Source organism: Paraburkholderia sp. OAS925 (assembly GCF_040543975.1).
In the GTDB taxonomy this organism is placed as follows: domain Bacteria; phylum Pseudomonadota; class Gammaproteobacteria; order Burkholderiales; family Burkholderiaceae; genus Paraburkholderia; species Paraburkholderia graminis.
The window spans coordinates 2759701-2817371 of the sequence record NZ_JBEUNO010000002.1 but is presented as its reverse complement, the minus strand read 5'-3'; the positions used below and the strand labels follow the sequence as shown (position 1 = coordinate 2817371).

The following is a 57671-nucleotide window of genomic DNA, read 5'->3' as shown; positions in this document are numbered from 1 at the left end:
GACCAATCGCGTCCGAGCGCGGACGAATGGAAGCTGCGGGTCGTCACCGTGCTGGCGAACGACGAAGTGCCGCACGCGGCGCACAGAACAGTCAGCGCAAGGTGTAGGAATAGGCGCATGTCGAGGTGGAAACAGTCACGGCGGACGGCGGCCAACGCTGAGTCATAGCTCAAAGCTCAGAGCTGACCCACACATGTTACGGCGACGTCCGAAGCCGCGTGCCTACCATGCGCATCACGAGCCGCTTGAGCGGCTCCGTCCCACACGCGACGGCAACGAGCGCCGTGATCGCGCACGCGTCGGCGAGCAAGCCTAGCGGATAGTTCAGGTAACCGTCGGTGGCGGCATACAGCACCGAGTCCACCACGAGCGAGATCACCGCGCCGGCGATAAAGCACAGCAGGCCCTTGCGCCCGATGAGCCCAATCAGCGGCAGAGACTGCGCGAGCTTTCTTGCCCAGCCCGCCTCGATCAGCTTGGCCACGAGCCACGCGATCGCGAGGAAATTGACCGCGCGCAAGTAGGACAGATTCTGTTTGAAACTCGGATCGAGCGGCTCGACTTCGACAAAGAGCTTGTAGTACGCCGCGACCGCCGCCACGCAGCAGGCCGCGAGCGTCACCAGCCAGCCGAGACGGTGCTGACTCACGCGCTGATAGACCGGCTCGCAACGCACGAGCGCGCCGAGCACGAACAGCAACTGCCAGGCGAACGGGTTGAAGTCCCAGTGCATGTCCGGCGCGGCGGGCAGATACGCGTTGATGGCCGGCGCGCCGGCCCACAGCGCGACGCTGCCCGCGAGCAGCAGCCACGGTTTGCTGCGCGCGAGCGGCAGGATCATCGGCACGAGCAGCGCGAAGAAGGCGTACATCGGCAGCACGGAGGCGAGATAAGGCTGACGGCGGAACAGCAGGATATCGCGCAAGGCGGCGACGGGCGTGTCCATCAGGTCGTCGAGATCGGTGATCGCGAGATTCGGCGCCTCGACGTTGAACGCGTTCAGGACCGCGCTCACGAGCAGCATAAGCCCGGCGGTCACGAGAAAGGCGCGGTAGATTTCCAGCGAGCGCCGCAGGAAGCGGTTGCGCGCGATCGATTCGCTACGCCGCTCCGCGAGCGCCGCGTAGGCCGTCGCGGTTGCGAAGCCGCCGAGAAACACGAACACCTCCGCGGCGTCGCACAGCGCGTACGCATGCAGCGTGACGCGCGACAAGATGCTTCCGCCGATGTGGTCCACCACGATGATCAGCAGAACGAGTCCTCGGAAAAAGTCGAGCTCGATTAAACGCGATTGCGAAGCTTGCATTGTTTTTATGCCGAAAGCAGCCCCGTGCGACGGCGCGCTCTTTAGCGCGACGGGCGTCTCACAAGGCTTTGGAATAGTGGGTTGATGCTGTTGCTGCAGCGGCGTTGCTGCGCTGAACCGCGCGTTGCCGCCGTAACGGACCTGCCTCAAAGCCGGCGCGCGCACGCGCTTGCATGAAGCAGTAAAAATGACCCTGACAGCACGGCGGAGTTCCGCCTCGGTGCCGCGAAAGTCGGCAATTATATTTCTTTCTGTGACAAGTCTGCTTGGCAGCGCACATTGCAAACGCAGTGCTGGCGGAGCCTCGGCGGAATGGACGTTTAAAGACAGTGGAGATTTCGCAACGTTTCGACACATCCAGGCGACACCCAATGGACGGACGCGTTCCGGCGTGTGAGGATTTCCCGTAAGCGCGTCGGACTTGAAGAAGCGCGTTGTCGTAGGGTCAAGAAGAACGCGTCAGATCGAGTTAGGCCGATTACTCGAGTGCAGGGGGATCGTCATGAACAAGCAAGTGTTCGCGCTGGCCGTTTCCACCGCTGTGTCCGCCGCCTTTAGCACGCCGGCTTCGGCGCAGACGAGCGTCACGCTGTACGGCGTACTCGACGAAGGCATCAACTACACGAACAACGCGGGCCGAGGACATGTGTACGAGCTGGCAAGCGGCTACGCGCAAGGCAGCCGCTGGGGCTTGAAGGGCGCGGAAGAACTGGGCGGCGGCCTCAAAGCCATTTTCCAGCTCGAAAATGGTTTCGACGTCAGTTCGGGGCGCCTGAATCAGGGCGGCCGGATGTTCGGGCGACAGGCTTTTGTGGGCTTGAGCGCGGAGCGCTATGGCGTATTGACGTTCGGGCGGCAATACGATTCAGTGGTCGATTATCTGGCGCAAACCACGGCGAATGGCAATTGGGCCGGCTCGCTTTTCTCGCATCCCTACGATAACGACAATACCGATAACTCGTTTCGGCTCGACAACACCGTGAAATACACAAGCCCGTCGATTAGCGGCTTTCAATTCGGCGGCACGTACAGCTTTAGCAACGATACGAATTTCGGCAATAACCGCGCCTATAGCGTGGGCGGGCAGTATGCGTATGGCGGCTTGCTGGTGAGCGCCGCGTATTTGCAGGCCAATAATCCGGGCAATGGTGCGAATGGTGCGATTACGGCTAACGACGCAAGCTTTATCGCGGCCCGCATGCGCGTGTTCGGCGGCGGCATTACTTATAACTTCGGTCCGGCCACGGCGGGTTTCGCGTATAGCAAATCGAGCTATTTGAATCCGACCGGCAACGGTTATCTCGGCATTACACCACTCGTGCCGCCCGGCGTATTGCTGAACTCGTTGAAATATCAGAACTTCGAACTGAACGGCAAGTATCAGATCTCGCCGATGCTGTTTGTCGGCGCGCAATATGTCTACACGATAGAAAACTTCGATGCGTCGAGTGGCGGCGTCAAACCGAAAATCCACTCATTTGGACTGATGGCGGATTACAACCTGTCCAAGCGGACCGACGTCTACATTCAGGGTGAATACCAGCAAGTGACTGGCGACTCGACGTATTCGATACTCGATGAGGCGTTTATACCAGGCGCGCAAGCGCCGTCATCGACGTCGAAACAGGTTGTGGTGCGCGCTGCGATCCGGCATAAATTCTAGAGTTTCATGCCGGGTGCCTGAACTGCGTTCAATTCATCAAAACGTTTTGAACCAGAATGCCGACCATCACGCCGGCGGGAATACCAAAGCTTCTGCCGCGAAGCGTCGCGCTCAAGTCTTCGTCGAGAATGAAACTGCAGCGGCGCTCGCGCCAGACGGTTTTATACAGAAGCGGCTTGGTGCCGGCGACGAGCACTGAAATGACCGCTGTTGCAATCACTTGCTGGATCGCATACAGCTTCGCCATGAGAGGCACAAATTCGCCGCTGACGCAGAGCACGACCATGATCGCGGTAGCGACGACAGCGCCAAAGAAAAAACCGCCCATGAAGCGGTTGGCCGATGTAAGAGAATCCACGTTGAGCCTCGACTTCTTCATCGCCCGGAATGCAGGTTGACGAAGCAAAAATATTCTGAAGGGAAGGGTTCCGTTTGAGTTTTCCGGCGGGAGCGTGGCGCGCCGCCGGTCAACGTCAAAGCAACGTAAGAATATTTTTTTTGCGTTCCTCAACCTATCGTCCGTTTCCTAATCGGGCTTGGGAAAATTCCTAAAGCGAGTGTGGCGCGACGTGACCCGACGCGATCAAGCGTCGAACAGGTTCAGCTGTGCGTACTGCAACAGCATGATCGTCTTGCCGTCGACGATCTCGCCGCGCTCGACCATCGCAAGCGCTTGTCGGATCGGCAATTCCAAGACCTCGATATCTTCGCCTTCGTGTTCAAGACCGCCGCCTGCGCCGACCCGCGCGAGCGCATCGTATTCGGCGACGAAAAAATGCAGTTTCTCCGTGACCGAACCGGGGCTCATGAAGGCTTCGAACACTTTGCGCACTTCATGGACGCGATAACCGGTTTCTTCCTCGACTTCGGCCCGAATCCGCTCCTCGGGGGAAGCGGACTCGAGCAGACCGGCGGGTGTCTCGATCAACATGCCGTGATGACCGTTGACGAACGCTGGCAAGCGGAACTGCCGCGTCAGCACAACCATGCGCCGGCGCGGCTCGTACAGAAGCAAGGTCGCGCCGTTGCCGCGGTCGTAGGTTTCGCGGCTTTGGCGCTGCCAGGAGCCGTCGGCGCGGCGATAGTCGAAGGTGGTCTTTTTCAGCACATACCAGTCGTCGGAGAGCACCTTCACGTCCACGATTCGTACTCGTTCCGCGGTCTCATTCATGGCTCGCACCTTTGATTGGTTGGTAGTGGTTAGGCCGACACGCGAATCATGGTATAGTGCAGTATCGTGCAAAAACAAGGAATTTCGTGCAACGGACGGATCGCGCGATTCGTCTGCCGGAGACGAGCGTGCTTACATCGCAGAGAAAACAGTTGATCCTCGAGGCGCTCAGGCGCGACGGGCAGGTCGTCGCCAAGACGCTTAGCGCGGAGTTCGACGTGTCCGAGGACACCATCCGCCGCGATCTGCGCGAACTCGCGACGGAAGGGCAGCTCCAGCGCGTGCACGGCGGCGCTTTGCCGGCGTCGCCGGCAGCGGTGGATCTCGCCGGGCGCGAGCGGATCGAATCGGCGTCGAAGGCGGCGATCGGGCGCGCCGCGGCGGGCATGATCGCGCCGGGGCAAATCGCGTTCGTCGACGGCGGCACGACTGCTGTCCAACTCGCGCGACACCTTCCGCGTGACTTGCGTGCGACGATCGTCACGCATAGCCCGAGCATCGCCGTCGAACTCGCCGGGCATGCGCAACTGGAAGTGGTGATGATCGGCGGCCGGCTTTTCAGGCATTCGATGGTCAATGTCGGCGCGGCCGCCATCGAAGCGCTCAGCCATATCCGCGCCGATCTGTACTTCATGGGCGTGACGGGGGTGCATCCGCAAGCCGGCCTCAGCACCGGCGACATCGAGGAAGCGTACGTGAAGCGCGCGCTCGCGGAGCACGCGGCGGAGACGGTGGTGCTCGCATCGGCGGAGAAACTCAATGCGGCGTCGGCGTACCGGATCGCGGACGTATCGGCGGCGAGCACGATCGTGGTGGAACGCGGCACGGCCGAGACACTTACCGCGCCTTTCGAAGCGCTGGGCCTGACGGTTGTGCGCGCGTAGAGGTTGGCCGCTGCAATCGCATCGGCACGCGCCCTGAACTCCCGCCCGTCGAGCCGCTCAAACGGATCGCGCAGCAGGCCCGCATGCGCCTGTTCTTCCGCCGTCTCAGCCTGGCTTCTTCCACGGAGATTTCATGAGCAATCGCGCGACGCAGATCCTTCCTCATCATCGCTATGTTCATTCGCTCGGTGCGCCGCTTGCCTGCGTGCAAGGCACGATCACGAAGGTGTTCGCGAGCCCGGACAACCACCACGGCGCAAATCATCAGCACCTGATTGTGAAGATCGACAAGGTGTTGAAGTTCGAAGGCGGCACGCAGAACCTCGTCGGCACCGAGGTGTTCATTGCGGTGCGGTTCGGCGACAACGAAGGGCTTGCCGAGGAGATCCCCGGACTCCAAGCCGGGCAGCCCATCGAGGCGCAGGGCGAATACATCCCCGAGGCAAGCGCCTATCCCACCGACGACAACTCCAACCCTGTACTGCCCGTGCTCCACTTTACTCATCACCCCGTGGGCTATGTGTCATACGCGGGGCATTACTACAGCTAGCGGCTCGCCGCGCGCTCCGCGCAAGCACCATCGCGTTTTTCGAACCGGCAATTCAAGTTCTCGCGCGGGCGTGCCGTTAAGCAGATGGCGTCGATGGCACTGCCCATGCGGCCCGGTTTTGCCGCGTGGTTGTGCGCACAACGAGACACGCAGACGCTGTTGGTAACGTTTGTATCAGACTGTGTGGCGCACGCGTTTTCTGTTAATCGCACTTTACAATCCGGCTGGAAATTTAATCGTAGTCTGGCCGTCCGCGGAAAAGTGGCTGTGTAAGCGCCGGAATCCGCCGTCGCCCGCGCGAAGATTCGACGTACGGAGCGATGCAACGAACAAGGCCAGCCGGCAATACAACGGTGAGGGTGCCAGCACGCTCGCCAGGCCGCGATGCGAACGGCGGCGCGTCAGCGCGACGCGCGCGTGCAGGCGGCAAGGCGGCGTCCGGCCCGCCTACAGAACAAGCAGGAGCCGAACATGATGGGAAAGGGTTTCGATAGAGCAGTGATGGCAGGCATCGCCGGCGCCTGGCTCGCGCTCGCGATGAGCGGTTGCGCCGGCGTCGGGCAGCCGGGCGCGCAGACCGGCGCAGCAGCCGCTTCGGGTGTGTCCGCGGCAGGCGCGGCGAATCTGCAAGGCACGGCGGGGACGTCCGCGTCGGCGAGTGCGGCCGCTTCGGGCGACACGCCTCTGGCTGCGCCCCTCAAAAAGGCGCCGCCGCTCGTTTATCGGGTGAAGCGCGGCGACACGCTCGCGCGCATCGCGCAGAGCCATCATTGCAGCGTCAAGCAGTTGCAGGCATGGAACGGCCTGAAGGCGTCGTCGCGATTGAAGAACGGCCAGGTGTTGCGCGTCGCATCGCCGGAGACCGTGCAGGCGGTTAATGCGGCTAATGCGGCTGCGGCAAAAGCTGCGGCGGCGTCGAGTGCGTCTGGCGCGCAGGCGTCGGCGCCATCGGCAGCTATCGCGCAGCCTTCGCCCGGTCCCAGCGCCGCCGAAGCCCGCGAAGTCGCGCAACAAAGCATGCGTCATGCAAACGGCTTGTCGTTGGCATGGCCCGCGGGCGGCCGGGTCGTCGAAGCCTTCCAGCCGGGCGAGACGCGCGGCATCGAGATTGGCGGCAAGGCGGGCGATCCGGTTCGCGCGGCCGCCGACGGCAAAGTCATGTATGCCGGCACGGGCCTGAACAGCTACGGCAGTCTGATCATCGTGCAGCACAACAAGGACTTCCTGACCGCGTACTCGCATAACCGCAAGCTACTGGTCAAAACCGGCGAGATCGTTCGACAGGGCCAGCAGATCGCCGAGATGGGCGACGAAAACAACTCGCGCGTGTCGGTCGGTTTCGAGTTGCGCCGCGACGGCAAACCGGTCGATCCGATGCCGTATCTGCCGCAAGGACGCGGCTAAACGCAGCGCGCGGCTGTGCTGTGGGTGGCCTCAGTCGAGCCACCGCAGCGCCGCCGCGACGATCGCCTCGGGCGCGTCTTCCTGCATCAAATGGCCCGCGCGCGGCACCGCCTGAAAGCGCGCGTGAGGAATCAGCGCGGCCAGACGCCGGCCGCGCTCGAGCGGAATCCACTGATCCTCTTCGCCCCACAGAATCTGCGTCGGACAACGCATTTGCGGATAGCGCGATTCGACTTCATCGGTATAGCGCTGATCCATTTGCGCGATCTGCCGGTAGAACGCGGCTTGTCCCGTCGCGCCGAGCCACGGCGTGACGTACGGCGCGAGTTCTTCATCCGTGATGTCGCGTGCAATCGCGCCGCGCACATAGCCGTTCACTACGGCTTCGTGAATATACGGCGGCAAACCGGCGAACGCATCGCCGTGACGGCGCACATGCTGCACGAACGGCGAGCCCCACGGCGCCAGCGCGACCGGATCGATCAGCGTCAGGCTGCGATAGTCGCAGCCGTCGATAAGATGCGCGCGCAACGAAGTCGCTCCGCCGAAGTCATGCGCGATTACATCCGGGCTCTTCAATTGCCAATGCGCGAGCAACTCCGCGAGCAAGGCGTTCTGGACGCCAAGCGACACGTCCTGGCCGTCACGCATCTCCGACTGACCGTAGCCGAGCAGATCGTAATAGTGCACCGTGCGAATCTGCGCCAGATGCGGCGCGATGCGATGCCACACGTACGATGAGAACGGCGTGCCGTGCACGAGTACGAGCGGTGGCCCGGTGCCCGTCACATTGAAGCGCACGGTTTGATCGCGGAACGTGTAGGTCTCGGGAAGCGGCCAGTCGGTCATGGCGGTGATCGGTGGTGACGAGGTCCGCTTACCTTAACAGGGCTTGTGATTGGCTGCAGGACGCACCAAGGACAATGGAACGCGCAAGCACTTCCCGCAAAAGCTCACCATTGATTTGTTCAGCAAAACCAGGCAATTCAGCCGATGCCATGCTTCGCTGCACTCAGGCCGCATGCTCGTTCGAACACACAGCGTCGATGATCCTTGCGAATCGCGCACGAATCACCTTCAAATACAGCGATTTTCCACGCGTACGTTGAAGAAAGCCTGGTAATCCTCTATACAACAATGAAGGTCGCGCCTAAACCGCGACGCCTCACCGCCCCAAACTCCGCAAGCTCACCCACATTTAACGGTGAGGAAATCCGGGAGCCCAAACGCAGCGCGCTCGACTCAGACCTACTTCGTCTGCGCCCCGCGCAACACCTGCGAGACCTGGCCATGCAGATGCAGGATGCCCGGGTCGGCCTGCAGCAGCGGCAGATAACGCGGCAGAAAACTGTTGTTCGGCTGATCGGCGGAAAAGAGACCGGTGACGGCTTCGACCGCGGCGAGCCGGTCGGCGGCATCGGCTTCCTTGTCGTCGAGTATCTCGTCCACGTTCGCAATGATGGTGGACAGCGGCGTCAGCCAGCGAAACCCGGAACCGTTGATCAGCACCTGCAGAAAAGCCGCCGGCGTGACCGGGCCGAATTCTTTTTCATAGGCCGCGCGTTCGTGATCGAGTATCGCCTTATGCAGCGCGAGCAGCGGCTTGCGGATGTCCGAGAGGAATTGGGTGCATTGCGGGTCGTTCATGATGCGTCTCCTTCGGATAGTCAGATAGTCAGTGCAGTCGCGTCATGCTAGCAAAATTGCGGGCGACGAACCGCCTTCGGCGCCTTCGCAACGGCGCATGCCGGGGTGCAGGCGAATTTCTTAATGCACGGCTACAATCGCCGGACCCTCACAGCACACTCGCGCAATGCCTGGTCCGAAGTCGTGCGGCGACGCATTGGCGAAGCCGCGCATCGGCATTGCGCATTAGTCCGGGCTCTCGAATAAACGCGGCAAGTCGTTGCGTTTTGATCGGCGTCCCGTTCTAAACAGGCTGATAAAACATAACTCGACAAGGAACCGCTCATGACAACGTTCAATATCAACGGCGAAACGCATACCGTCGATGCGCCGCCTGACATGCCTCTGTTGTGGGTCCTGCGCGATCTCGTCGGCCTGACCGGGACGAAGTTCGGTTGCGGCATCGCTCAATGCGGCGCGTGCACGGTTCATCTCGACGGCGTGGCGGTGCGTTCGTGCGTGTTGCCCGCGGCGGCTGTCGGCGACAAGAAGATCACGACGATCGAAGCAGTCGGCAACACGCCGGCCGGCCAGAAAGTGCAGCAGGCATGGCGTCAACTGGACGTCGTGCAATGCGGTTATTGCCAGTCGGGGCAGGTGATGTCGGCGGCCTCGCTGATCGCAAGCAATCCCAATCCGAGCGATGCGGACATCGACGCCGCGATGGCCGGCAACATCTGCCGCTGCGGCACCTACAACCGCATTCGCGCGGCGATCAAGCACGCGGCGAAGGGAGTCTGACATGTCCCAGGGATTGCTCGATGCATACAAAGGCGCGAAGCGCCCGCAAGCCGAAGCCGATGAAGCGCGCGGCGTGTCGCGCCGCACGTTCCTCAAGTTCGGCGTGAGCGTCGGCGCGGCGGCGGGCGGCGGTCTGCTGCTCGGCTTCAGCCTGCCGGCCGTCAGTCAGGATCAGAAGAGCGGCAAGTCGGTGATCGGCGGCGACGCAAACGAAGCGCCGCAGAACGGCGTGTTCGCACCGAACGCGTTCATCCAGATCGACACGGCAGGCAAGGTCACGCTGGTGATTCCAAAGGTCGAGATGGGCCAGGGCGTGTACACGTCGATTCCGATGCTGATTGCAGAAGAACTCGAAGTGCCGCTCGACACGGTCACGCTCGACCACGCGCCGCCGGACGAAAAGCTTTTCACCGACCCGCTGCTCGGCGGCCAGCTCACCGGCGGTTCGACGTCGATCCGCTATGCATGGGAGCCGATGCGCCGCGCCGGCGCGACCGCGCGCACGCTGCTCGTGAGCGCGGCCGCGCAGCAATGGCAGGTCGACGCCGCGAGCTGTCATGCGCAGGCCGGCCAGGTCATCCACGCGGCGAGCAATCGCAGCATCGGCTATGGTCAACTGGTCGAGGCGGCTGCCAAACTGCCCGCGCCGCAGAACGTGCCGCTGAAGAACCCGAAAGACTTCAAGATCATCGGCACGGCGGTCAAGCGGCTCGATTCGCCGGAGAAAGTGGACGGCACCGCGATGTTCGGCCTCGACGTGCGCGTGCCCGACATGGTCTACGCGGCCATCGCGAACTGTCCGGTGTTCGGCGGCACGCTGGCGAGCGTCGACGATACCAACGCGAAGAAGATTCCCGGCGTGCGTCAGGTGGTGAAGATCGACAACGCGGTGGCCGTGATCGGCGATCACACGTGGGCCGCCAAACGCGGGTTGCAGGCGCTCGACATCAAGTGGAACGAAGGCGCGGACGCGAAGTTGTCGATGAAGCAGATCGTCGACGATCTGGCCAACGCGTCGCAACGCAATGGCGCGGTCGCGCGCAAGGACGGCGACGTGGTGCACGCGTTTTCGAACGCGAAGACGCGCGTCGATGCGATCTACCAGCAGCCGTTTCTCGCGCACGCGACGATGGAGCCGATCAATTGCACGGTGCACGTGCGCGCGGACAGTTGCGAAGTCTGGCTTGGCTCGCAGGTGCCGACGCGCGTGCGCGACGCGGCGATGGCCGTCACCGGCTTGCCCGCCGACAAGATCATCGTGCATAACCATCTGATCGGCGGCGGCTTCGGGCGGCGGCTCGAATTCGACATGGTCACGCAGGCAGTGAAGATCGCGAAGCAGGTGTCGACACCCGTGAAGGTGCTGTGGACGCGCGAAGAAGACATCCAGCACGACATGTACCGCCCGTACTACTACGACAAGATCTCCGCCGGTCTCGACGCGAACGGCAAGCCGCTCGCGTGGCAGCACCGCATCGTCGGCTCGTCGATCCTCGCGCGTTTCGCGCCGCCCGCGTTCAAGAACGGGCTCGACCCCGACGCGGTCGAGGTCGCGTCGGACCTGCCGTACGACTTGCCGAACCAGCTCGTCGACTACGTGCGCCAGGAACCGCACGCTATTCCCACCGCGTTCTGGCGCGGCGTCGGTCCCACCCGCAGCACGTTCGTGGTGGAGAGTTTCATCGACGAACTCGCGGCCGAGGCGAAGGTCGATCCCGTCAAATACCGGCGCGATCTGCTCGGCAAGACGCCGCGCGCGCTGAACGTGCTCAACGTCGCGGCGCAGGCGGCCGACTGGGGCAGCGCGGTGCCGAAGGGGCAAGGGCGCGGCGTGTCGGTCATGCATGCGTTCGGCAGCTACTTTGCGATCATCGTCGATGTCGCCGTGGAGCAGGGCGAGGTGGCGGTCAAGCGCGTGGTTTGCGCGGTCGATTGCGGCATGGTCGTCAATCCGAACACGGTGGAGGCGCAGGTGCAGGGCGGCATCATCTTCGGCATTACGGGCGCGCTCTACAGCGAGATCACGATCAAGGACGGCCGCGTGCAGCAGAACAACTTCACCGACTACCGGATGCTGCGTATCGACCAGACGCCGCCTATCGACGTGCATATCGTGAAGAGCAGCGAGGCGCCCGGCGGCATCGGCGAGCCTGGCACGGCGGCGCTCGCGCCGGCGCTGACCAACGCGATCTTCGCGGCCACCGGCAAGCGGCTGCGGCATTTGCCGGTCGGCAGCCAGTTGCAAACCGCTTAACGGGAGCCCGACATGAAAAACATACTCAAGGGTTTCGGCGCGGCACTGAGCGTGGCGCTGCCGTTGCTGATGCAGGCATCGGCGGCAGCAGCGGCAACATCATCCGCTTTCGATCCCGCGCTCGTGCAGCGCGGCGCTTATCTCGCGAAGGCCGGCGACTGCGCCGCCTGCCACACGGCGCCGAAGGGCAAGCCGTTCGCGGGCGGCCTGCCGATGAACACGCCGATGGGTCAGATCTACACGACCAACATCACGCCGGACTCCCAAACCGGCATCGGCGGCTATACGGAGCAGGACTTTGCGCGGGCGATGCGCGAAGGCGTCGCGAAAGACGGGCACAACCTGTATCCGGCGATGCCGTATCCGTCGTATGCCAAGGTCAACGACGACGACATGAAGGCGCTGTACGCGTACTTCATGAGCGGCGTGACGCCAGTGCAGCAGGCGAATCGCGAGGCCGACATCGCATGGCCGATGAACATGCGCTGGCCGTTGAAGCTCTGGAACATGGTATTCCTCGAGAAAGGCGTGTATCAGAACAAGCCGGGCAAGGACGTCGCATGGAATCGCGGCGCGTATCTGATCCAGGGGCTCGGCCACTGCGGCTCGTGTCACACGCCGCGCGGCATCGCGTTCCAGGAGAAGGCGCTCGACGAAAGCGGCAGCGCGTTTCTCACCGGCAGCCTGCTCGACGGCTGGTTCGCGACCAACCTGACCGGCGAGCATAACGTCGGCCTGGGACGCTGGAACGATCAGGACTTGCAGGCGTTCCTGAAGACCGGCGCGAATCGTCACGCCACGGCGTTCGGCTCGATGACGAGCGTGATCAACAACAGCACGCAGGCGTTGAACGATACCGACATCGCGGCCATGACGACGTATCTGAAATCGCTGCCGCCGGCGGGCGGCAACGGCGCGCCGCCTTACACGTACGATCCGCAGGCGACGAAGGTGTCGCTGAACCGTCCCGCGAACGACGCCGGCGCGCGCGTCTACACCGCGTATTGCATGCATTGTCACGGCGTCGACGGACGCGGTTTCGCGCCGATGCTCGCGCCGCTGGCCGGCAATCCGAACGTGCTGGAGAAGGACGCGTCGTCGCTCATTAACGTGACGCTGAACGGCACCGAAGATCTGGTGATCGGCGGCATTCCCGCGCCGTATCCGATGCCGAAGTACGCGCCGGTGCTGACCGACCAGCAGATCGCCGACGTGTTGACGTTCGTGCGCGCCGGCTGGAACAACGGCGCGCCGGCCGTGACCGCAGCCGATGTGACGAAGCTGCGCAAGTCGACTCAAGCGGCCCGCTAGCAGTAGTTACTCAAACCGGCCGAGCATGAAAAAAGCGTCAACCGTCTTTCGGCGGTTGACGCTTTTTGTTGTGTCGCTTGCAAAGACGCGGCTAACGGTGTTGACCAACCTTGTTGCGCTTTTCGAGCACACGCGCATACCACGTCAACGGAAAACACATCGCGAAGTAGATCATGGCCACCATGCCGTAGATTGGGAACGGCCGGAACGCCGCGTTCGTGATCATCGTGCCGGTCTTCGTCAATTCCGTGAAGCCGATGATCGACGCGAGCGCCGTGCTCTTGACCACCTGCACGAGAAAACCGACCGTCGGCGCGACTGCGATTTTGAGCGCTTGCGGCCAGACGATATAGCGCAATTGCTGCGCGAACGTCATGCCGAGACTCGCGCCCGCAGCCCATTGACCGCGCGGCACCGCTTCCACGCAGCCACGCCAGATGTCGACCAGATACGCGCTCGTGTACAGCGTCAACGTGACGGTCGCCGCGACCCACGGCGACACGTCCACGCCCACCAGCGGCAAGCCGAAGAACGCGAGAAACAGTTGCATCAGCAGCGGCGTGCCCTGGAACACTTCCACATACAGCACGACGATGCGGCGCAGCCAGGCGATCGGCGACACGCGCATCGGGAGCAGGATCAATCCGAAGACGCCGCCGCCGACGAAAGCGATCAGCGAGAGCAGCACGGTCCAGCGCGCGGCGAGCAGCAGATTACGGGCGATGTCCCACAGCGTGAATTCGACCATGATCAACGCTCCGTCGGTACAGTGCGGGCGGCGCGCCACATCAGGCGGCTGCGCCAGGCGCGAGGCGCGCTGTCCGAGCCGCGCGCCGCGCGCCCCGCGAACAGACCGCGTCCGAACCGGTTGAGGATTTGCCGCAGCACGATTGACAGCAGCAGATACGTCGCGGTGATGATCAGGTAGCTCTCGAACGAGCGGAAGTTGCGCGACTGGACAAAGTTGGCCGCGTACGTGAGGTCCGGCACGGAGATTTGCGACACGACCGCCGAGCCGAGCATCACGATCAGCACCTGGCTCAGCAGCGCGGGGAACACATTGGCGAGCGCCTGCGGCAGCACGATATAGCGAAACACCTGGCGTCCATGCAGGCCGAGCGCCTGCGCCGCCTGTACCTGGCCGCGCGAGATCGAATCGATGCCCGCGCGCACGATCTCGATCGCATAGGCGCCGAGGTTCACTGTCATCGCGAGAATCGCGGCCTGCATTTCGTCGATATGAATGCCGAGCGTCGGCAGGCCGAAGAACACAAAAAACAGTTGCACGATGAACGGCGTATTGCGGATCAGTTCGACATAGCTCGCCACGACCCAGCGCGCCCACTTCGGCCCGGCCACCGCGACGCTCGCGCCGGCGATGCCGACGAGCGCGCCGAGCAACGTCGAGATCGCGGTCAGCCCCAGGGTGACCGCGACGCCGCGCGCGAGCATGCCCGCATAAAGGCCGAAGCCGCTGAAATCGAACGCATAGGTCATGGCGTGGCGCTCATCGTGAGGTCAAACTCCGGGCGGTAAATTCAGAGATCGGCGGGCAGCGGCGTGCGCAGCCATTTCTGCGAGATCGCGTTCATGGTGCCGTCGCTGCGAGCCTTAGCGATGGTTTCGTCGACTTTCTGCTTCAGACGCGGCTCGTTCTTGTTCAAACCGACGTGATCCGGCGAGCTGAACAACGAAAACTTCTGCTCGGGATCGTTCGCGGGATGACGCGCGAGAATCGTGGCGCCGACGTCGTTGCCGACCACCATCAACTGTACCTGACCAGAAATAAACGCCGAAATTGCTCCGTTGGGATCGTCGAAACGTTTGATGTTCGCGCTGGGCGGCGCGATTTTCGTCACGCTCAGGTCTTCCAGCGTGCCGCGCGCGACTGAAATCGACTTGCCGGCGAGGTCGGCGGCGTTCTTCACGGGCAGCGCTTTGGGGCCGAACACGGCGAGGTAATACGGCGCGTAGGGCTTCGAGAAGTCGATCACCTTCTCGCGTTCCGGCGTCTGGCCGACCGACAGCAGCATGTCGGTCTTGTGGTCCGCGAGATAGGCCATGCGGTTGTCGCCCGTCACCTGCACGAGTTCGACCTTGGCGTTAAGCGCCCGGCCGATCAGATTGGCGACGTCGATGTCGTAGCCCATCGGCTTCATGTCCGGACCGATCGAGCCGAACGGCGGATAGTCCATGAACACGCCGATGCGCACCGTGCCCGTCTTCGCGATGTTGTCGAGCGCATCGGCATGCGCGGCGGGCGAGAACGCGCTGAGCGCGCCCGCGGCGGTGAACGCGAGGGCCGCGGCGAGCGTGGCGAACGCGCGGCGGGCGGTCGATTGAATGGGCTGGTGCTGGTTCATGGTGTGTCCTCTGTCGAAAAACGCTTATTGGAGTGAGATGGATGAGGTGGAAGGATGAAGTGGACTCTAGGTTTGCCAAAATCCCTCAACAAACGAAATATGCGCATGGAGGCCATGACGTAAGCTCATGCTCGCCGCATCGCCCGCCGGCAGTTGCGCGGCGACGCGCGCGGCGCGATGAATCGTTGGACGTATGAGCGCAGTGCATGCAGCCAGGGTCCGCCGCAACTCGTGGCGCGACGCGCGATCGCGTATCCTGTGGGGTTGGAAGGCGTGGCCGGACAGCAGTTCGCCGCGCCGCCTCAATGACTTTTTCTGATCCCGATATGTCGATGCGACGTCTTCCGCCGCTCAACGCGCTGCAAATTTTCGAAACCGTCGCGCGCCATCGCAGCTTCACGCGCGCGGCCGATCATCTGTGTCTCACGCAGGGCGCGGTGAGCCGGCAGATCATCGCGCTCGAGGACTACTACAAGTTTCCGCTGTTCAAGCGTCACGCGAAGGGCCTCACGCTCACCGCCGAAGGCGAGTTGCTGCTGCCCGCGGTCAAGGAAAGCTTTGCGCGTATCGAAGAGATTTCGCTGCGGCTCACGCGGCAGCGCACCGACCTCGCGCTGAAGGTGCCGACCTGCGTGATGCGCTGGATGCTGCCGAAGATCATGCGCTTTCAGACCGAGTATCCCGAGCTGCATGTGCAGATCACCACGACGTGGCAGCACGACGTCGACTTCCAGCTCGAGCCGTTCGACGCGGCGATCATTTACGGTTCGTCGCCGGGTGCGGACGTGCAATCCGTGCCGCTCTTCGAGGAGCGTCTAACGCCCGTTTGCGCGCCCGATCTGCTGAAGGACAAGCCGCTGGCATCGGTCGCGGATCTCGCGCGCCATACGCTGTTGCATCCGACGCGCGATCATCGCGACTGGAAGATGTGGCTCGCGAGGGTCGCCGAGGCGGACCCGGCCGACGCGCGCGCGATCGACGCAGAGCACGGCCCGAGCTTCGACACGCTCGACATGGCGACCAACGCGGCGTTGCAAGGCTTCGGCGTGGCGATCAGCGACCTCGCGCTGATCGACGAAGATGTAGCCGCGCGGCGTCTCGTGCGGCCGTTCGATACGGTGCTGAAGACCGGCTGGCGCTACTACTTCGTCTATCCGGATTCAGTCGCGCATCAGCACAAGCTGAGTCTGTTTCGCGACTGGATCGCGGCGCATTGGGAAGAGTAGGCGAGGGCGCCGTCGCGCGACGGCGTGTGTCAGGGCGCGAACGATAAAAACAGGTAGGCGGCGAACAGCGACAGATGCACGGCGCCTTGCAGGATCGTCGTGCGGCCGGTGCTGATCGTCAGCGTGCTGACCAGCAGCGTGAGCACCAACAATACCGTTTCCTTGCCGTTGATGCCGAGCACGAGCGGTTGCCCCGTCGTCAGAAACACGGCGGCCACCGTCGGAATCGTCAAGCCGATGCTGGCGAGCGCCGAGCCGAGCGCGAGATTCAGGCTGTTCTGCAAGCGGTCGGCGCGCGCCGCGCGCACCGCGGCGAGACCTTCGGGCAGCAGCACCAGCGCGGCGATCACGATGCCGACCACCGCCGCCGGTGCGCCCGCGTTTTCAACGGCCGTCTCGACAACCGGCGACAGCACTTTGGCGAGCAGCACGACGGCGACGAGGCACACCAGCAGCAAGCCGCCGCTCGTCAGCGCGAGCCGTGCGCCAGGCGGCGCGGCATGCACGTCTTCGTCGGACACGTCGGCGAGAAAATAGTCGCGATGCCGCACCGTCTGCACGAACACGAACACGCCGTACAACACGAGCGACGACACGCCCGCGAACGCCAGTTGCGACGACGACAGCATGGGGCCGACGTTGGTCGTCGTGTAGTTGGGCATGACGAGCGTCAGCACCGATAACGACGCGAGCACCGCGAGCGCCGCAGCCGCGCCGCGAATCTGAAAATCCTGCTCGCGATGGCGAATGCCGCCCACCAGCAGGCACATCCCGACGATTCCGTTGCATACGATCATGACGGCGGCGAACACCGTATCGCGCGCGAGGCCCGCTTTCTCGGGACCGGCTGTCAGCATGACCGACACGATCAGCGCGACTTCGATCACGGTCACCGCGATCGCGAGCACCAGCGTGCCGAAGGGTTCGCCGACCTGATGCGCGACCACTTCCGCGTGATGCACGGCCGCGAATACCGCCGCGCACAGCGCGATGCCCACCAGCGCGAGCAGCAGCCCGTTGCCCGGCAACGCGTAGGACGCGCCGAGCACGATCCACGCGACGAACGGCACGGCCAGAGTCCAGCGGGGCAAGACGGTTGCAGACATGGTCATCGGCTGGTTGGTCTGTGACTTCGGTGATTTCTGTGACTTCTGTGAGTGTTCCCGGCCCGCGGAACAGCATGCGATTCTAAACACGCGGGCGATGCAATCGAGGCTTCAGGTCTGGCGGATGCCAACGTCCTTGCAACCGGACGTGGGCATCCGACCATGCGACTGCCGGCGCGATCACGCGCCGGCCCGAGCCTTACTGCCCGACCGGCCGAACCGTCAGTGCGTTCTTGACCGACGTCACGCCTGCCACGCCTTGCGCCGCTTGCGTGGCGAGGTCGACTTGCGACTGGTCCGGCACCGTGCCGGCCAGCGTCACAGCGCCGCCGCGTGCACGGACGTTGATGTTCGCGACGCTGACGCCCTTGGTCTTGGCGAGCGCGCTGCGCACCTTGCGCCCGAGCGCGCGGTTGGCGGCCTTGGCCTGCTTGCCGGTTGTCGCCGACGATGATGCCGCCGCTGCCGGTGCGGCCGCCGCGTCGCTGCTTTGCGCGGATGCGTTGAGCGATGCCAGTACGATCAGCGCGCCGCCGACCATCTTCATTGCCGTGGATGCTTTCATGCGAATTTCTCCTTGTCGTGAATAATTCGTCCCCTTGCGGGAACGTGTGCTGGACTACGGTAAAGCGCAATGGAACGGAAAGGACGTTGCTGCGGGTCTTGCGGATGCTTCAGGTTGACAGAGACTGCTGGATGCTGCGGATGCGGCCGAAGCGCGCGGCCGGCGAGGCGCACTGCGGGCCGAAAGACACGATACTCCAATTGGTTCCAGAATGAGGCTGCCGCTGCCTGGAAGTGAGGCGTCGCTACAACGCTCGCGACGATGGGCCGCGATGTGTGACTGCATAGTCTGGCGCTCTGAGATGGTGCGTGCGCCCCGGCGCTTGCGCAACATGCGCGAATCGGGGCATAAATGAACGCACCCACTGATGCACCCTCCGACGCAAAACTCGACGCCAAAACCGACGCAAAGACAAAGGCCCAATGCATGCGCAAACCGTCGCTTCCCATCATCCCCTTGTCGCGTGACGATTTGCCCGTCGGCGCGACGCAACTCGCGCGCTTCATGATCGGCAAGTATCTCGTTCACGACGTGCCGGAAGGGCGCATGAGCGGCCGCATCGTCGAGACGGAGGCGTATCCGGTGGGCGATTCGACGAGCCATGCGTTTATCGGACGGCGTCCGCACAACGGCTCGATGTTCCTCGCGCCCGGCTATGCGTACGTCCGGCTCACCTACGGTCTCTCGTACATGCTCAACATGTCCGCCGAAGCGGAGGACGTAGGCGCCGGCATTCTGATCCGCGCGATCGAGCCGCTCGAAGGTCTGCCGCTGATGGAAGCGCGCCGTCCCGGCGTGCCGCTGCGCGATCTCGCGCGCGGGCCCGGCCGGCTGACTGTGGCGCTCGGCATCGGACAATCGTTCGACGGCCGCGATTTGTGCACCGGCCGCGATTTGTGGATCGGCGTCATCGAGACAGGCGACGTGCCGGTCGGCGTGACGACGCGCATTGGCCTGTCGCGCGAGATGCATCGGCCGTTGCGCTTTTTCGAGCCCGGCAGCGCGTTCGTGAGCGGACCGCGCAAGCTGCTGGTTGCGCCGCACGCGGACCTCGGCGACGGTCCGCAAATCTGACCGCGTGCAAAGCCGTTGCGGCAAGGTCTGCACGTCGGCGCGCTTGTTCCAAAGCGAAGGCTACACGCGGCTACGCGCTGCCCAATTATTACGCGGTCGATGCGCCGCGCATTGCTATCGCCGGAAACTTCGCCGCACTTTTTCAGTGACGACAATTATGTATCTCACAAATAGGTGTTTTCCCTTGGTGAATCGATGACTAGACTGGAATCACTCGCTTCCACATGGTGTGGCAAGCGCGGCAAATAAAACCAGGTCTGGAGGTAATAATCATGAAATCGCTTATCAAGGCAGTCGCCATTGCAGCCGTTCTCGCCGCTCCGGTCGCGTCGTTCGCGCAGTCGAGCCAGCAACCGGTCACGCGCGCCGAAGTGCGCAACGAACTGATTCAGTTGGAGCGCGCGGGTTACAACCCGTCGGTCAGCAACGACCCGTACTATCCGGCCGACATCCAGGCCGCGGAACGTCGCGTGCAGGAGCAAAACCCGGCAGTCGCGCAAACGCAGTTGCCGGTCGCGGACACGAGCGGCTATGGCGGCACGACGAGCGGCTCGTCGCAATCGGGCGGCGTGCGTGAGTCGATGACCGGCGCGAAGTCGGTGTATTTCGGCAATTAAGTTGGGAAGTTGAGTTCGTAGCTGGTTTGCGCTGGTGGCAGTAGAAATGTCATCTGCGATAGCAGCGAGCGCGCCGCGATAAAAGCGGCGCGCCGCAGCTAGCGATGCGGATCTCAGTTCGCCCAGCACGCATACGTGAGCGCACTTTGGCGCTTGCAGAAGCAGGCGCTAGACACACGATCCCTATAGCCCCTGGTTCAAATGGGCTGACCAGAATCGAGGAACCTCCGCTGCCGCAAGGTAGCTTCGCCCAACCGTTCAGCGATTGGGCTTTTTTTGCGGCTAAAACCGGCGGGTAGGCAAGAGGCGTGGCCCGTCAGGGACGCTCGCCGTGGATGTAGAACTCGAGCTGCTGGATAGTGAACTGCTGCTCGGCGATGATGTTCTTCACGAGGTCGCCGATCGACACCATGCCGATGAGCCTGTCGTTTTCGATCACCGGCAAGTGGCGCATGCGCCGCTCGGTCATGAGCGCCATGCAGTCGTCGGTGGTTTGATCCGGGCGCACGAAGCGCACCGCCTTGCTCATGATCTCGCGTACCGGCGTGGCCTTCGACGACCTGTCCATCAGCACGACCTTGCGCGCGTAGTCGCGCTCGGTGATGATTCCCGCGATGCTGTCGCCGTCCGTCACGACCAGTGCGCCGATGCCTTTGTCAGCCATCAGCCTGATCGCTTCATAGACGGAGTCGTCGGCTCCGATCGTATAAACGGTCGTGTTTGGTTTGGTTTTTAGCAGCTGTGCAACGGTTGTCATGGAGCGGCTCCCTTTCGCAGTGCAGCAGTGCAGCACGCCGGCGCGGCGGGCTGTCGGTGACAGGCGATTCCAGTATAGGCGCGACGCGCCAGCGAGTGTGTCCGGGAATACCTGGAGCGCGCAACGCACGCAATTCATGTAGCGCGCGGCGGCCGCGCGCTTTTGCGCGCGCTTTGCGATCGCGTGAAGCGTATTGCGCGTTGCGTCTCGCGCTTGCGCTCTGGTGGTGCAAGAACCGTGCGCCATGCATGGGCATCCGGGTGCGGTGCGCCGATTAGCGGTAAACTCCTGTCCGTACCTTATCCCCGGTTTCATCGGGTTCATGTCCAGCACCACTGTCTAACGCCATGCTCACGTCTCACGATCCGTCGCCTGCGGCAGACGGCGCAATCAACGGCGAATGCGTCGTTCTCGACGCCACCGCCACGCTTCCCACGCGCTACGGCACGTTCACCTCTTATGTGTTTCGCGTGGTCGACAGCGGCGCCGAACATCTTGCGCTCGTGATGGGCGACGTCGCGAACAGGTCGTCGGTGCTGACCCGTTTGCACTCCGAATGCCTGACGGGCGACGTGCTCGGCTCATATCGCTGCGATTGCGGCGAGCAACTCGATCTCGCGCTGCGCTATATCGCCGCCGAAGGCTGCGGCGTGCTGCTTTATCTGCGCGGCCACGAAGGCCGCGGCATTGGCCTCTCGAACAAGATTCGCGCTTATGCGCTGCAGGAGCAGGGGCGCGACACGGTCGAGGCCAATCTCGATCTTGGCCTACCGGACGACTCACGCGAATACGATTCGGCGGCGGGCATTTTACGCACGCTGAAAGTCACCTCGGTCCGGCTGATGAGCAACAATCCCGAGAAGTTCGACACGCTGTCCAAGCACGGCATTCCGGTGTGCGAACGCGTCGCGCTCGCGATTCCGATGCGCGAGGAAAACGAGCGCTATATCCGCACGAAGCAGTTGAAGTTTGGGCATTACTTCGACGAGAACGAATAGGGCGGAGCTGCGAGTCCTACGCCGGAGGAAGAACGCCCTTCGATGCACGCGCCGCGGCGAGGCTGCCGGGCGGCGATCACATAACCGGATTCCCCGGACTGCGCTTGCAAGCGTCTACGAGCCGGAAATCGTGGACGTATCGCTAGAAGTGACCGGTCGATAGCCGCATGCGGCAAGTCGAGCCCGGTGAATGGCCAGCCATGTCGTTTGCCGGAGGGGCACGCAGAAGTCAACCGGAAGACCAACGGCTGTCTTCGCATCTGCACGTTCTCCCGACGGTTGCAGCGCCTTTAGAATGGGACCTCGCAACGCGAACTCGTAGGCACGTCGGTGTCGTAGCCGGCAGCGGAGAACGAGCTAGATGTCCGTTCAGATAACGCCCAATCAACTTATTCAATTGATCATTCCAGGCATCACCGCCGTCTTTGCATTCGGTTTTGCGTGTGCATGGTTCTATGATCGACGACTGCGTTATCTGCGCCTTCTTGCCGCTTCGTTTGCTGCTTTTGCACTCGGCTCGGCCGTGCAGATCTGCCACCTGCCGGATGAATGGCAATTGAACGCTCTTGTATCGGCAACGTTTTATGCGTTGAGCATTCAACTGTTGGCGGAAGGTGTGATGCGCAGGGCCGGGCTCCACCTGCGACTGGTGACGCATGCTCTGATGTTCGTGCTGGTGCTGGCCGGCATGTATTACTTCTCCTTCGTGACGCCGAACCTGCTGGTGCGTATCTACATTCTGAATTTCAGCGCCGGGCTGTTGATGTTGTTTACCGCGATCCGTTTCAGGAAACACTGCAATGGCCGCATCATCAACCACGTTCTCCTCTGGGTTGCTGCTGATCTTCGGCGTCAGCTTTTTCATCAGAACGTCGCTCACCACGATCCAACCCTTGCCGCATAGCACTGCGCCATTCGCGCGAACCATTTTCTGGGTCTTGCTACAGTTGTCGCTCGCCCTGATGGGCGCTGTCTTGGGGCTCGTGCTGCTGGCCGCCGCGATGTCGGACGTAATCGACCGGCTGACTCTCGAACGCGATCTCGATTCGCTCACCGAAACGTTGAACCGACGCGCGTTTGAACGCCTGGCGGGCCGGCGCGTCGCGGACCGGCGAAGCTATCCGCTCACACTGATCGCTTTCGACATCGACAACTTCAAGTCCATCAATGACCGTTACGGGCATGCGGCCGGCGATGCGGTGCTGCGCCAGTTCGCCGCAATCCTGCGCGCCGCGGTGCGCGAGAAAGATGTGGTCGCGCGCATCGGCGGCGAGGAGTTCGTGCTTCTGCTGCCCGGTGCTGACGACAAATTCGCGTATGAGATCGCCGAGCGCTTACGCACTGTGCTGGAGTCTTCGCGCTTCGATGAGATCGAGGCTACGCTTCGCGTCACGACCAGTGCTGGCATCGCGCGCTACCGGCCCGGTGAGGACTTGAGGGCGCTGCTGGCGCGCGCCGATCACCTGCTCTATGCAGCGAAGCGAGCGGGAAGGAATCGGGTGGTCGGAGAATCACCCGGTCAGACGCGGGACGCCCCCGAGCGCAATATGGTGTGATCGTCCGGCGTCTGGCAAAGACTGACTGCCGGGGAGCATCCCGGCAGGCAAACATCCGATTAGCCGCGGCGAGGTGGCGATAGGTGGCGATTCTTCATAAAGTGCTGCCCAACCGGCAACACCGGCATGCGATTGTTTTTGATGCAGGGCGAAGCGCCCCGCATCGTGGGATGATGTTATTGCAGACATCCCCACCACTTTGGAATGCCTGCCGCAGCACCTCCCAACGATCAGTTAAACCAGGAGCTCTGATGAAGCTTCGCGTCGGATATGAGCTGTCGTTCGAGTGTCCAGGACCGACGCCGATGATGCTGATGTTGAACACGCATTCTTCGCATGCGAAGGATATTCTTGTGGCGGACGTGCTTGTTACCGATCCGCCGGTGCCGATCAGGCAGTATCGCGATGGCTACGGCAACCTGTGCAGCCGGATCGTCGCGCCCGCCGGCCGGATTGGACTGAGCACGACGGCGCTGCTGAACGTGCCGGAGTCGATGGAAACGCGGCCTATCGACGGTCGGCGCGATCCGGTTGAACAGTTGCCCGACGAGACGCTGGTTTTCCTGCTGGGCAGTCGCTACTGCGAAACCGATCTGCTGGTCGATGTTGCGTGGAAAATCTTTGGGCAGTGTCCGCCGGGCCGCGAGACGGTTCTCGCAATCTGCGATTTCGTGCACCGGCATATCCGGTTTGACTACGGACACGCGCGAGCGACCAAAACCGCAGTCGATGTGTACCGCGAACGCACAGGCGTCTGCCGGGACTTTGCGCATCTCGGCGTCACGCTATGCCGTGCAATGAATATTCCGGCGCGCTACTGCACCGGCTATATCAGCGACATTGGCCTGCCGCCGGTAGAGGCGCCGATGGATTTCGCGGGCTGGTTTCAGGCCTACGTGGGAGGTAGCTGGCAGACGTTCGACCCTCGCAACAACGCACCGCGCATTGGGCGCATTCTGATGGCATATGGTCGTGATGCGGCCGATGTGGCCATTAGCAACGCGTTCGGGCCCGCCATGCTGAGACACTTCAAGGTGCATTGTCACCAGGAATAGGCGTGCAACGGCGGACCGCAGAGCCGACGGGCCGACGCCCCTACGGTCTGCCGCAATGAACCGTGCCGTCCGAATCCGAGGGGCGGCTTCGACTTTCTGGTGCTCGGGCCAGAGCCATCTCGCGTGCTCGCCGGCTGCAGGCGGCGGGCCACACCTCACGCTCACGCGGTAGCCATGCCGCCGTACCGGCTGCTGTTATTTCCCCCGGCAAACCCTTCGCCCTCCGGTGCACAACGACGTCGCGCCCATCGCCTCTGGCCCGCTTTTTATGCGTTGCGCCCTCCGGCAAACCCGCGTATAACCATCCCATTGGATGGTGGACGGATGGAAAAATGAAAAAGCAGTCTGCTGTCGTAACGCCGCGTCCGGCAGGCGGCGAGTCGGAAAAAATCACGATCAACCTCGGCCCCGTCGACCTCGGGCAGATCGATCTGCTCGTCGAGGAAGGCTTTTATTCGAACCGGACGGACCTGATCCGAACGGCAATCCGCAACCAGCTCGCGCTGCATGCGGGGGTCGTGCGGGAAACGGTTGCGCGTCGTTCGCTGGTGCTCGGGCTCCAGCGTTTTTCCAGGCAAGATCTGGAGGCGCTCCAGGCCGCGCACGAGCGTCTGAATATTCAGGTCCTTGGGTTGGCCAGCATTGCTGCCGACGTTTCCCCGGAACTCGCGCTGGCGACTATCGAAAGCGTCGTCGTGCTGGGTGCCTTTCACGCTTCGCCTGCCGTCAAGGCGGCGCTCGCCGGCAGAATTCTCTAGCCGCCTGAGGCCGAAGCCAACATCAGAAAGTGGGAAATTAATGAAACTCAATGAAGGCTTTTTGAACTCGATGCACGATGCGATGACCTTGCTGCGTACACGCGGCGTTGCAGAAGCGACAGAAGCGATACAACGCGCGCTGCGTGGCGACATCGGCACACCGAATAACTCGGCACGACGAGAAAACGGCCCAGTGTCCGCGGATTTCGCTCCTGCAAACGTAAGTGAGACTGCCGCGCGTGGCGCACGAGAAGACTGCATTGACGTGGAAGACCGCGGATATTTCGGCACGCATGCGTATGCGAATGCCGCCGGTCGCCGTCAGTATCGGCTGTATGTGCCAGCGGGGGCCGTGGGCGAACCGTTGCCATTGCTGGTGATGCTGCACGGATGCACGCAGGACGCCGACGACTTCGCAGCAGGCACACAAATGAATGCGCTTGCCGACCGGCATCGGTTTCTCGTTGCTTATCCGGTGCAACCGCCGCAGGCGAATCCGTCAAAGTGCTGGAACTGGTTCAAACCGGACGATCAGCAGCGCGATCGCGGGGAGCCGTCGTTGATTGCTGGCATCACGCGCGAAATCATCTCTACTCACAGCGTCGATCCCACGCGCGTGTATGTCGCGGGCATGTCTGCGGGGGGCGCAATGGCGGCGATCATGATCGCCGAATACCCCGAACTGTACGCCGCGGCCGGCGTTCATTCCGGTCTTCCGGCAGGGTGCGCGCACGATCTGCCCTCGGCGCTGGCGGCGATGAAAGGGGGCAAACGTCCGCGTGGGGCACGGCACACGCCAGAAAATGAGCGCTTGTCACCGAAACGGCCCATCATCGTCTTTCACGGTGACGCCGATGCCACAGTCAACATCGCGAATGCCACCCGGCTTCTGCACGGCTTCGATGCACGGCCTGACGACCCTAGCGAAGGGCACCGGATCTACCAGGGCCGGCGCGCCTGCACTGTCTGCCGACTGCATTCCGCCGATAGCATCGACGCAGAACTCTGGACCATTCATGGCGCCGGGCACGCATGGGCAGGCGGGAACGCAGGAGGCAGTTACACGGACCCTGCCGGGCCGGACGCAAGTGCGGAAATGCTTCGCTTCTTTCTTGACCATCCGCGACGCGGGTAAGCCGCGCTACTCGCAATCGGCAGTGGTGCGGCTACATGATGGAGTCGAGCGCCTCGCTCGCTGACCGGCATCGAGTACGCACTCGATGCCTGCCACTCCAATAACAAATTCACCAATCCTTATCGGCGATTCGCATTTCGGAATCGCGCATATTCATAGCTTGATTCGCTGGTTCTGTCTCGAAAGCTGCACACCTATACTGCTGCGTCGAACCCACGTATACGGCGTGAATTCGTCAACGATGGTGGCGCGGCCTTCCGCCGTGGCCATCTCAAGATGTGTGCGGTAGCAAAAGGAAACCAGTCTATGCAGGCGTCTCAGGACACCATTAAACGCTCGAAACTCGAAAGTGCGCTTGCAGCATTGCCCGCGCTCGCGCAGGCAATCGGAGAAGATGCGGCCGGGCGCGAATTGCGGCGCGAATTGCCGCTGGACCGCTTCGCGCTATTTCGTGCATCGGGGCTGGGTGTGCTGCGATTTCCAGTCGAGTGGGGCGGCCTTGGCGGATCGCTCGAAGATCTCTTTCATGTCGTGAGTACTTTGGCAGCTCACGAGTCGAACGTCGCGCACGCTCTACGGATTCACTACGATCAGACTGAGCAACTGTTGCTGTCGCCGCGTTCGTCGTTCAACGACACGCAGATCGAACGGGTAAGGCAAGGCGCGATTTTCGGCGGCGCATCGACGGAACTGGGCACATCGCGGCCCGGCGAAATTGTCACGAGGCTCGTGCGCGACGGCGAGCATTTCCGCGTGACCGGCAAGAAGTATTACTCGACCGGTACGGCGTTCGCGGACTATGCGCGTATCAACGTGCAGGACGAGAACGGCGAAAACGTATCGTTCATTGTGCCGGTATCGCGTGAAGGCCTTCAGGTCGTCGACGATTGGGATGGCATGGGACAGCGCATGACGGCGAGCGGCAGTCTTCTGCTCGACAATGTGCAGGTCTTTGCGCACGAGATCTCCGCACGCGGTTACGGGACTCTCCCAGGTCGGCACGGTGGTGCGTTGCGACAGTTGCATCTCGTTGCCGTCGCTGCGGGAATTGTGCGGAATATCCTCGCCGACGCGCGGCGCTACGTCGTGCAGCATGGCCGTCCGGTGCTTCACAGTCCCGCTCCGTCTTCACGCGAAGATGGCTTCGTGCAGCAGGTGGTGGGCGACATTGCGGCGCACAGCCACTCGATCGACGCGCTCGTGCAGCAGAATGCGCGCACGCTCGACCGCTCGGCGAATGCGATCCGCAACGGCGCGGCGAACGCCGAAGAACTGGTGCTGGAAGGCGCGCTTGCAACCGCGAAGACCCAGCTCGTCGTCAGCAAACTCGCGCTGCATACGGCCGAGCGGCTGTTCGAAATCGGTGGTGCGTCGGCGACTGCGCGCTCACACAACTTCGATCGCCACTGGCGCAATCTACGCACCATATTCAGCCACAATCCGCTGCTTCACAAAGCGCGAGTGATCGGCGACCACGAATTGAACGGCGTGACAACGCATCTCACCGAAGGTCGCGTGTTCTAGCGCGGCCGTGCCTCGTTTTTATCCACTTGCCGTCACGGAACACCATGAGCCGACGAGACTTGCTGCTATTGCTGGAACCGGGCTTCACCGACCCGAAGTACCCGGGCGAGCGCTTCATCTGTCCGGCGGGCGCGCCCATTGAAGGACTGCTCGCGAGCGATGCGCCGCGCAACGCGCGCCTCGACATTCGCAGGGTGGCGTTTGCGCGTCCGCGCGCTGAAGTGGTCGCGGCGCTCGACGCTGACCACCAGGGGCTGCCTGTGCTGATTTTCGGCGACGAACAACCCGCGCCTGCCGATGCACAGGTGCTGGGCGACAAGCGCTTCGTGACCGATACTCGCCGCATTCTGGACCTGCTCGCAGAACGTCACGGTTTTCCCAAGGTGCATTGAATACAACGGCGTTGAAATGCGGGCGCGGATGACCAGGTGGTCGCCGCGCCCGCCTTGCTTTGTGCGGTCGAAAAAAGGGGAAGCGTTAACGACAGAAGTCGCCGCGCAGATGAGAAAACTCCCGGAGGCGCGCCTGGTTCTATCGTCGGTGTCGTGCTTTGCTTATGCGCAACCGTTGGTTCTTTTGGCGCGGCAGCGGCTTTATCGTGTGCGTTGCTGCATGGCCGGCGATGGAATAGGCCCTCGAACCGGAGGCAGCGCATCGACAAAAAGGATCTGCATCAAATGGCGGGACTTAACCGACGCGAGTTTCTGATCTCGACGGCCGCAACGCTGTCAGCCGGCATGCCTGCATGGGCACTCGCGCAGAGCGGCAACGTCGCGCCGAGAAGGGGCGGCACGTTGAACATGCTGATCAACCCTGAGCCGCCGGTCCTCGTCTCGATCTTTCAGACGACCGGCCCCGCGCTCGTCGCCAGTTCGAAGGTACTCGAAGGCCTGCTGGCTTACGACTTCGATCTGCGACCGAAGCCGCAACTTGCGACTGCGTGGGCAGTGAGTCGCGACGGTCTTCAATACAGCTTCACGTTGCGTCAGAACGTGAAATGGCACGACGGTCAGCCCTTTACGTCGGCAGACGTTGCGTTTTCAATCGAGCTGCTCAAGGCGGTGCACCCACGCGGTCGCAGCACCTTCGCCAATGTGACACGCGTCGTCACGCCGGATGCCCGCACCGCGATCATCGAATTGTCGAAGCCCGCACCGTTCCTGCTGAAGGCGCTGTCCGCAGGCGAATCTCCCATCGTGCCCAGGCATCTGTACGCGAGCGGCGATCCGTTGACGAACCCGCACAACAGCGCGCCGATCGGCACAGGGCCGTTCCGCTTCAAGTCATGGACACGCGGCGCCAGCATCGTCTATGAACGCAATCCGGACTACTGGGATGCCGGCAAGCCGTATATCGACGCACTGGTGTTCAAGGTGATTCCGGACGCGGCGGCGCGCTCGGCGGCTTTCGAAACCGGCGCACTCGACCTGGGCGGCGAAAACCCCGTGCCGTTGACCGATCTGCCGCGCCTCTCGCAATTGCCGCAACTCGTCACCGAGACGCGCGGCTACCGGTTTCTCGAGCCATTGTCGGAGATCGACTTCAATCTCGATCATCCCATCCTCAGGGACCTCAAAGTTCGCCAGGCCATTGCCCATGCGATCAATCCGCAGGTCGTGCAGCGCACGATCGCGTATGGCTACGCGGACATCTCGCCGACGCCGATCACACCGGGATCGCCCTATCACGACGCAAAGCTCTCGCCCTATGCGTTCGACATTGCAAAGGCGGAGCAACTGCTCGACGCGGCGGGCTATCCGCGCAAGGACGGCGTGCGCTTCCGGCTGACGCACGACTTCCTGCCTTATGGCGATATGTATCGCCGTCAGGCTGACTACGTGAAGTCCGCATTGGCGCGCGTCGGTATCGACGTGACGGTGCGTTCACAGGATCTTCCCGCGTTCCTGAAACGCGTTTATGCAGACCGTCAGTTCGATTTCACGAGTATCGGCGTGAATACGCTGTTCGATCCGAGCGTCGGTGTGCAGCGTCTGTACTGGTCGAAAAACATCCGCCCGGGCGTGCCGTTCTCCAATGCGCCGCATTACAGCAACGCCGAGGTGGACCGGCTGCTGGAAAGCGCGTCCGTCGAGACCGACGAAGGCAAGCGCGTCGCGCTCTATCAGGAGTTTCAGCAGATCGTGTATCGCGATCTGCCCATTCTGAACCTCGTGGCGCCGCGCATGATCACGCTGGCGAACCGGCGCGTGCGCAACCACACCGTTTCCGCGCAGGGCCTCGAGGGCAATCTTGCGGATGTCTTTCTCAGCGCGTGACAGGAGATCCAGCATGAGCCGGAGTGTGCGTTTCGGAGCGGTCGCGCGGCGGACAGCGTGGCAGGTGTTGCCGACCGTGATCGGCATCGTGATCTTCAACTTCTTCCTGCTGAAGCTGATGCCCGGCGACGCCGCCGATGTGCTCGCCGGCGAATCCGGCTCGGCGACGGCGGAGACGATGCAGGTACTGCGTGCGAAGTTTGGGCTCGACCAGCCGGTGCTGCATCAGTTGTGGTCGTATCTGACTCATCTTGCGCACTTCAGCCTCGGCTATTCGCCGCGCTACGACGCGCCCGTCATGCAGTTGATCCTGTCACGCCTGCCCAATACGCTGCTGCTGATGGGCGTGGCGTTGACGTTCGCGATCGCGGTCGGCGTCACGCTCGGCGCCGTCATGGCGCATTGGGTAGGCCGGTGGCCGGATCGTGTGCTGTCGGTGCTGGCATTACTGTTCTATTCGACGCCTGGATTCTGGATCGGACTGCTCGCCATCGTGCTGTTTTCGGTGCACCTCGGCTGGCTGCCGAGCGGCGGGAACGTAACGCTCGGCGTCCAGTTGCATGGCTTTGCCTGGTTCGCCGATGCGGCAAAACACGTGTTGCTTCCTGCCGCGACGCTGTCGACGTTCTTCATTGCAATCTACGCGCGGCTCACGCGCGCGGCGATGCTCGAAGTGCAGCGCCAGGATTTCGTCCGCACCGCGCAGGCCAAGGGACTGCACCCGTGGCGTGTCACGGTGCGTCACGTGCTGCGCAATGCACTGATGCCGCTGACGACCATGGTCGGCATTCACTTCGGCACGTTGCTCGGTGGCGCGGCGGTCACTGAGACTGTGTTCAGTTGGCCAGGCCTTGGCCGTCTCGCCCTCGATGCGGTGATGGCGCGCGATTTCAGCGTGCTGCTCGGCGTATTGCTGCTGTCTTCGCTGCTGGTGATTATCGCTAACGTGCTGGTGGACCTGCTGCAGGCCTGGCTCGATCCGCGTATCGCCTAAGCAGGCTGCCTTTGAATCTGTTCGCTGTCGCAGAACCGTTATTCACCTGAGAGACGCAATGGCTTCCGAATCCTCCAATATCATTTCGACGACGCCGAAGCAGTCTGCCGGATCGTCTTCATGGCGGCGTCAACTGGCCGGTGCGCTGTTCGGCCAGCGCCGTGAGCGGATCGCTGCGGCCGGATTGTCACGGCGCAGCGGACGCGGCGTGCTGCGCACGCTCGCCGGCAATCCGTCGGCGTTGAGCGGTCTTGTCCTGCTCGCTGCCTTCATCGTGCTGGCGCTCGCCGCACCGCATCTGTTTCCCGGCGATCCGCTCGACATGGTCGCCGCGCCTTTCGAATGGCCGGGCAGCGATCCGCAATACTGGCTCGGCACCGATTCCCTTGGTCGCGACGTGGCGGCGGGCATTGCTCACGGTACGCGCGTGTCGCTTCTGATCGGAGCGTCGGCGGCTGGTATCGGGCTGCTCATCGGTACGCTGGTGGGCGCCGTGGGCGGCTTCTTCGGCGGTCTGGTCGACAACGTGCTGGTTCGTGTAACCGAGCTGTTCCAGACTATTCCTTCGTTCCTGCTGGTGATCGTGATCGTTGCGATTGGCCGGCCGAGTGTGGAGGTGATTGCGCTCGCTATCGGCGTCGCGTCGTGGCCTACTGTTGCGCGAATCGTGCGCGCCGAGTTTCGCACGCTGCGCGAGGCCGATTTCGTACTGGCGGCGCGCACTCAGGGCTTCGGCAACGCGCGCATCATATTCGGCGAGATTTTGCCCAACGCACTGCCGCCGGTGATCGTGACCGCTTCGGTGATGGTGGCGAGCGCGATCCTGATCGAGTCGTCGCTGTCGTTTCTCGGCATGGGCGATCCGAATGTCGTGAGCTGGGGCGCCATGATCGGCGCGGGGCGCGATTCGTTGCGAACGGCGTGGTATTTGACGGCGGTTCCGGGCACCGCGATCGTCGTCGCCGTGTTGGCGTTGAACCTCCTCGGGGACGGCCTGAACGACGCGTTGAATCCGCGTTTGCGGGAGCGTACCTGACCATGAACGCGAGGACGCAAGGCGTGAGCAAAGCCGACAACCTGCTCGAAGTACGCGATTTGCGCGTCAGCTTCGGCGCGCACGAAGCGGTACGTGGAATCGGTTTTGAGGTTGCCCGGGGCGAGACGCTCGCGTTGGTGGGCGAGTCGGGTTGCGGCAAGTCGGCCACCGCGCTATCGCTGATGCGCCTCGTGCCCAGCCCGGGGCGTGTGAGCGGCAGCGTGCGTTTCGATGGCCGCGATCTGCTCGATCTGTCCGCCTCAGAGATACGCGCTGTGCGCGGCCAGCAGATCTCCATGATCTTTCAGGAGCCGATGACTTCGCTCAATCCGGTTCTGTCGATCGGCGCACAGATCGTCGAAACATTGCGTCAGCACGAGAACCTGTCTAAAACCGCGGCATGGAAGAGGGCCGTGGAGTTACTCGACCTTGTGCGCATTCCCGAGCCGCAACGGCGCGTGTTCGACTATCCGCACGAGCTTTCCGGCGGCCAACGGCAGCGCGTGATGATAGCAATGGCCGTGGCATGCCGGCCGCGCCTGCTGATTGCGGACGAACCGACTACCGCGCTCGACGTCACGATCCAGGCGCGCATTCTCGAACTGCTGGACGGCCTGAAACGCGAACTGTCCATGTCGTTGCTGCTGATCACGCACGATCTGGGCGTGGTCGCACAACACGCCGATCGCGTCGCGGTCATGCTGGCGGGCCGGGTGGTGGAGCAGGCGGCCACTTCGCAACTCTTCGCGCGGCCCGAACATGCCTACACGCGCGGATTGCTTGGCGCGTCGTTGAATCTCGTCGACGATCTGCACTATCGCGGCTGGAAATTGCCGGAGATCCGTCATGTTCGATCGGACGACGGCAGCGCAGCCTTTTCGGTGATCCCGCGCGCGCCGTACTCGAGCGAAGACGACGCGCGGCGGGAGGCGGACAACGCCGCAAGCGTCGACGCGCCGTTGCTCTCGTTGCACGACGTCCGGATCGACTATCCGCAGCGTCATGGCAAGACGATGCTGCGTGCAGTGGATGGCGTGTCCCTCCAGATCGCACCCGGCGAAACGGTGGGTCTGGTCGGCGAGTCGGGTTGTGGAAAGTCGACGCTGTCGAAAGCCATTCTGCGGCTCGTGCCGGCCTCGGGCGGCCAGATCCGCTTACGGGGCACCGATCTCGTGCCGCTTCGCGAGCGCGAGTTGCGGCCTTTGCGCCGCCACGTGCAGATGGTGTTTCAGGACCCGTATGCGTCGCTCAATCCGCGGCGTACTGTCGGCGAAATCCTCGACACCGTTCTGGTGGTCAATGGTGTGAGCGATGCACGGCGACGCCGCACGCGCATTGCGGCAATACTCGACCGAGTGGGCTTGCCGGGCAGCGCGCAGCAGCGCTTTCCGCATGAGTTTTCCGGTGGCCAGCGGCAACGCATCGGCATTGCACGCGCGCTCGTGCTGGAGCCCGATCTTCTGATCTGCGACGAACCGGTGTCCGCGCTCGACGTGTCGATTCAGGCGCAGGTTCTCAACCTCCTCGTCGACCTGAAACGCGATCTCGGACTTGCGTATCTGTTCATCTCGCACGATCTGTCGGTGGTGCGCTATATCGCCGACCGGGTGCATGTGATGCAGGCCGGACGGATTGTCGAAAGCGGCGACCATCGCGAGATCTGGCGTGCGCCGCAGCATCCGTACACCCGCACGTTGCTCGACGCAGTACCGGGCCGCAAGTCCGAGGACGCGCGGGCCGCGTGAGGCGGGTGCCTCGAATCACTGGCGCCCGTGTCGATTCCAACGGAACGAGCTCGATGCCGGCTTGATCGGCGATCACGTCGTGCCCGGTCATGTCCACTCGAATCCGGTTGCCGTCTTACGTTGTGTCGCCATGACGAACGAGGCGCCCGAAGAACGGATGCCCCGGATCGTTGAAACCCGGCGTCGATGGATGGCCCGTGGTAACGAGCGAATCGACGAATGCTTCGTCTTCCGCGCTTAAGCGGTAGGCGAGCGCGGGTAAATAGTCCTGCCACTGCGCCTCGGTGCGCGGTCCGGCAATGGTCGAGCTGATGTAGCGGCTATTGAGCACCCACGCAAGCGCGAATTGACCCGCCGACAGTCCGCGCGCCTGCGCATGCTCACCGACTCGGCGGGCCAGTTCGATGGATTCCGGCCGCCACTCGGTCTGATGCAGACGCCTGTCGCTGCGGCCCGCGCGCGTGTCGGCGCGAGGGGCCGCGCCGGGTTCGTACTTACCGGTCAGCACGCCACGGGCGAGCGGACTGTACGAAATCACGCCGAGACCGTAGCGGTGCGCCGCCGTCAGCTGTTCGGCTTCGGCCTGGCGGTTGGCGATGTTGTAGAGCGGCTGACTCGCGACAGGCGCGTCGAGCCCGAGGGCCTGCGCCGTATGCGCGAATTCCGCGATCTTCCACGCCCGATGATTCGACAGCCCGTAGTAGCGCAGCTTGCCGGCGCGGATCAGATCGTTGAGCGCACGCACGGATTCTTCCACGGGCGTCCAATGATCCTCGCGATGCAGGTACAGCACGTCGATATAGTCGGTGCCGAGGCGCGTGAGGCTCGCTTCGACTGCGCGTTGGATGTGTTTGCGCGACGCGCCTCGGGCGTTCACGTCGCGTTCGTCGAGCGGGTTGGCGAATTTGGTGGCGAGCACCCAGCGCTCGCGCTGCGCGGCGATCGCGCGGCCCACTACGCGCTCCGATTCTCCCTTGCCGTAGACGTCCGCGGTGTCGATCGAATTGACGCCTTGCTCCAGCGCCTCTCCGACGATGCGCGCGGAGGTCGCTTCGTCGGTCGGGCCGCCGAACATCATCGTGCCGAGCGTGAGTGCGGAAACCTTGATGCCGCTGCGGCCGAGTTGTCTATATTCCATGTGAGTACAGTTCCGTCAGAGTGAGTGGGGATCGTTTCAACGTTGCAGCCAGACGTCGGCGAAACTTGCCGAGACCCCGTCCGGGCCAGTCGTATGGTTGTGAACCGCGCGTGAATACACGGTGAGATATCGCGGAGCGACGAGATTCAGGTCGGGCAGGTCGCGCTCCAGAATCTGCTGGATCTGCGAGAACAGTTGCTTGCGCTTCGCCTCGTCCGTTTCTTCGGCCGCCTGTGCGAACAGTCGATCGATCTGCGGATTGCTGTAGTGCGAGCCGTTCGTGAACGGCACGCCGCGCCGGAAGTTGCCGGTCGTGTAGAGGCGCGCGACGCCGACCACCGGATCGAACAGATTGCTCATGCCGTTGATCGAAAAATCGAAGTCGCGGTCGGTGTAGATCCGCTTCAGATACGCGGGTAGGTCCTGGCTGCGCACGGTGACCGCAATGCCGACTCTGGCGAGCGCCGACTTCACGTAGGCAGCGGTGCGAGCGGGCAACTCGCCGATCGGCAACGGATCGACCCTCAGCGCGAAGCGTGTGCCGTCGGCCTTGCGTGGAAAGCCGGCTGCATCGAGGAGCGCGTTGGCGCGCTCCACGTCATACGGATACGGCGCGGGCGCGGGATCGTAGTAAGGACTCGACGGAATGATCGGGCTGGCAAGCGGCGTGGCGTAGCCGTAGAAAATCACTTTGCGGATCACTTCACGGTCGATCGCCGATGCAATCGCCTGGCGAACCTGCAAGTTCTTCAGTACCGGATTGTCCAGATTGAATTCGATGCGGGTGACGCCGGCCTGGAACTCGTAGCCGCGCGAGTCGAGTGCGAGCTTCGGGCTGTTCTTCAGCCGCGCGAGGTCGGACAGCGGCACCGGCGTGTCGCCGCTCAGATCGATCGAGCCGTCTTCGAAGGCGACGGTGCGCGCCACAGGATCGGTAATGATCTTGACGACAATCTTGTCCAGGAACGGCTTGCCTTTGTCCCAGTAGTCGTCGTTGCGGGCGTATTCGATGTAGCTGCCGCGCACCCATTTGACGAAGCGGAATGGCCCCGTGCCGATCGGCGCGTTGTTGGCGGGATTCGTCAGCGGGTCGCTGCCTTCGTACAGATGCCTCGGCACGATCGGCGTCTCCGACGAAGAGAACGCCTTGATCAGATACGGCGCGGGCTTCGACAGCGTGATGACGACCGTGTACGGATCGGGCGTCGTAATGGCGGTCACATTCGCGAAGGTGGTCTTGGCGCGCGGATGCACCTGCCGCAGTGTCTGCAGCGAATAGGCGACGTCGGCGGAGGTGAACGGCTGGCCGTCATGCCATTTCACGCCGTGCCGCAGATGGAACACATACTTGCGGCTGTCGTCGCTGATGTCCCATGAAGTTGCAAGCGACGGCTTCGGCTGCAACGAGAAGTCGTATTCGAGCAGTCCTTCGACGACTTTCGCGCTGACCTTCAGCACGTTGGTCGCGGTCGTGGCGAGATCCACCAGCGCGGTCGGCTCGGGCGTGACGACGAAGTTCAGGGTGCCGCCGCGCACAGGCGTCTGCGCGCTTGCGTATGAAGACGAGAGCGAGATCAGCAGGGCGGTGCCGAGTCCTAGCGCGCTGAGCAACAACGAGGTGCCGCGACGACGCGGCGCCGCCTGCGAGATGAGAGCAAGCATCTTACGGTTCGATAGAAAGAGGAGATGAATAGCAGCGCAATGGCAGCGCAATGGCAGCGGAATGGCGGCGCCTCAGACGGAAGCCGAAGCCGTTGCATCGCGTCGCGCCAGAGCACCACGCCAGCCCTTCTGTGCGGCAATGCCGAATGGAGTCGGAGCGGGGCAGCGGGTGTACCAGAGTCGGCTCATGCGTCTCGCCATGAAGTAAAGAGAAAGTGGGGGATGGGTCCGGGATCAGTAGCGCAGACCGGCTTCGCGCAATAACGGCAACACGTGTGCGCCAAAGAATTCGAGGTCCGGCTGAAAATCGAAAAAGCTCAGTTGCACGCCGTCGATACCGGCCCGGTGAAGCCGCACGATGTAATCGGCGATTTGCTGCGGCGAGCCGACTATCGAAATGTTGCCGCCCACCGCGCGCGCGGCTGCCTGATTGCGCTGTTCGGAATTGCCACGCCAGGCGTGCGCGTCGCTCTCGAAGCGATGGAAGCTGCCTTCGTCGCCATGCGCGACGATCGCGTCGCGATAGGCCAGCGCTTCGGCAGCCGTTTCGCGGCAAATCACCATGGGATTGATCAGCGTGCGGATCTTGCGGCCATATTTCGCCGCAGTGGCCTTCACACGCGCCGTGTGCGCGGGCAAGGCGGCGAGCGCGGCTTCGATCTCCGAGCCCGCGGGACTCGTGATGAACACCACGTCGGAATAGCGGGCGGCGAACTCGATCCCCGCATCGGAGCCGGTCGCATTGACGAGCAACGGGCGGCCGTATTGCGGCTTCGGCGTGACGAACGCCTTGTCGAGCCTCCAGCTCGACAAAGGCGGCGCAAAGCTGAAGTTATCGGGCTGTGCCCATAGCTGTTGCACGGCGTCGAGGAACTCGCTCGCCAGCTCATAGCGGCGATCGTGCTCGATGCGATGCCAGCCGAACATCTCGTGTTCGACGGCCCGATGCCCGGTGACCACATTGATGCCCCAGCGTCCCTTCGAAATGTGATCGAGCGTCGCGCAGAACTTCGCGAAATGCAGCGGATGCCACGGCCCGTACAGCACATGGCTGGTTGCGACCAGGATGATTTTTTCGGTGCACGCGGTCATGGCCGCGAGTGACATGAAGGAGTCGAGCGCCTCGCCGTTGAACACGCCGCCGTAACCGCCTTTCGGGAGCCACTGCGAGAGTGCGAAGACGAGATCGAAACCGAGGCTCTCGGCTCTCTGCACCAGCGCGAGGTTGTAGTCGAAGTTCCAGTCGGTGGTGCGCGGCAGCGTCGACGCGCTCCAGCCGCCCGCCTGAATTGGCAGGAAGAGCCCGAGCAGCAGCGGCTGTTCGAGCGCGCGTGCAACGGGACTGGCAGGGAAGTCGGCGGGCGAGCGCACCGGCACGAAAGGCGTGGCATCCGGCGCTTGTCCTAATGCTTGCGGTGCGGCGGCGAGAAGGGTGTCGGTCATGGCGATAATCGGTGTAGAGAACGTGGCGGTTCGGTTCGGCGTGGCGCGTGTCAGGTCTCGCTCTTCGGCCGGATGGCGGCGCGATCAACGGCGATGCAGCCTAAGCGCATGCCTGGGCGCAGCGCGTCAGGTTTTGCCGGTCGCGGGCGGCCGCACACCATTCGGATAGAAGTCGCCGATCGCCGCGTACTTCCAGCGCACCGGGTCATGCACCGTGTGGACCCGGTCGGTGTTGCGGATGAGCGCCAATGGCGCGAAAAAACCGGTCATGACGGACATATCCGATGCTGTGACAGACGAAGTTCAGGGTCGGGCGTCGCATTCGGGCAGGCGCACCGGAGCCATCAAAACTTACCGGCAACTCAACACATCGGACAACGAACAATAATTTCTATCCTTATCTGCTCATGCAATTGGGCAGCGCGGGAAATAACGCAAAAGCGTAAGCAAAGAAGAATCGCTTGGTTCGCTCATGTGGAGTGGCTGGCTATGCTGTGCAGCGTATTAGCCTTGTCCAGTCACCCATCATTTCAACCGCTCATACATGACGACGCTCAACGAGTATCTCGTGCAAAAGCGCGCTGCCTGGCTTGCGAAACGCGAAGCCGCGCGCAACGATCCGGATCTCAAGTCCAACCGGCTCAAGGCGCGAGAGTCGGACCCAATAGCGCCGCAGCACGCAGCCGCGCCAGCCCAATGAAACGACAACAAAGCGACAACAACGACAACGAAAAGACAACAAGAGGACCACAATGAAACCGACACACAGGGCACGCGCGATCCGGCTCGTCGCGCTACTGGCGAGCGCATTCATCGGGATCGTGCCTGCGGGCGCGAGCGCCGCGCCCGACCACGGTGGAACGCTGACCTGGCTCGTGACGCCCGAGCCGGCTTCCATTGTTCCTCTCACTACGACGGCCGGGGGCAATGCGGAGATCGGCCCCAAGGTGGTGGAGGGCCTTCTGACGTATGACAGGAACCTCAACCCGAAGCCGCTGCTCGCCACTTCCTGGGTAGTCAGCACGGACGGACTGCAATACCGGTTCAATCTGCGTCGCGGTGTGAAGTGGCATGACGGCAAGCCCTTCACGTCCGCCGACGTTGCCTTTTCGATCCTGACGTTAAAGCAGGTGCATCCGCGTGGGCGAAGCACGTTTGCCAACGTGACCGACGTGAAAACGCCGGACCCTTACACCGCAGTCATCGAGCTTTCCAGGCCCGCGCCGTTTCTGTTGACGGCGCTCGCGGGCACCGAGTCGCCGATCATTCCGAGGCACCTGTACGAGGGCACCGACATCGCGGCGAGCCCATACAACAGCGCCCCGGTCGGCACGGGTCCGTTTGTATTCAAGTCGTTCGTGCACGGCAGCAACATCGTGCTCGAACGCAACCCCGACTATTGGGACAAGCCGAAGCCTTACGTCGACAGGATCGTTGTGCGTTTTTTGCCGGACGGCGCGGCGCGCGCTGCGGCGTTGGAGTCGGGCGCTGCCAATCTCGGCGACCAGGCCATCCCGCTATCGGATGTGAAGCGCTTTAGCGCGCTGCCGAACTTCAATGTCGATACGACGAACTGGGCGTACAACAGCAATCATCAGCAGTTGATTTTCAACCTGGATACGCCCGTTCTGAAAGACAAGGCGGTCCGCAAGGCGATCTCGCAGGCGCTCGACGTCAATGCGCTGAACCGTGTGGTCTGGTATGGATATGGTCAGGTGTCGGCCGCCGCGATCGGTACGGCGAACGCGAAGTATCACAACGCCGACATTCACTACTTTCCGTACGACGTCGCGCAGGCGAACGCGGCCCTCGATGCAGCGGGTTATAAGCGCGGACCCGATGGCAAGCGCTTCGGCTTGCGGCTGCTGTACAACCCGTTCCAGGACCCGCGTGCGGCGGATTTCGTCCGGCAATCGCTGGCGCGAATCGGGATCGACGGCGAGATCGAAAGTTACGACTTCGCCACGTACGTGAAGCGGGCGTACACCGATCGCGCATTCGACATCACGCTAGAAGCGCTTTCGAACACCTTCGATCCGACCGTCGGAGTTCAGCGAGTGTTCTGGTCGAAGAACTTCAAGATCGGTCTGCCGTTCTCGAACGCCGCGCACTACTCCAATCCGGAAGTAGACCGATTGCTCGAGGCAGCCTCCGTCGCTACCGACGATGCCCAGCGCCGCCAGCTCTTCATGCAGTTTCAGCAGATCGTGCACGACGATATTCCGTCCGTCGAGTTCGGTGCAAATCCGAATATCACGATTTCGTCGAGGAAAGTGAAGAACTATGCGCCGGGCGGCGAGGGCATACGCGGCAATTTCGCCGACCTGTATATCGAACGCTGAATCGCCTGGCTGCCGATCCGACCTGAACGCGCCGTGCATGCCGGTCTCGCGCATCCTGCCAACGCACAGCGCTGGCGCGCGCGACCGGCAGCATCGCGCGCTCGCCATCCGAAGCACACTTCGCACACACATGAGCCAACGAAAAGGACAACTGCACCTCGGCGCGTTTCTCTATCCGACCGGGCATCACATCGCCGCGTGGCGTCATCCGGGGAGTCACGCGGATGCGGGACGCGACTTTCGGCACTACGTCCGGCTTGCGCAAGCCGCCGAAGCAGCAAGGTTCGATCTGGTCTTCCTCGCGGACGGCTCGGGAACGCGTGGCGACAACGTCGACTTCCTGAGCCGCACAGCGCACAGCTACGTCGCGCAGTTCGAGCCGCTCACCTTGCTCTCGGCATTGGCTGCTGTCACCGAGCGAATCGGCCTTGTCGGCACGGCGTCGACGACCTTCAACGAGCCGTATCACATTGCCCGCAAGTTTGCGTCGCTCGATCACATTAGCGGCGGGCGAGCGGGCTGGAACCTCGTCACGTCGTCGAATGCACACGAGGCGAAGAACTTTGGCTTCGACGAACATCTCGCTCACGCGCGCCGCTACGAGCGCGCGGTGGAGTTTGCGGAAGTGGTCGAGGGGCTGTGGGACAGCTGGGATGAAGGCGCGTTCGTGCGAGACAAAGCAGCCGGGCGTTATTTCGATCCGGCAAAGCGTCATGTGCTCGACCATCGCGGCGAATTCTTCAACGTGCGCGGGCCGCTGAATGTCGAACGCTCGCCTCAGGGCAGGCCGGTCGTCGTGCAGGCGGGTTCCTCGGAAGCAGGCAAGGCGCTCGCAGCGCGTACCGCCGAAGTGATCTTCACCGCGCAGCAAACGCTGGACGACGCCGTTGCGTTCTACGCGGACGTGAAGGGCCGCCTCGCGCAGTACGGACGCGACCCGGACGATCTGAAGATCATGCCCGGCGTGATGCCGATTGTCGGCGCGACCGAGCAGGAAGCGCAGGACAAGTTCGCCGCGCTACAGGCGCTGATCGATCCGGCGGTCGGACTTGCATTGGTGTCCGGGCTCACGGGCGGCTTCGATCTGTCGGGCTATCCGCTCGACGGGCCGATTCCCGAATTGCCTGAGACCAATGCAAGCAAGAGCCGGCAGTCGTTGACGCTCGAACTGGCGCGGCGCGAGAAATTGACGATCCGCGATTTGTATCTGCGCGTCGCCGGCGCACGCGGGCATTGGCAACTAATCGGTACCCCGAAGCATATCGCCGATGCGCTCGAGGAACGCTTCGTCAACTATGGTGCAGACGGCTTCAACGTAATGCCGGCGCTGTTGCCGGACGGCCTCGACGACTTCATCCGACTGGTATTGCCGGAATTGCGGCGCAGAGGCCTCTTCCGCACGGAATACGAAGGTGCGACGTTGCGCGAGAACCTGGGCCTGCGGCGGCCGGTGTCGCGGTATCAGCGCGAAGCTACCGTAGCTTGAGGCGTTAGATGAAGCGCGGCGCTACAACTAGCCCGCTCACGACGCTGGTTTGCCTGCAACGATGTTGGTTGCACGGTTTGCCGCGACAATATCGGCGTGGGTGGGATTCGGGCCGAGGCTGGCGAAAACCTCCGGCAGCCGGTCGCGTATCCTGGGCGCAATTCCAGGAGCGGCCGCAGCCAGCGCCTTGCGCATGGCATCCGCGTCGTAGTCGCAGCAATACGCAGGAGTTGATGGCTGCTGGCGCCAGGATTCTGCGAGCGAACCCGCGTCGACCGGATCGAAGCCCGTCTGATTCACCAGCTCCATCACGATTTCCCTGGAGCGCAGGTCATCCCCCGCCACGGCGACGGCGAGGCGGCCAGGCGTCCCCTCCGGCTGACCCAGTTCTGCGAGCGTGTAGGCCAGCACGTTGTTGAATGCCTTGATGACAGGGCGCCCGATCTGTCGGGATACCCACACGCTTTCGGGCATTCCTTCGTCGATTTCCGGAATGTGCGGGTCGCGCATGTCCGGGTAGTAGTTGCCGGTGTCGACGACGATCGCGTCAGCCGCTACGGAACCAAACAAATCCGCAGGAAGCGCCTGTATGGCGGGCAGCGGAATCGACAGGATGATGACTTGCGCGCCCTCGACCGCGCCGCGAACATCCACGGCTTGCCCGCCGATCTCGTCGGCGAACTGTCGAACACCATCCGCCCCGCGAGAGTTCGCGACGCGGACTTCATGGCCTGCCGCGCTCAACTTGCGGGCGAGAGACGCGCCAATGTTTCCTGTTCCGACGATCCCGATTTTCATAGCTGTATCCTCGATATTGCACGTGGCGCCCACTTTAGCTGGCTTATGTTGTAATGATAAGTACCGACTAAAAAGTAAGTAGCGTACCGAGGTGTTTGTGTCTGAAGAGCGTGAATGGAACTGCGAAGATCCCAAGAAGCGGCTTGAATGGGCCGAGGCGACGACAGAGGCCCTCCGGGTTCTGGAGGGCAAGTGGAAGATCGTCATCATTTGCCAGTTGTTTGCCGCAAAAGGCCCGCTGCGTTTCTCCGATCTGGAGAAGCTGATTGACGGCATCAACCAGAAAATGCTGATTCAGCAGCTCAAGCAGCTGGAGAAAGACGGCATCGTGCGGCGAACGGTGTATCCCCAAGTGCCGCCGAAGGTAGAGTACGAACTTTGCGATATGGGATATGCGCTCGGGCCGTCGATGCAGGCGTTAATCGAGTGGGCCGAGATGAGGCGCAAACGTGCCGGAGGTGACGGCTACTGAGAAAGAGGCCGGCGGCGGCTCGACCGCGCGGCGCGGCGTGCGGCTCGCTGATACCTCGGGCAAAGTGCAAGGACTACGAGTCGCCGTTCCCGACGTAACTGATCCCGTCGCCGTCGGTAACCTGGGTCGGCAAGCAAGGGGTCCAGGACCAGTCACATACCGTTCCGCTTACCTTCTACGACCTGTCGGCGCGCTCCGGCATGACCTGAACGACAATGGGCCGGCTCTTCCAGAACATGTTGTGGACTCGGGCCTGCAGATTGCGCAACGCATCCGGCGACGTGCCGTCGAAGGTGAGCACGATCGCGGGCCGCGCTCCCGTTCCGTGGTAGCGGTGGATCCGATCGAATGGCGGAAAGCCGTATTTGATAAGGAAATCATTGATTTCGTCATCCGAAGTATTGTCTTCAACGTTTCCCATCCAGAGATCAGCCATAAAGTGCTCCCTTAGTGGAATCGATACGCGGTCAGGCCATGATGTTGACGCCGCCGTCGATATACAGCGTCTCTCCGGACAGGCGCCGGGCGTAGGGCGTCGCCAGAAAGGCGCAGGTAAACCCAACATCCATGATGTCGACCAGCTCGCCCAGCGGCGCGCGTTGCGCAGCTTCCGTAAGTAGCAGATCGAAGTCTTTCAGGCCAGATGCGGCTCTCGTCTTGAGCGGCCCCGGTGAAATGGCGTGAACGCGGATTCCCTTCGGGCCGAGTTCATATGCAAGGTAACGGGCGCAGGCTTCCAGTGCGGCCTTGACGGGTCCCATCATGTTGTACGAAGGCACTACCCTGTTTGCGCCGTGATAGCTCATGGTGAGCATGGTGCCGCCGTTTTTCATCAAAGGCGCGGCAAGGCGGGCCATGCGCACGAACGAGTGGCACGAAATGTCCATTGCACTCGCGAAGCCTTCGCTCGAACTGTCGATCAACTGTCCTTGCAGATCATTTTTGGGCGCCCACGCGATCGAATGGACGAGAATATCGAGGTTGCCCCATTCCCTGTCGATTCGCTCGAACACGGCCGCAAGCTCGCCCGGGCTCGAAGCATCGAGCGGCTCGAAGATCGATGCACCGAGGGCCGTTGCAAGCGGCTCTACATAGGGCCTTGTTTTCTCGTTGGCATAGGTAATCGCGAGGTCCGCGCCCAGCTCGCGAAACGCTTTCGCACATCCGTACGCGATCGAATATTCGTTGGCAATGCCTGTGACCAGCGCTTTCGCGCCACTCAGGATCGGCTGCGGCGGGGCGGATGTCATGGAGGTATCCTTCGGGTCCGGTCGGGCGTACGTTCGCTCTATGAGGCGGCGGCATGGATCGCCGCGAGTGTGTGTTGCCCTATCATGAGTTCTTCATTGGTCGGGATGACCCAGACGGATACCTTGCTCGACGCAGCGCTGATGCAGGGGCCGCCCGACTCGTTTGCCGCAGGGTCGAGTTCCAGTCCGAGCCATGCGGCGTCGCGCACAATGCGCTCGCGAATCGCGCTGGCGTTTTCCCCCACGCCGGCTGTGAGAACGAGCGCGTCGATGCCGTGCATCGCGGCCGCTAGCGAGCCGAGTTCACGGGCGATCCTGTACGTGTAGATATCGACTGCGAAACGGGCGCGTGGCGCATCGCTCGCGAGCAGTGCGCGCATGTCGCTCGAAATACCGGACACGCCAAGCAGGCCCGACTGCCGGTAGACCAGATCTTCGATGTCCTGCTTGTCCATCTTCAGTGCATCGATCAGATAGAGAATTACGCCCGGGTCCAGATTGCCGCAGCGTGTGCCCATCGGGAGGCCATCGACGGCGGTGAAGCCCATCGTGCTCGCGACGCTCTTGCCGCCCACCATCGCGCACATGCTGGCGCCGTTGCCGAGATGGGCTACGACGCATCGGCCTGCTGCCGCGGCCGGTGCGATCCGAGGCAGCACGCTCGCAATGTACTCATAGGAGAGGCCGTGAAAGCCATAACGGCGCACGCCTCTTTCCGTGATCGCCGAGGGTAGCGCATAAGCCTGCGCGACCTCGGGTGTCAAGCGATGAAACGCCGTATCGAAGCAGGCTACCTGCGGGATATCGGGCCGAGTTCGCGCGATGATGCGTATCGGACTCAGGTTGTGCGGCTGATGCAGCGGTGCGAGCGGCACCAGCTTGTCCAGTTCGTCGAGAACGGCGGGCGTCACCGTCACCGGGCCCGAGTACATCTGACCGCCGTGTACGACACGATGGCCGACGGCGATCAGACGATATCCTCCGCCGTAGCTTCGCAGGAAGCCGCCGATATGCTCGATTGCGCCCTCGTGTCCGAGCGTTGGATCGGCGTCCCAGTCGCGGGTTGTCGTGTTGCCGTCGCTGTCTACGGCGATAAAGCGTGGCGCCGTGCCGAGACCGTCGACCTGACCGCGCAGCACGAGATGCATCGTCGCACCGTCTACGCCGAAGGCGCGGAACTTGATGCTGGACGAACCGGCGTTCAGTACCAGAATGACATCCGGCATGGCGTTACCTCAACACCTTGTCGCTCGTGCGCCTGGCGTCTGCCACGAGGGCCGCCACTGCGCATGAGGCGAGGCGCGTCAGCAAGCTGTCGGCGCGGCTGGTTAGCACGATCGGCACACGGGCGCCCAGCACGATACCCGCCGCATCCGCACCAGCGAGAAACGACAGGCTCTTCGCGAGCATGTTGCCGGCTTCCAGGTCGGGCACCATCAGCACGTTGGCGCGGCCCGCCACCTGCGAATCGATCTGCTTGATCCGGGCCGCTTCGACACTGATCGCGTTGTCCAGTGCAAGCGGACCGTCTACCAACGCTCCCGTCACCTGACGTCGATCGACCATTTTGCAGAGCGCGGCGGCTTCGATCGTGGAAGGCAGTTTCGGATTCACGGTTTCCATCGCTGACAGAATCGCGACGCGTACTTGCTCGAATTGCAACGCGTGACCCAGGTCGATCGCGTTCTGCAAGATGTCCATCTTCACGTCGAGTGTGGGCGCGATATTGATCGCGGCGTCGGTGACGATCAGCGCCTGCTCGAGCAGCGGGACGTCCATGACAAAGCAGTGGCTGATACGCCGTTCGGTACGCAGCCCCGACTCGCGGCTCACCACCGCGCCCATCAGTTCGTCCGTATGCAGGCTGCCTTTCATCAGGGCTTCTGCCTTGCCTTCGCGCACGAGTTGCACTGCGGCGGCTGCCGCGGCGTGGCTGTGCGGGGCATCGACGAGCGCAAAGCCGGCGATCGCAACGCCGGCCAGCGCGGCTGCGGCTTCGATACGCTCGACCGGCCCCACGAGTATCGGCGCGATGAGCCCCAGCCGCGCCGCTTCGACAGCGCCCTCGAGCGAGCTCGCATCGCACGGATGCGCGACCGCCGTTTTCATCGGCGGCAAGCTTTTGCAGTGCTCGATGAGTCGTTGGTACTTGCTGTGCTTCGCTTCCATTGAGGCTCCATGCAAAACAGGACCGTGTGCATCTGGCTGGCGGACTATGGCCGCGCGAGCGCAGCAACGGAGCGGCCCGGCGTGGGCTTCGCCGTGAGTGCCTGGCGAATGCGATCGAACATGGCCCGCTGCGCTTCAGTCGGACCGGTGCTTTGTACGCGTTCGTCTTTCAACAATTCGTCTAGCAGCGTAATGAAACGCGCCCGATCTTTCCTGTCGGCGACAAGTACCGGCAACGTGGCAATCGCCTCATCCTGCTCGAAGCTGACGATGATTTCCTGCTCACCGCGAATTCGCCGCCACTGATCGGCAGGCAGATCCGGAAGATAGCTCGCGTACGCCTGAGCCAGTTCCTTGCGCGTGACGAGCCGCGAAAGCGGCAATGGCTCGCCTTTGCGCGAGAGCAGGGCGGCCGCGCGTGCGATTGCTTCCGTGTAGCCCCCTTCGCGGATCGACGCGAGCGCTTCCTTGACGAACGGCAAATCGCGAGGATCACTGTCGGGCCCGGTCCCGCTTTTGGCCCCGCTTTCTGCCGCAGGTTTAGCGTCAGCGAGATAGAGCGAGAACAGGTTGCCGTAGATCGTGAAGAATGTTGCCTCCGTACCTGCATCGCGCATCTCCCGATAGTAATCGAGCGATGCGCTGATCATTTGCGAGCCGCTTTGCTCGATCGCGCGCCACGGGTTGTCTGCTTCCGCGGGCTGGCGATGATTCTTCACCGCGCTCGCCGCGGACGGCAGCCACGCGAGCCAGGGATTAAGATCCGAGAACGCCCAGCGCTGCAAACGCAATGGGTGAAATTCGCGAAACAGCCGCGCGGTCGTTTCGTTCGACATGGCCTGCACGATCGGCTGGGCGAACAGTTCGTACGCACGCTGGTTGAACTCGGAAAGTTGTGCGACGGCTTCGAACGGCTTTTCGTCCTCGCGCTCGAAGCGGTTGAAATGCGCCGCGATTTCTTCGAGCCGATGTTCTCGAAACTCGACCTCGTATTCGGTTTCGCCGTTTGCGTCTTTCCGTTCGGTGATCGACATTCCGTAGAGGCCGGGCGCAAAAGATTCGATGGCTTCCAGCACTGAGACGATCTGCGTGTGTTCCTTCTTTGCCACTTTGCCCGATACAAAGATGCCGAGATGGCCGATGTCCTGATGCATGAGTCCGACGATCACCTGGCCGCGGGCCTTGATCTCCTCGGTGCTGCCGTACAGATCCGCCACCCAGTTAAATGCCTGTTGCGGCGGCGTGATGTTATCGCCAAGCGACGCAAACAGAATGATCGGCGAGCGGATCTCGCGCAGATCGAATGCCTTGCCGCTTGATCCTCTCACATCGCCAGACCAGAGCTTGTTTCCGATGAACAGGTTGTGCGTGATCCACTCGATTTCCTCGCGGTTCATCAGATAGTAATCGCCCCACCAGCGTTCGAAGTCGAGAAAGCGGGGCGGTTCGGTATCGACGTTATGAAAGAGGTGATAGTACTTGTCCCACAGCGTATTCGCCGGATTAAGGCTCTCGAAGTTCTGCACCAGATGAGCGCCGTCGAATTTTCCGGCTCCGAGATCCGCGGCAAATGACGCGAGCCACGAGCCTCCGAGTATGCCGCCGGCGTAGCGCATCGGGTTATCGCCCTGGCCTTCGCTCCACGCACCGCTCCAGTAGGACATCGGCGCGCCATTGATGACGATCGGGCCGGTGTCGTCCGGGTCTGACGCCGCGATCATCATCGCCGCCCACCCGCCCTGGCAATTACCGACGAGCGCGGGTTTCGGGCTGTCGGGGTGTAGCGTGCGCAACCGCTTCACGAACTGCTGCTCGGCGGCGCACACGTCGAGCAATGTCTGGCCCGGTTCTGGATCGGGAAAGAAGATGAGAAAGTACACCGGATGTCCCCCGCGCAGCGCGACACCGGCTTGTGAGTCGTCCTTGAAGCCTCCAATGCCCGGGCCATGGCCGGCGCGCGGATCGATGATGAGGTAAGGGCGCTTGCGCGGGTCCACGATCACGCCTTCGGAAGGCTTGATTTTTAGCAGCGCGTAGTTGACGGGTCTTTCGAACTGGCGACCGTCGAGAACAGACTCGTAGTCGAAGTGCAACACGGGTTTCGGATCCTGCCGGGCCCGCTCGCGATACGCAGTCCCGCGCTCACGCAGCGTATCGAGAAACATGACCGACCGCTGAATGATGTCGAGCCCGTAAGACCATGTGTCCCAAGGCGTTGGCGCACGCGTGGTCGGCGCGGCTGCAGTGTCGCGATCGACACCTGACGCGGTGCGCACGCGTTCTGTCAGATGCTCGTGTGCGACCGCGCTGCGTTTCGTCAAAATGCGGGCAACCTTTGCATTGATGTCCCGACTGCGTGAAAACTGCTTTGCTCCGTCCATGAGATGGACCTCGACATTGAAAAGCGGGACCAACGAGGCGCGACTTGCCAACGGTTCGAATGCTGAAGGCAGCGCCCGACTGTGGCAATTGGACCATGGTCCTACACGCGAACCGCTGGTTGCTGCCGGCCCGGCGGCGGGCAGGCGGCCGACGGCGTAATGGAGCAGGTTGGCTGCCCGCCAACATCGGCCTAAGGTCCTATTGCCTGTCGCCTGTCCGGCGTTTATCTCTATTGTGTAGAGCCGCTCGCCTGTTTGTTGGGGCCGAGGCTGCACGCACAGGAGACACCAGCATGAGCAGCGATCGAGCATCGGACTCCTCGTACCCAACCGCGCTCTCCAACGACGAACTAAGGCTGATCGACGCCTGGTGGCGCGCGTGCAATTACCTCTCGGTCGGCATGATTTACCTCAAGGACAACCCGCTTTTGCGCGAACCCCTCAAAGTCGATCATGTAAAGCACCGTCTGCTTGGGCACTGGGGCGCAAGTCCCGCGCTTTCGTTCGTCTGGGCGCATCTGAATCGCGTGATCAAGCGCGACGACCTGGACATGATTTTCATGGCCGGGCCTGGGCACGGCGCGCCTGGCGTACTCGGCCCAGCCTATCTCGAAGGCACCTATTCGGAGGTCTACCCGGACAAAAGCGAGGACGCCGAAGGCATGCAGAAGTTCTTCAAGCAGTTCTCGTTTCCGGGACATATCGGCTCGCATGTGACGCCCGAAACGCCCGGCTCTATTCATGAGGGCGGTGAACTCGGTTACAGCCTGTCGCACGCTTATGGCGCTGCGCTCGACAACCCTGCTCTGATCGTGGCCTGCGTGGTCGGCGATGGTGAGGCCGAGACAGGTCCGCTTGCGACCGCGTGGCATTCGAACAAGTTCATCAATCCCGCGCGCGACGGCACCGTACTGCCAATTCTGAACCTGAACGGCTACAAGATCGCCAATCCGACGATCCTCTCGCGCATCAGCCACGGAGAACTCGCGGCGTTACTCGAAGGCTACGGCTATATGCCGTATTTCGTCGAAGGGTCCGACCCGTCGCAGATGCATCAGACAATGGCCGGCACGCTCGATACTGTGATCGCCGACATCCGCTCGATTCACGAAAGAGCGCGCGCGGATGGCAATGCCGAGCGTCCACGCTGGCCGATGATCGTGTTGCGCACGCCCAAGGGCTGGACGGGGCCGAAGGAAATTAACGGCCATAAGGTCGAGGGGTCATGGCGTTCGCACCAGGTGCCGTTCTCGGATGTAAGGGGAAACCCCGCGAACCTCGACCTGCTCGAAAGCTGGATGCGCGGCTACAGGCCCGGCGAATTGTTCGATGACTCCGGAAGGTTGCTTACGGAACTGCGCGAGCTTGCGCCGCAAGGCCCGCGCCGCATGAGCGCGAACCCGCATGCAAACGGCGGATTGTTGCGCCGCGATCTGAAGCTGCCGGACTTTCGCGACTACGCGGTCGAAGTTTCACGCGCCGGCAATGTGCTGCGCGAAAACACGCAGCCGCTCGGCCAGTTTCTGCGTGACACCATGCGTTGCAACATGGACACCTTCCGCGTCTTCGGCCCCGACGAGACCGCGTCGAACCGGCTTCAGTCGATTTACGAAGTCAGCAAGAAAGCGTGGATGGCAGACATGCTGCCCGAAGACGACGACGGCGGCGAACTGTCGCGCGACGGCCGCGTGATGGAGATGCTCTCGGAGCACACGCTGATGGGGTGGCTCGAAGGCTATCTGCTTTCCGGCCGCCACGGCTTCTTTCACACGTATGAAGCGTTCGCGCACGTGGTGGACTCGATGTTCAACCAGCACGCGAAATGGCTGGACGTATGCAAGAACCATGTGCCGTGGCGGGCTTCGGTGGCCTCTGAAAATATCCTGCTTTCGTCGACGGTATGGCGTCAGGATCACAACGGCTTCTCGCATCAGGACCCCGGCTTCATCGACCTCGTGACTAACAAGAGTCCCTCGGTCACACGGGTTTATTTGCCGCCGGACGCCAATACGCTGCTCGTCGTGGCGGATCAGTGCCTGCGCTCGACCGACTGCATCAATGTGATCGTCGCCGACAAGCAGAAGCACCTGCAATTCACGACTATCGACGAAGCGGGTCGTGCATTGCGCGAAAGGCATGGGTCTTTGGCGGCGCGCGAGCAATGACGAAGACATGGAGCCCGACGCGGTGATGGCTTCATGCGGCGACGTTGCCACGCAGGAAGCGCTCGCAGCAACGGCCATTTTGCGTGAGCGTCTGCCCGAGTTGAAACTGCGCTTCGTGAATGTAGTCGATCTGTTCAAAATGCAGCCGGTGACAGAGCATCCGCACGGCTCGACGGAGCGCGAATTCGACAGCCTGTTTACCGTCGACAAGCCCGTGATATTCAATTTTCACGGCTACCCGTGGCTGATTCACAAGCTTGCGTATCGATTCCGCAATCACGAGAATCTGCACGTTCGCGGCTACACGGAGAAGGGCAACATCAATACGCCGCTCGAACTGGCGATACTCAACAAGGTCGACCGCTTCAATCTGGTGCTGGACGTGCTCGATCGTGTGCCGCGCCTGCAGGGCAGAACCGCACATCTAAGAGAAGACATGAGGAACGCGATCATCCTCAACATGAATTACGCGCATGAGCACGGTACGGATAATCCGGAGTTGTCGGAATGGGTGTGGCCGTATTGACCGTCCGGAGCATAGAACCTGCGTTGCGCGATCCAACGGGAGCCGGGGCCGATCCCGCCCCGGCGTGAAATGCGAGGGCCGAGACCATGAACGAGGTTTCCGTAGCGGAAGCGGCTTTGAATACGCAAGGCGCCACTCACGACGTGAGCGGCTACGCGTTCCAGAACGACGTAGTCAGGAATCTGATTTGCCGGGTAGGACGCTATCCGGACATTGCAAGCCCGCACGACTGGTACATGGCGCTTGCCTTCAGTGTGCGCGATCGGATGCTCGCGCGCTGGGCCGCGTCGACGAAAGTCTACGCCGCACAAAACGTCAAGGTCGCCTGTTATCTGTCCGCGGAGTTTCTGATCGGCCCACAGCTTGGCAATAACCTGCTCAATCTCGACATGGGAGACGAAGCGCGCGAGGCGATGCATGCGCTGGGGCAGGATGTCGACGCGCTGCTTGCGATCGAGGAAGAACCCGGACTTGGCAACGGCGGCCTCGGACGCCTTGCCGCGTGCTACATGGACTCGCTTTCCACGCTGGAAATACCGGCGATCGGTTATGGCATCCACTACGAGTTCGGCATCTTCGATCAGGTTATCCGCGACGGCTGGCAGGTGGAGGTGACAGACAAGTGGCTGCAGAACGGCAATCCCTGGGAAATCGTACGGCCGGATGTGAGTTACTACATCGGCTTCGGCGGATACACGCAACAGCAGACCGACGCTGAAGGCCGCCTCCGCGTGAACTGGATACCGGCGCGGCAAGTGAAGGGCGTTGCCTGCGACCTGCCGGTGCAGGGCTATCGTGTCGATACCTGCAATGTACTTCGGCTGTGGAAGAGCGAAGCGGTCGAGTCGTTCGACTTCCAGGATTTCAACGCCGGCGAATACTACGAGGCTGTGCAGGAGAAAGTGGTTTCTGAAACCTTGTCCAAGGTTCTCTATCCGAACGACGAGCCCGAGGCGGGCAAGCGTCTGCGGCTTGCGCAGCAGTATTTTTTTGTTTCGTGTTCGCTGCAGGATATGTTGCGGCTAGCGGCATTGAAGAACACATCGATCGAACACTTTCCTGACCTGTTTGCCGCGCAACTCAACGATACACATCCATCAATCGCCGTTGCCGAGTTGATGCGTCTGCTGCTGGACGTGCACGGACTTTCCTGGGATGCGGCGTGGGATATCACCCAGCGCACTCTTGCATACACCAATCACACGCTGTTGCCCGAGGCGCTTGAAACGTGGAGTCTGCCGCTCTTTCAGAGCCTGCTGCCGCGCCAGCTCGAAATCATTTATGAAATCAATCACCGTTTTCTCGACAGCGTGCGGTGTGCTTTTCCCGCCGACGACGCGCGCGCGACGCGCATGTCGCTGATCGACGAACGCGGCGACAAGAAGGTGCGCATGGCGCATCTCGCCACGGTGGGCGCGCATGCGGTCAACGGAGTCGCGGCATTGCACTCCGATCTTTTGCGCCAGACGGTGCTGCGTGATTTTGCGGAGATGTATCCACAACGCTTTCTCAACGTGACGAACGGCGTGACGCCGCGCCGCTTTCTCATGTTGAGCAATCCGGGGCTCGCGGGTCTTCTCGACAGGACTATCGGCGCGAAGTGGCGAGCCGACCTGACCGAGCTCGACGCGCTTGCCGCGCATGCCGACGATGACGGCTTTCACGAGGCGTGGCGTGCAATGCGCTTCGACAACAAGGCGGCGCTGGCGGCGCGTATCGCTGACGCAACAGGTATCGACGTCGACCCGAACGCGCTATTCGACGTCCAGGTCAAACGCATCCACGAGTACAAACGCCAACATCTGAACGCGTTATACATAATCAGTCTGTATCGGAGGCTATGCCGCGATCCGGGGCTCGACATCGCGCCGCGCTGCTTCATCTTTGGCGGCAAGGCGGCGCCGGGCTACGCGATGGCCAAGCTGATGATCCGCCTGATTACGGGCATTGCGGAAGTCGTCAATGACGATCCGGTAATCGACGGTCGGCTGAAAGTCGTGTTCTATCCTGACTTCAACGTGAAAAACGGGCATTGGGTGTATCCCGCCGCGGACCTCTCGGAGCAGATTTCAACCGCGGGCAAGGAGGCATCCGGCACGGGCAACATGAAGTTCATGATGAACGGCGCGCTGACCATCGGCACGCTCGATGGCGCGAATGTGGAGATCCGTGAAGAAGCGGGCGCCGACAACTTCTTCCTGTTCGGCTTGACCGCGCAACAGGTCGAAGAGGCCAAGCGCGACGGCTATCGTCCTTCCGACTATGTGAAGTCTAACGACGAACTGAGCGATGTGTTTTCGCAGATCGCGCAAGGGCGCTTCTCGCGGGGCGACCCGAATGTATTCAGGCCGCTTGTCGACAGTCTGCTGCAATTCGACCCGTTCCTCGTGCTGGCCGATTTCGCGGATTACGTCGCGTGTCAGCAACGTGTGAGCGACGCGTGGCAGGACGCAAGGCGGTGGACGCGAATGTCGATTATGAATACGGCGCGATCGGGCAAGTTCTCGTCCGATCGTGCGATAGGTGAGTATTGCGAGCGCATATGGAACGCTCGTGCAGTGAGGATCGACCTTGAGCAGCGCTAACGTCGATAGCCAGCGTACTTATGTAGCGCGGCCCGGCTCACGATTTCCGCCTGGTGCGTCGGTCGTGCCGGGCGGCGTAAATTTCTGTATTTTCTGCCGGCACGCGGCTCGCCTGGAACTGCTGCTTTACGCTTCGCCGGATAGCATCGCACCGTTCCAGATCGTCGGACTAACGCCCGAAACAAACCGCACATTCTATTTCTGGCATGTGTTGATAGAAGACCTTCCGGAGCAATGCTGCTACACGTGGCGTGCATACGGCCGTCATGGTGTTCCGCAACTGGATGACGAAGCCAGCAGCCGTTTTGAGTTGCTCGATCCCGGCGCGCGCGCGGTCAGCGATCGGCGATGGCGCCGCCAGCCCGCTGCCGCTGTACGGGAGCGAGAGCATGCTTCGCTGCGAGCCATCGTCACCGAACCGCTGGGCGAACGCGAAGACGTGAGCGTGCGCACACTCGATGACGCGATCATCTACGAGCTGCATGTAGGTGGATTCACGCGCGATTCGTCGAGCGGCGTTCAACATCCCGGAACCTTCTCGGGGCTGATCGAGAAAATCCCCTATCTGAAGGATTTGGGCATCACGCACGTGGAGTTGCTGCCGGTGATGGCTTTCGATGAGCAGGACGTGCCTGCACCGGCTGCAGCGATCGGCCTCGTCAATTACTGGGGCTACAGCACGCATAGCTTCTACTCTCCGCATCCTGGCTATAGCGTCGAACCTGGGCGCGCGCCGCAGGAGTTCCGTGCGTTCATCGATGCGATGCACGCGGCCGGGATCCAGGTGCTGCTGGACGTGGTGTTCAATCACACGGCGGAAGCGGGCGCGAGCGGCCCGGGTGATCAATTTCAAGGTGCTCGCCAACGAAGTCTTCTATCACGTCGATCCGGCGCAAGGAGGACGTTATCTCGACTACACAGGCTGCGGCAATACGGTCAACTGCAATCATCCGCTGGTGTCGGCGTTCATCCTGCGTTGTCTCGAGTACTGGGTTCGGGAATTCGGCGTGGACGGTTTTCGTTTTGACCTCGCGAGCGTATTCACGCGCGGCGAGGGCGGTGCATTGCTAGGTACGCCGCCGTTGCCGTGGGCAATGGAAGCTTCCCCGGTACTCGCGCGCGTGCCGCTGATCGCGGAGGCCTGGGACGCGGCGGGGCTGTATCACGTCGGCGCGTTTCCGGGCATGGCGTGGGCCGAGTGGAACGGGCGTTACCGTGACGTGATCCGGCGCTTCGTGCGCGGCGATCCTGGAATGATCGGCCAGATGTGCACGTGTCTCGCTGGGAGCGCTGATCTTTACCAGGCGGACGGCAGATTGCCAGTGAACAGCATCAACTTCGTCACCTGCCACGACGGCTTCACGCTGCGCGATCTCGTCAGCTACGACGCGAAGCGCAACCAGGCCAACGGCGACGACAACCGCGATGGCAGCAACGATAACCTCTCGTGGAATTGCGGCGAGGAAGGCGACTCAAACGATCCGTCGATCGTCCGTCTGCGTTTGCGGCAGGGGCGCAACTTCATTGCGATCCTGCTGCTAAGCCAGGGTGTACCCATGCTTCTCGCCGGCGATGAAATCCTGCGTACCCAGCGCGGCAACAACAACGCTTACTGCCAGGACAACGAACTGTCGTGGACGGACTGGCGCTTCTCCGATGACTCGCTTGACATGCTGCGTTTCGTGCGCGAGATGATTGCGCTGCGCAAGCGTCACCCGAGCCTGCGTCGTCGCCGGTTCTTCACGGGCGGTACGGAGCATGGCCAAACGCATCCCGATGTGGCGTGGCACGGGGAACGGCTCGGAGCGCCCTCATGGGGAGACCCGCAGGCTCGCCTCGTCGCGTTCACGCTCGCGGCACAGGCGCTCGACGAGCCCATGTTGCACGTCATCTTCAACATGAACGCAGACGGGCGCGATGTTGAGCTTCCCGCGCTCGACGACGCGAACTGGCGGCGGTTCGTCGATACGGCTGCGGAACTGCCGTCGAAAGTCGTTTCGAACATTGAAACGGCCCGCGTCGAGCGCGGTATCTGCCGCGTCGAATCGCGCAGTGTGGTCGTACTTGAATCGAGATGAATTGGTGCAGTGGTGCAAGACCGTCGGCGGCAAAGCGACTTCCATATTGCTGCATTGCTGCATTGCCTTGTACAACCTGAGGGGGCGTCATGGACGCAGTCAGAACCTTCGTCGAAGCTCAGCCGCTCTTTGCGCTGTTTTTGACGATCGCGGTTGGCTACCTGATCGGCGAAATCAATGTGAAAGGCGTGGCGCTGGGCTCCGGGGCAGTACTGTTCGTTGGACTGGCGCTTGGCGCGTTCGCGCCAAAAGCCACGCCGCCAGCGTTGCTGGGCACGCTGGGTCTGTTGATGTTTCTGTATGGCATCGGCATTCAGTACGGCGCACAGTTCTTTCGTGGACTGACGAGCCGCGAGGGCCTAAAGGCCAATCTCGCCGCATGTATCGGCGTCATTGCGTCAGGCCTCGCAGCGTGCGCGTTCATCCGCTTTGGCATTACGCTCGCCGATTCTCTCGGCATGTTCGCAGGGAGCGGCACGAGCACGGCGAGCCTTCAGGTTGCGATCGCGTCGATGAACAGCAGCGATGCCGCCGTGGCCTATAGCGTTGCCTATCCGTTCGGCGTGGCCGGGCCGATTCTATTTATCTATGCGCTCAACGTGGCGCTCAAAGCCAGGATACGCAAGCCGCCCGCGAAGTTGCTCGAGACTGCGGAAATCGCGCTGCGCAATGAGCGTCTCTTTGGTCTGCGGTTGCCGGAACTTCTGACACGGCTGCCTGCTGGCGTAGCCATCGCGGCCGTGCGGCGCGCGCATCGCAACCAGCTCCCCACCGACGATCTCATTCTGCGCGCCGACGACGTCCTTCTTGTCACGGCCACCGACGCGCGCCTGCTCGAGGAGGCGACGACGCTGTGCGGGGAGTTGCAGCCGGGACGCATCGCGAGTCACCGGGAAGACCTGGACTACATGCGCGTGTTCGCTTCGAATCCGTCGGTGGTCGGCATGCCGCTTGGCAGTCTGCGTTTCCCGGACGGTGTGAACTGCGCGGTTGCGCATGTGCGGCGCGGCGATACGGATCTGCTGTCCACGCCGGAGCTCGTTCTCGAAGCGGGCGATCGGGTCGGCCTGCTCGTGAACCGCGCGCATCAGGTGGCCGTGCGCGCATTCTTCGGCGATTCGATCAAGAGCACGGCCGATCTCAGTTTCATTTCCTTGGGCATAGGCGCGGCTGCGGGACTGCTGGTCGGCGCGATCCCGCTGCGCTTTCCGGGTCTCGGTGCGTTCAGTCTGGGTCTGGCGGCGTTGCTGCTGGTCGCGCTGTGCCTTGGCAAGGCGCGCCGCAACGGACCGTTCGTATGGACGATGCCGCTTTCCGCGAACCTTGTCCTTCGCAACCTCGGACTCACCATCTTCCTCGCGCAAGTGGGCATCGCTTGCGGACCCAAGTTCGTCACGACCGTCGGGACCGCGGGGCCGCTG

Annotated in this window: 49 protein-coding genes and 3 pseudogenes (2 of these 52 only partly in view); 30 read left to right on the top strand and 22 right to left on the bottom strand. The window is 62.4% G+C overall.

What is annotated here, in order from left to right; translation table 11 throughout:
* Nucleotides 1-119, bottom strand: the beginning of a protein-coding gene (locus ABIE53_RS31335) for an alpha/beta hydrolase (protein WP_053860274.1). Its footprint begins 754 nt before the window's first position; 119 of the gene's 873 nt are visible here — the first part of the coding sequence; its start codon is at nt 117-119; the stop codon falls past the left edge of the window.
* A 77-nt stretch (nt 120-196) separates the two neighbouring features.
* The gene (locus ABIE53_RS31330) at nt 197-1306 is read right to left on the bottom strand and encodes an OpgC domain-containing protein (protein ID WP_192700285.1); all 1110 of its coding nucleotides are present in this window, start codon (nt 1304-1306) and stop codon (nt 197-199) included.
* A 502-nt stretch (nt 1307-1808) separates the two neighbouring features.
* Here ABIE53_RS31330 and ABIE53_RS31325 point away from each other — a divergent pair.
* Nucleotides 1809-2969 (top strand): porin, encoded by a 1161-nt coding sequence (locus tag ABIE53_RS31325; RefSeq protein WP_053860276.1) that lies wholly within the window; start codon nt 1809-1811, stop codon nt 2967-2969.
* A gap of 28 nt (nt 2970-2997) precedes the next feature.
* Here the strand turns inward: ABIE53_RS31325 and ABIE53_RS31320 are convergent, their stop codons facing one another.
* Nucleotides 2998-3348: a hypothetical protein gene (locus ABIE53_RS31320; protein ID WP_192700350.1), complete on the bottom strand. Its 351-nt coding sequence runs from the start codon at nt 3346-3348 to the stop codon at nt 2998-3000.
* 204 nt (nt 3349-3552) lie between these two features.
* Entirely contained in the window at nt 3553-4140 is a 588-nt protein-coding gene (locus tag ABIE53_RS31315) for an NUDIX domain-containing protein (protein ID WP_107710336.1), read from the bottom strand.
* Nucleotides 4141-4268: 128 nt separating this feature from the next.
* Here ABIE53_RS31315 and ABIE53_RS31310 point away from each other — a divergent pair, with 128 nt between their 5' ends.
* The 3 genes from ABIE53_RS31310 (at nt 4269) to ABIE53_RS31300 (ending at nt 6978) form a co-directional block, all read left to right on the top strand.
* The gene (locus ABIE53_RS31310) at nt 4269-5024 is read left to right on the top strand and encodes a DeoR/GlpR family DNA-binding transcription regulator (RefSeq protein WP_192700349.1); all 756 of its coding nucleotides are present in this window, start codon (nt 4269-4271) and stop codon (nt 5022-5024) included.
* Between the two features lie 133 nt (nt 5025-5157).
* A complete protein-coding gene (locus ABIE53_RS31305) occupies nt 5158-5574 on the top strand; it encodes a hypothetical protein (RefSeq protein ID WP_029968743.1) in 417 nt (138 codons plus the stop codon).
* Nucleotides 5575-6045: 471 nt separating this feature from the next.
* Nucleotides 6046-6978: a peptidoglycan DD-metalloendopeptidase family protein gene (locus ABIE53_RS31300; protein WP_371027891.1), complete on the top strand. Its 933-nt coding sequence runs from the start codon at nt 6046-6048 to the stop codon at nt 6976-6978.
* Between the two features lie 30 nt (nt 6979-7008).
* Here the strand turns inward: ABIE53_RS31300 and ABIE53_RS31295 are convergent, their stop codons facing one another.
* Both ABIE53_RS31295 and ABIE53_RS31290 read right to left on the bottom strand, forming a co-directional pair.
* Nucleotides 7009-7827, bottom strand: coding sequence for an alpha/beta fold hydrolase (locus ABIE53_RS31295; RefSeq protein WP_192700284.1), 819 nt, complete (start codon nt 7825-7827; stop codon nt 7009-7011).
* Nucleotides 7828-8226: 399 nt separating this feature from the next.
* Entirely contained in the window at nt 8227-8625 is a 399-nt protein-coding gene (locus ABIE53_RS31290) for a hypothetical protein (protein WP_006053024.1), read from the bottom strand.
* A gap of 324 nt (nt 8626-8949) precedes the next feature.
* Here ABIE53_RS31290 and ABIE53_RS31285 point away from each other — a divergent pair, with 324 nt between their 5' ends.
* From ABIE53_RS31285 to ABIE53_RS31275, 3 genes are read left to right on the top strand one after another with little or no spacing between them, the layout of a single operon-like run.
* Nucleotides 8950-9405: a (2Fe-2S)-binding protein gene (locus ABIE53_RS31285; RefSeq protein WP_006053023.1), complete on the top strand. Its 456-nt coding sequence runs from the start codon at nt 8950-8952 to the stop codon at nt 9403-9405.
* A 1-nt stretch (nt 9406) separates the two neighbouring features.
* Nucleotides 9407-11659: a xanthine dehydrogenase family protein molybdopterin-binding subunit gene (locus ABIE53_RS31280; protein ID WP_192700283.1), complete on the top strand. Its 2253-nt coding sequence runs from the start codon at nt 9407-9409 to the stop codon at nt 11657-11659.
* 12 nt (nt 11660-11671) lie between these two features.
* On the top strand, nt 11672-12970 hold the full coding sequence (locus ABIE53_RS31275) for a cytochrome c (RefSeq protein WP_192700282.1): 1299 nt from the start codon (nt 11672-11674) through the stop codon (nt 12968-12970).
* 91 nt (nt 12971-13061) lie between these two features.
* Here the strand turns inward: ABIE53_RS31275 and ABIE53_RS31270 are convergent, their stop codons facing one another.
* The 3 genes from ABIE53_RS31270 to ABIE53_RS31260 are packed head-to-tail and all read right to left on the bottom strand — an operon-like array spanning nt 13062 to nt 15333.
* The gene (locus ABIE53_RS31270) at nt 13062-13718 is read right to left on the bottom strand and encodes an amino acid ABC transporter permease (RefSeq protein WP_192700281.1); all 657 of its coding nucleotides are present in this window, start codon (nt 13716-13718) and stop codon (nt 13062-13064) included.
* Between the two features lie 2 nt (nt 13719-13720).
* On the bottom strand, nt 13721-14467 hold the full coding sequence (locus ABIE53_RS31265) for an amino acid ABC transporter permease (protein ID WP_029968756.1): 747 nt from the start codon (nt 14465-14467) through the stop codon (nt 13721-13723).
* 41 nt (nt 14468-14508) lie between these two features.
* Nucleotides 14509-15333, bottom strand: coding sequence for a transporter substrate-binding domain-containing protein (locus ABIE53_RS31260; protein ID WP_029968758.1), 825 nt, complete (start codon nt 15331-15333; stop codon nt 14509-14511).
* 332 nt (nt 15334-15665) lie between these two features.
* Between ABIE53_RS31260 and ABIE53_RS31255 the strand changes: the two genes are divergently transcribed.
* The gene (locus ABIE53_RS31255; protein WP_053860858.1) at nt 15666-16559 is read left to right on the top strand and encodes a LysR substrate-binding domain-containing protein; all 894 of its coding nucleotides are present in this window, start codon (nt 15666-15668) and stop codon (nt 16557-16559) included.
* 29 nt (nt 16560-16588) lie between these two features.
* On the opposite strand, the gene ABIE53_RS31250 is transcribed toward ABIE53_RS31255, so the two are convergent.
* A complete protein-coding gene (locus ABIE53_RS31250) occupies nt 16589-17671 on the bottom strand; it encodes a calcium:cation antiporter (protein WP_006053016.1) in 1083 nt (360 codons plus the stop codon).
* A 193-nt stretch (nt 17672-17864) separates the two neighbouring features.
* Nucleotides 17865-18230: a BON domain-containing protein gene (locus tag ABIE53_RS31245; RefSeq protein ID WP_029968762.1), complete on the bottom strand. Its 366-nt coding sequence runs from the start codon at nt 18228-18230 to the stop codon at nt 17865-17867.
* A gap of 426 nt (nt 18231-18656) precedes the next feature.
* Between ABIE53_RS31245 and ABIE53_RS31240 the strand changes: the two genes are divergently transcribed.
* Complete coding sequence (locus ABIE53_RS31240; protein WP_029968764.1) at nt 18657-19304, top strand: DNA-3-methyladenine glycosylase; 648 nt, start codon at nt 18657-18659, stop codon at nt 19302-19304.
* A gap of 272 nt (nt 19305-19576) precedes the next feature.
* Entirely contained in the window at nt 19577-19921 is a 345-nt protein-coding gene (locus ABIE53_RS31235; RefSeq protein WP_006053013.1) for a DUF4148 domain-containing protein, read from the top strand.
* 316 nt (nt 19922-20237) lie between these two features.
* On the opposite strand, the gene ABIE53_RS31230 is transcribed toward ABIE53_RS31235, so the two are convergent.
* Nucleotides 20238-20678, bottom strand: a complete 441-nt coding sequence (locus ABIE53_RS31230) for a CBS domain-containing protein (RefSeq protein WP_006053012.1) — start codon at nt 20676-20678, stop codon at nt 20238-20240.
* A 347-nt stretch (nt 20679-21025) separates the two neighbouring features.
* Between ABIE53_RS31230 and ribA the strand changes: the two genes are divergently transcribed.
* The 13 genes and pseudogenes from ribA (at nt 21026) to ABIE53_RS31165 (ending at nt 33755) form a co-directional block, all read left to right on the top strand.
* On the top strand, nt 21026-21676 hold the full coding sequence (gene ribA / locus ABIE53_RS31225) for a GTP cyclohydrolase II (protein WP_053860284.1): 651 nt from the start codon (nt 21026-21028) through the stop codon (nt 21674-21676).
* A pseudogene (locus tag ABIE53_RS31220) lies at nt 21673-21891 on the top strand (hypothetical protein); the annotation flags it as partial. The gene ribA and the pseudogene ABIE53_RS31220, both read left to right, overlap by 4 nt.
* Nucleotides 21892-22037: 146 nt before the next feature.
* Complete coding sequence (locus ABIE53_RS31215; RefSeq protein WP_376916659.1) at nt 22038-22580, top strand: diguanylate cyclase; 543 nt, start codon at nt 22038-22040, stop codon at nt 22578-22580.
* Complete coding sequence (locus ABIE53_RS31210; RefSeq protein WP_376916657.1) at nt 22510-23232, top strand: GGDEF domain-containing protein; 723 nt, start codon at nt 22510-22512, stop codon at nt 23230-23232. The genes ABIE53_RS31215 and ABIE53_RS31210 overlap by 71 nt, the downstream gene beginning before the upstream one ends.
* Nucleotides 23233-23483: 251 nt before the next feature.
* Nucleotides 23484-24287 (top strand): transglutaminase-like domain-containing protein, encoded by an 804-nt coding sequence (locus ABIE53_RS31205; protein WP_006051639.1) that lies wholly within the window; start codon nt 23484-23486, stop codon nt 24285-24287.
* Between the two features lie 332 nt (nt 24288-24619).
* The gene (locus ABIE53_RS31200) at nt 24620-25045 is read left to right on the top strand and encodes a ribbon-helix-helix domain-containing protein (protein ID WP_053860455.1); all 426 of its coding nucleotides are present in this window, start codon (nt 24620-24622) and stop codon (nt 25043-25045) included.
* Nucleotides 25046-25085: 40 nt separating this feature from the next.
* A complete protein-coding gene (locus tag ABIE53_RS31195; RefSeq protein ID WP_192700279.1) occupies nt 25086-26180 on the top strand; it encodes an extracellular catalytic domain type 1 short-chain-length polyhydroxyalkanoate depolymerase in 1095 nt (364 codons plus the stop codon).
* A 306-nt stretch (nt 26181-26486) separates the two neighbouring features.
* Nucleotides 26487-27704 carry an acyl-CoA dehydrogenase family protein gene (locus tag ABIE53_RS31190; protein WP_192700278.1) on the top strand — a complete coding sequence of 406 codons (1218 nt, stop codon included), beginning with the start codon at nt 26487-26489 and terminating at the stop codon, nt 27702-27704.
* Between the two features lie 44 nt (nt 27705-27748).
* On the top strand, nt 27749-28096 hold the full coding sequence (locus tag ABIE53_RS31185) for a DUF3088 domain-containing protein (protein ID WP_006051635.1): 348 nt from the start codon (nt 27749-27751) through the stop codon (nt 28094-28096).
* A 285-nt stretch (nt 28097-28381) separates the two neighbouring features.
* Complete coding sequence (locus ABIE53_RS31180) at nt 28382-29980, top strand: ABC transporter substrate-binding protein (RefSeq protein WP_006051634.1); 1599 nt, start codon at nt 28382-28384, stop codon at nt 29978-29980.
* Between the two features lie 13 nt (nt 29981-29993).
* Nucleotides 29994-30974, top strand: coding sequence for an ABC transporter permease (locus ABIE53_RS31175; RefSeq protein ID WP_006051633.1), 981 nt, complete (start codon nt 29994-29996; stop codon nt 30972-30974).
* 58 nt (nt 30975-31032) lie between these two features.
* Nucleotides 31033-32010: an ABC transporter permease gene (locus ABIE53_RS31170; RefSeq protein WP_006051632.1), complete on the top strand. Its 978-nt coding sequence runs from the start codon at nt 31033-31035 to the stop codon at nt 32008-32010.
* 2 nt (nt 32011-32012) lie between these two features.
* Nucleotides 32013-33755, top strand: a complete 1743-nt coding sequence (locus tag ABIE53_RS31165) for an ABC transporter ATP-binding protein (protein WP_006051631.1) — start codon at nt 32013-32015, stop codon at nt 33753-33755.
* Between the two features lie 115 nt (nt 33756-33870).
* Here ABIE53_RS31165 and ABIE53_RS31160 read toward each other — a convergent pair whose 3' ends face one another.
* The 4 genes from ABIE53_RS31160 to ABIE53_RS31145 all read right to left on the bottom strand — a co-directional run bounded on the left by ABIE53_RS31160 (nt 33871) and on the right by ABIE53_RS31145 (nt 38268).
* Entirely contained in the window at nt 33871-34893 is a 1023-nt protein-coding gene (locus tag ABIE53_RS31160; RefSeq protein ID WP_006051630.1) for an aldo/keto reductase, read from the bottom strand.
* 36 nt (nt 34894-34929) lie between these two features.
* Nucleotides 34930-36555, bottom strand: a complete 1626-nt coding sequence (locus tag ABIE53_RS31155; protein ID WP_192700277.1) for an ABC transporter substrate-binding protein — start codon at nt 36553-36555, stop codon at nt 34930-34932.
* A 234-nt stretch (nt 36556-36789) separates the two neighbouring features.
* Nucleotides 36790-37998: an LLM class flavin-dependent oxidoreductase gene (locus ABIE53_RS31150; RefSeq protein ID WP_114157450.1), complete on the bottom strand. Its 1209-nt coding sequence runs from the start codon at nt 37996-37998 to the stop codon at nt 36790-36792.
* A gap of 126 nt (nt 37999-38124) precedes the next feature.
* Nucleotides 38125-38268, bottom strand: a complete 144-nt coding sequence (locus ABIE53_RS31145; RefSeq protein WP_006051627.1) for a hypothetical protein — start codon at nt 38266-38268, stop codon at nt 38125-38127.
* Between the two features lie 482 nt (nt 38269-38750).
* Here ABIE53_RS31145 and ABIE53_RS31135 point away from each other — a divergent pair, with 482 nt between their 5' ends.
* Nucleotides 38751-40340: an ABC transporter substrate-binding protein gene (locus ABIE53_RS31135; protein ID WP_310076432.1), complete on the top strand. Its 1590-nt coding sequence runs from the start codon at nt 38751-38753 to the stop codon at nt 40338-40340.
* 130 nt (nt 40341-40470) lie between these two features.
* Complete coding sequence (locus tag ABIE53_RS31130) at nt 40471-41826, top strand: LLM class flavin-dependent oxidoreductase (RefSeq protein ID WP_006051624.1); 1356 nt, start codon at nt 40471-40473, stop codon at nt 41824-41826.
* Between the two features lie 36 nt (nt 41827-41862).
* Here ABIE53_RS31130 and ABIE53_RS31125 read toward each other — a convergent pair whose 3' ends face one another.
* The gene (locus tag ABIE53_RS31125; protein ID WP_192700276.1) at nt 41863-42624 is read right to left on the bottom strand and encodes an NADPH-dependent F420 reductase; all 762 of its coding nucleotides are present in this window, start codon (nt 42622-42624) and stop codon (nt 41863-41865) included.
* Between the two features lie 97 nt (nt 42625-42721).
* On the opposite strand from ABIE53_RS31125, the gene ABIE53_RS31120 reads away from it, so the two are divergent.
* Entirely contained in the window at nt 42722-43096 is a 375-nt protein-coding gene (locus tag ABIE53_RS31120) for a winged helix-turn-helix transcriptional regulator (protein ID WP_053860464.1), read from the top strand.
* Nucleotides 43097-43271: 175 nt separating this feature from the next.
* Here ABIE53_RS31120 and ABIE53_RS31115 read toward each other — a convergent pair whose 3' ends face one another.
* The 5 genes from ABIE53_RS31115 to ABIE53_RS31095 are packed head-to-tail and all read right to left on the bottom strand — an operon-like array spanning nt 43272 to nt 48896.
* Complete coding sequence (locus ABIE53_RS31115) at nt 43272-43532, bottom strand: RNA recognition motif domain-containing protein (RefSeq protein ID WP_107707964.1); 261 nt, start codon at nt 43530-43532, stop codon at nt 43272-43274.
* A gap of 31 nt (nt 43533-43563) precedes the next feature.
* A complete protein-coding gene (fabI, locus tag ABIE53_RS31110; RefSeq protein ID WP_192700275.1) occupies nt 43564-44346 on the bottom strand; it encodes an enoyl-ACP reductase FabI in 783 nt (260 codons plus the stop codon).
* A gap of 38 nt (nt 44347-44384) precedes the next feature.
* Complete coding sequence (locus ABIE53_RS31105; protein ID WP_192700274.1) at nt 44385-45572, bottom strand: acetate/propionate family kinase; 1188 nt, start codon at nt 45570-45572, stop codon at nt 44385-44387.
* Nucleotides 45573-45576: 4 nt separating this feature from the next.
* The gene (locus ABIE53_RS31100; protein ID WP_006051618.1) at nt 45577-46515 is read right to left on the bottom strand and encodes a phosphate acetyltransferase; all 939 of its coding nucleotides are present in this window, start codon (nt 46513-46515) and stop codon (nt 45577-45579) included.
* Nucleotides 46516-46559: 44 nt separating this feature from the next.
* On the bottom strand, nt 46560-48896 hold the full coding sequence (locus tag ABIE53_RS31095; protein ID WP_192700273.1) for a DUF3141 domain-containing protein: 2337 nt from the start codon (nt 48894-48896) through the stop codon (nt 46560-46562).
* A gap of 293 nt (nt 48897-49189) precedes the next feature.
* On the opposite strand from ABIE53_RS31095, the pseudogene ABIE53_RS31090 reads away from it, so the two are divergent.
* From ABIE53_RS31090 to ABIE53_RS31075, 4 genes and pseudogenes are all read left to right on the top strand, one after another.
* Nucleotides 49190-51587 (top strand): annotated as a pseudogene (locus tag ABIE53_RS31090) (phosphoketolase family protein).
* Between the two features lie 86 nt (nt 51588-51673).
* Nucleotides 51674-54172 (top strand): glycogen/starch/alpha-glucan phosphorylase, encoded by a 2499-nt coding sequence (locus ABIE53_RS31085; RefSeq protein ID WP_192700271.1) that lies wholly within the window; start codon nt 51674-51676, stop codon nt 54170-54172.
* Nucleotides 54159-56250: pseudogene (locus ABIE53_RS31080) on the top strand (glycogen debranching protein). Before ABIE53_RS31085 ends, ABIE53_RS31080 begins: the two are co-directional and overlap by 14 nt.
* Nucleotides 56251-56339: 89 nt before the next feature.
* Nucleotides 56340-57671: the 5' portion of an aspartate:alanine exchanger family transporter gene (locus ABIE53_RS31075; protein ID WP_192700269.1), read on the top strand. The gene runs 258 nt beyond the window's last position; only the first 1332 of its 1590 coding nucleotides appear in the window; it begins with the start codon at nt 56340-56342; the stop codon falls past the right edge of the window.

Excerpts from the sequence above, each read along its gene's own strand:
- ABIE53_RS31330 (WP_192700285.1), bottom strand. The coding sequence starts at position 1,306 with ATGCAAGCTTCGCAATCGCGTTTAATCGAGCTCGACTTTTTCCGAGGA.
- ABIE53_RS31325 (WP_053860276.1), top strand. The coding sequence starts at position 1,809 with ATGAACAAGCAAGTGTTCGCGCTGGCCGTTTCCACCGCTGTGTCCGCC.
- ABIE53_RS31320 (WP_192700350.1), bottom strand. The coding sequence starts at position 3,348 with ATGAAGAAGTCGAGGCTCAACGTGGATTCTCTTACATCGGCCAACCGC.
- ABIE53_RS31315 (WP_107710336.1), bottom strand. The coding sequence starts at position 4,140 with ATGAATGAGACCGCGGAACGAGTACGAATCGTGGACGTGAAGGTGCTC.
- ABIE53_RS31305 (WP_029968743.1), top strand. The coding sequence starts at position 5,158 with ATGAGCAATCGCGCGACGCAGATCCTTCCTCATCATCGCTATGTTCAT.
- ABIE53_RS31300 (WP_371027891.1), top strand. The coding sequence starts at position 6,046 with ATGATGGGAAAGGGTTTCGATAGAGCAGTGATGGCAGGCATCGCCGGC.
- ABIE53_RS31295 (WP_192700284.1), bottom strand. The coding sequence starts at position 7,827 with ATGACCGACTGGCCGCTTCCCGAGACCTACACGTTCCGCGATCAAACC.
- ABIE53_RS31290 (WP_006053024.1), bottom strand. The coding sequence starts at position 8,625 with ATGAACGACCCGCAATGCACCCAATTCCTCTCGGACATCCGCAAGCCG.
- ABIE53_RS31285 (WP_006053023.1), top strand. The coding sequence starts at position 8,950 with ATGACAACGTTCAATATCAACGGCGAAACGCATACCGTCGATGCGCCG.
- ABIE53_RS31280 (WP_192700283.1), top strand. The coding sequence starts at position 9,407 with ATGTCCCAGGGATTGCTCGATGCATACAAAGGCGCGAAGCGCCCGCAA.
- ABIE53_RS31275 (WP_192700282.1), top strand. The coding sequence starts at position 11,672 with ATGAAAAACATACTCAAGGGTTTCGGCGCGGCACTGAGCGTGGCGCTG.
- ABIE53_RS31270 (WP_192700281.1), bottom strand. The coding sequence starts at position 13,718 with ATGGTCGAATTCACGCTGTGGGACATCGCCCGTAATCTGCTGCTCGCC.
- ABIE53_RS31265 (WP_029968756.1), bottom strand. The coding sequence starts at position 14,467 with ATGACCTATGCGTTCGATTTCAGCGGCTTCGGCCTTTATGCGGGCATG.
- ABIE53_RS31260 (WP_029968758.1), bottom strand. The coding sequence starts at position 15,333 with ATGAACCAGCACCAGCCCATTCAATCGACCGCCCGCCGCGCGTTCGCC.
- ABIE53_RS31255 (WP_053860858.1), top strand. The coding sequence starts at position 15,666 with ATGCGACGTCTTCCGCCGCTCAACGCGCTGCAAATTTTCGAAACCGTC.
- ABIE53_RS31250 (WP_006053016.1), bottom strand. The coding sequence starts at position 17,671 with ATGACCATGTCTGCAACCGTCTTGCCCCGCTGGACTCTGGCCGTGCCG.
- ABIE53_RS31245 (WP_029968762.1), bottom strand. The coding sequence starts at position 18,230 with ATGAAAGCATCCACGGCAATGAAGATGGTCGGCGGCGCGCTGATCGTA.
- ABIE53_RS31240 (WP_029968764.1), top strand. The coding sequence starts at position 18,657 with ATGCGCAAACCGTCGCTTCCCATCATCCCCTTGTCGCGTGACGATTTG.
- ABIE53_RS31235 (WP_006053013.1), top strand. The coding sequence starts at position 19,577 with ATGAAATCGCTTATCAAGGCAGTCGCCATTGCAGCCGTTCTCGCCGCT.
- ABIE53_RS31230 (WP_006053012.1), bottom strand. The coding sequence starts at position 20,678 with ATGACAACCGTTGCACAGCTGCTAAAAACCAAACCAAACACGACCGTT.
- ribA (WP_053860284.1), top strand. The coding sequence starts at position 21,026 with ATGCTCACGTCTCACGATCCGTCGCCTGCGGCAGACGGCGCAATCAAC.
- ABIE53_RS31215 (WP_376916659.1), top strand. The coding sequence starts at position 22,038 with ATGTCCGTTCAGATAACGCCCAATCAACTTATTCAATTGATCATTCCA.
- ABIE53_RS31205 (WP_006051639.1), top strand. The coding sequence starts at position 23,484 with ATGAAGCTTCGCGTCGGATATGAGCTGTCGTTCGAGTGTCCAGGACCG.
- ABIE53_RS31200 (WP_053860455.1), top strand. The coding sequence starts at position 24,620 with ATGAAAAAGCAGTCTGCTGTCGTAACGCCGCGTCCGGCAGGCGGCGAG.
- ABIE53_RS31195 (WP_192700279.1), top strand. The coding sequence starts at position 25,086 with ATGAAACTCAATGAAGGCTTTTTGAACTCGATGCACGATGCGATGACC.
- ABIE53_RS31190 (WP_192700278.1), top strand. The coding sequence starts at position 26,487 with ATGCAGGCGTCTCAGGACACCATTAAACGCTCGAAACTCGAAAGTGCG.
- ABIE53_RS31185 (WP_006051635.1), top strand. The coding sequence starts at position 27,749 with ATGAGCCGACGAGACTTGCTGCTATTGCTGGAACCGGGCTTCACCGAC.
- ABIE53_RS31180 (WP_006051634.1), top strand. The coding sequence starts at position 28,382 with ATGGCGGGACTTAACCGACGCGAGTTTCTGATCTCGACGGCCGCAACG.
- ABIE53_RS31175 (WP_006051633.1), top strand. The coding sequence starts at position 29,994 with ATGAGCCGGAGTGTGCGTTTCGGAGCGGTCGCGCGGCGGACAGCGTGG.
- ABIE53_RS31170 (WP_006051632.1), top strand. The coding sequence starts at position 31,033 with ATGGCTTCCGAATCCTCCAATATCATTTCGACGACGCCGAAGCAGTCT.
- ABIE53_RS31165 (WP_006051631.1), top strand. The coding sequence starts at position 32,013 with ATGAACGCGAGGACGCAAGGCGTGAGCAAAGCCGACAACCTGCTCGAA.
- ABIE53_RS31160 (WP_006051630.1), bottom strand. The coding sequence starts at position 34,893 with ATGGAATATAGACAACTCGGCCGCAGCGGCATCAAGGTTTCCGCACTC.
- ABIE53_RS31155 (WP_192700277.1), bottom strand. The coding sequence starts at position 36,555 with ATGCTTGCTCTCATCTCGCAGGCGGCGCCGCGTCGTCGCGGCACCTCG.
- ABIE53_RS31150 (WP_114157450.1), bottom strand. The coding sequence starts at position 37,998 with ATGACCGACACCCTTCTCGCCGCCGCACCGCAAGCATTAGGACAAGCG.
- ABIE53_RS31145 (WP_006051627.1), bottom strand. The coding sequence starts at position 38,268 with ATGACCGGTTTTTTCGCGCCATTGGCGCTCATCCGCAACACCGACCGG.
- ABIE53_RS31135 (WP_310076432.1), top strand. The coding sequence starts at position 38,751 with ATGAAACCGACACACAGGGCACGCGCGATCCGGCTCGTCGCGCTACTG.
- ABIE53_RS31130 (WP_006051624.1), top strand. The coding sequence starts at position 40,471 with ATGAGCCAACGAAAAGGACAACTGCACCTCGGCGCGTTTCTCTATCCG.
- ABIE53_RS31125 (WP_192700276.1), bottom strand. The coding sequence starts at position 42,624 with ATGAAAATCGGGATCGTCGGAACAGGAAACATTGGCGCGTCTCTCGCC.
- ABIE53_RS31115 (WP_107707964.1), bottom strand. The coding sequence starts at position 43,532 with ATGGCTGATCTCTGGATGGGAAACGTTGAAGACAATACTTCGGATGAC.
- fabI (WP_192700275.1), bottom strand. The coding sequence starts at position 44,346 with ATGACATCCGCCCCGCCGCAGCCGATCCTGAGTGGCGCGAAAGCGCTG.
- ABIE53_RS31105 (WP_192700274.1), bottom strand. The coding sequence starts at position 45,572 with ATGCCGGATGTCATTCTGGTACTGAACGCCGGTTCGTCCAGCATCAAG.
- ABIE53_RS31100 (WP_006051618.1), bottom strand. The coding sequence starts at position 46,515 with ATGGAAGCGAAGCACAGCAAGTACCAACGACTCATCGAGCACTGCAAA.
- ABIE53_RS31095 (WP_192700273.1), bottom strand. The coding sequence starts at position 48,896 with ATGGACGGAGCAAAGCAGTTTTCACGCAGTCGGGACATCAATGCAAAG.
- ABIE53_RS31085 (WP_192700271.1), top strand. The coding sequence starts at position 51,674 with ATGAACGAGGTTTCCGTAGCGGAAGCGGCTTTGAATACGCAAGGCGCC.